50 protein-coding genes (2 of these 50 cut by a window edge) are annotated in these 57,671 nt (G+C 45.2%); 33 read left to right on the plus strand and 17 right to left on the minus strand.

Going from position 1 to position 57,671, the window contains the following annotated elements; genetic code table 11:
• The 3 genes in view from GO495_RS07770 to GO495_RS07780 are tightly spaced (at most 6 nt apart) and all read left to right on the plus strand, a layout consistent with a single transcriptional unit that may run on beyond the window.
• Window positions 1-135 carry the 3' end of a glycoside hydrolase 5 family protein gene (locus tag GO495_RS07770; RefSeq protein WP_157299157.1) on the plus strand. Its footprint begins 912 nt before the window's first position, so the window shows 135 of its 1,047 coding nt (coding positions 913-1,047); the start codon falls outside the window, past its left edge; its stop codon occupies window positions 133-135.
• Window positions 136-141: 6 nt separating this feature from the next.
• Window positions 142-1,323, plus strand: a complete 1,182-nt coding sequence (gene galK / locus GO495_RS07775) for a galactokinase (RefSeq protein ID WP_157299158.1) — start codon at window positions 142-144, stop codon at window positions 1,321-1,323.
• Window position 1,324: 1 nt separating this feature from the next.
• Window positions 1,325-2,392, plus strand: coding sequence for a UDP-glucose--hexose-1-phosphate uridylyltransferase (locus GO495_RS07780; protein ID WP_157299159.1), 1,068 nt, complete (start codon window positions 1,325-1,327; stop codon window positions 2,390-2,392).
• Between the two features lie 82 nt (window positions 2,393-2,474).
• On the opposite strand, the gene GO495_RS07785 is transcribed toward GO495_RS07780, so the two are convergent.
• Window positions 2,475-4,526, minus strand: coding sequence for a TonB-dependent receptor (locus GO495_RS07785; RefSeq protein ID WP_157299160.1), 2,052 nt, complete (start codon window positions 4,524-4,526; stop codon window positions 2,475-2,477).
• A 710-nt stretch (window positions 4,527-5,236) separates the two neighbouring features.
• On the opposite strand from GO495_RS07785, the gene GO495_RS07790 reads away from it, so the two are divergent.
• The 14 genes from GO495_RS07790 (at window position 5,237) to GO495_RS07855 (ending at window position 20,124) form a co-directional block, all read left to right on the plus strand.
• Window positions 5,237-6,088, plus strand: a complete 852-nt coding sequence (locus GO495_RS07790; protein ID WP_157299161.1) for an energy transducer TonB — start codon at window positions 5,237-5,239, stop codon at window positions 6,086-6,088.
• A gap of 196 nt (window positions 6,089-6,284) precedes the next feature.
• Complete coding sequence (locus tag GO495_RS07795; protein WP_157299162.1) at window positions 6,285-8,864, plus strand: phosphoenolpyruvate carboxylase; 2,580 nt, start codon at window positions 6,285-6,287, stop codon at window positions 8,862-8,864.
• A gap of 96 nt (window positions 8,865-8,960) precedes the next feature.
• A complete protein-coding gene (gene ureA / locus GO495_RS07800; RefSeq protein ID WP_089782362.1) occupies window positions 8,961-9,263 on the plus strand; it encodes an urease subunit gamma in 303 nt (100 codons plus the stop codon).
• Window positions 9,264-9,273: 10 nt separating this feature from the next.
• A complete protein-coding gene (locus GO495_RS07805; RefSeq protein ID WP_157299163.1) occupies window positions 9,274-9,639 on the plus strand; it encodes an urease subunit beta in 366 nt (121 codons plus the stop codon).
• Window positions 9,636-11,372 carry an urease subunit alpha gene (gene ureC, locus GO495_RS07810; RefSeq protein ID WP_157299164.1) on the plus strand — a complete coding sequence of 579 codons (1,737 nt, stop codon included), beginning with the start codon at window positions 9,636-9,638 and terminating at the stop codon, window positions 11,370-11,372. Before GO495_RS07805 ends, ureC begins: the two co-directional genes overlap by 4 nt.
• Window positions 11,373-11,375: 3 nt before the next feature.
• The gene (gene ureE, locus GO495_RS07815) at window positions 11,376-11,879 is read left to right on the plus strand and encodes an urease accessory protein UreE (RefSeq protein ID WP_157299165.1); all 504 of its coding nucleotides are present in this window, start codon (window positions 11,376-11,378) and stop codon (window positions 11,877-11,879) included.
• A gap of 5 nt (window positions 11,880-11,884) precedes the next feature.
• Window positions 11,885-12,553 (plus strand): urease accessory protein UreF, encoded by a 669-nt coding sequence (locus tag GO495_RS07820; protein WP_157299166.1) that lies wholly within the window; start codon window positions 11,885-11,887, stop codon window positions 12,551-12,553.
• Window positions 12,554-12,555: 2 nt separating this feature from the next.
• Complete coding sequence (ureG, locus tag GO495_RS07825) at window positions 12,556-13,194, plus strand: urease accessory protein UreG (protein WP_157299167.1); 639 nt, start codon at window positions 12,556-12,558, stop codon at window positions 13,192-13,194.
• A complete protein-coding gene (locus GO495_RS07830; protein WP_157299168.1) occupies window positions 13,191-14,003 on the plus strand; it encodes an urease accessory protein UreD in 813 nt (270 codons plus the stop codon). The genes ureG and GO495_RS07830 overlap by 4 nt, the downstream gene beginning before the upstream one ends.
• A gap of 47 nt (window positions 14,004-14,050) precedes the next feature.
• Window positions 14,051-14,752 carry an urease accessory protein UreH domain-containing protein gene (locus GO495_RS07835; RefSeq protein ID WP_157299169.1) on the plus strand — a complete coding sequence of 234 codons (702 nt, stop codon included), beginning with the start codon at window positions 14,051-14,053 and terminating at the stop codon, window positions 14,750-14,752.
• 90 nt (window positions 14,753-14,842) lie between these two features.
• A complete protein-coding gene (gene gndA, locus GO495_RS07840; RefSeq protein WP_157299170.1) occupies window positions 14,843-16,255 on the plus strand; it encodes an NADP-dependent phosphogluconate dehydrogenase in 1,413 nt (470 codons plus the stop codon).
• Window positions 16,256-16,282: 27 nt separating this feature from the next.
• Window positions 16,283-17,788, plus strand: a complete 1,506-nt coding sequence (zwf, locus tag GO495_RS07845; RefSeq protein WP_157299171.1) for a glucose-6-phosphate dehydrogenase — start codon at window positions 16,283-16,285, stop codon at window positions 17,786-17,788.
• A gap of 3 nt (window positions 17,789-17,791) precedes the next feature.
• Window positions 17,792-18,520 (plus strand): 6-phosphogluconolactonase, encoded by a 729-nt coding sequence (pgl, locus tag GO495_RS07850; RefSeq protein WP_240915189.1) that lies wholly within the window; start codon window positions 17,792-17,794, stop codon window positions 18,518-18,520.
• Between the two features lie 155 nt (window positions 18,521-18,675).
• Complete coding sequence (locus GO495_RS07855; protein ID WP_157299172.1) at window positions 18,676-20,124, plus strand: alpha-L-fucosidase; 1,449 nt, start codon at window positions 18,676-18,678, stop codon at window positions 20,122-20,124.
• A 190-nt stretch (window positions 20,125-20,314) separates the two neighbouring features.
• Here GO495_RS07855 and GO495_RS07860 read toward each other — a convergent pair whose 3' ends face one another.
• On the minus strand, window positions 20,315-21,871 hold the full coding sequence (locus tag GO495_RS07860; RefSeq protein ID WP_157299173.1) for an FMN-binding glutamate synthase family protein: 1,557 nt from the start codon (window positions 21,869-21,871) through the stop codon (window positions 20,315-20,317).
• Window positions 21,872-22,078: 207 nt separating this feature from the next.
• Here GO495_RS07860 and GO495_RS07865 point away from each other — a divergent pair, with 207 nt between their 5' ends.
• The 11 genes from GO495_RS07865 to GO495_RS07915 all read left to right on the plus strand — a co-directional run bounded on the left by GO495_RS07865 (window position 22,079) and on the right by GO495_RS07915 (window position 38,222).
• Window positions 22,079-24,670 (plus strand): family 20 glycosylhydrolase, encoded by a 2,592-nt coding sequence (locus tag GO495_RS07865; RefSeq protein ID WP_157299174.1) that lies wholly within the window; start codon window positions 22,079-22,081, stop codon window positions 24,668-24,670.
• A gap of 769 nt (window positions 24,671-25,439) precedes the next feature.
• Entirely contained in the window at window positions 25,440-25,877 is a 438-nt protein-coding gene (locus tag GO495_RS07870) for a universal stress protein (protein ID WP_157299175.1), read from the plus strand.
• A gap of 109 nt (window positions 25,878-25,986) precedes the next feature.
• A complete protein-coding gene (locus GO495_RS07875) occupies window positions 25,987-28,563 on the plus strand; it encodes a phosphatidylglycerol lysyltransferase domain-containing protein (RefSeq protein WP_240915190.1) in 2,577 nt (858 codons plus the stop codon).
• 4 nt (window positions 28,564-28,567) lie between these two features.
• Window positions 28,568-29,278 carry an AcvB/VirJ family lysyl-phosphatidylglycerol hydrolase gene (locus GO495_RS07880; protein WP_157299177.1) on the plus strand — a complete coding sequence of 237 codons (711 nt, stop codon included), beginning with the start codon at window positions 28,568-28,570 and terminating at the stop codon, window positions 29,276-29,278.
• A 220-nt stretch (window positions 29,279-29,498) separates the two neighbouring features.
• Window positions 29,499-29,819, plus strand: a complete 321-nt coding sequence (locus GO495_RS07885; RefSeq protein ID WP_157299178.1) for a hypothetical protein — start codon at window positions 29,499-29,501, stop codon at window positions 29,817-29,819.
• Between the two features lie 92 nt (window positions 29,820-29,911).
• Window positions 29,912-30,184 carry a hypothetical protein gene (locus GO495_RS07890; protein WP_157299179.1) on the plus strand — a complete coding sequence of 91 codons (273 nt, stop codon included), beginning with the start codon at window positions 29,912-29,914 and terminating at the stop codon, window positions 30,182-30,184.
• Window positions 30,185-30,568: 384 nt separating this feature from the next.
• Window positions 30,569-30,868 carry a LytTR family transcriptional regulator DNA-binding domain-containing protein gene (locus tag GO495_RS07895; RefSeq protein ID WP_157299180.1) on the plus strand — a complete coding sequence of 100 codons (300 nt, stop codon included), beginning with the start codon at window positions 30,569-30,571 and terminating at the stop codon, window positions 30,866-30,868.
• Window positions 30,869-31,493: 625 nt separating this feature from the next.
• Window positions 31,494-32,087, plus strand: a complete 594-nt coding sequence (locus tag GO495_RS07900) for a response regulator transcription factor (RefSeq protein ID WP_157299181.1) — start codon at window positions 31,494-31,496, stop codon at window positions 32,085-32,087.
• A gap of 213 nt (window positions 32,088-32,300) precedes the next feature.
• Window positions 32,301-35,375 carry a SusC/RagA family TonB-linked outer membrane protein gene (locus GO495_RS07905; protein ID WP_157299182.1) on the plus strand — a complete coding sequence of 1,025 codons (3,075 nt, stop codon included), beginning with the start codon at window positions 32,301-32,303 and terminating at the stop codon, window positions 35,373-35,375.
• A 12-nt stretch (window positions 35,376-35,387) separates the two neighbouring features.
• A complete protein-coding gene (locus tag GO495_RS07910; protein WP_157299183.1) occupies window positions 35,388-36,878 on the plus strand; it encodes a RagB/SusD family nutrient uptake outer membrane protein in 1,491 nt (496 codons plus the stop codon).
• A 57-nt stretch (window positions 36,879-36,935) separates the two neighbouring features.
• A complete protein-coding gene (locus tag GO495_RS07915; RefSeq protein WP_157299184.1) occupies window positions 36,936-38,222 on the plus strand; it encodes a glucoamylase family protein in 1,287 nt (428 codons plus the stop codon).
• A gap of 21 nt (window positions 38,223-38,243) precedes the next feature.
• On the opposite strand, the gene GO495_RS07920 is transcribed toward GO495_RS07915, so the two are convergent.
• The 3 genes from GO495_RS07920 to GO495_RS07930 are packed head-to-tail and all read right to left on the minus strand — an operon-like array spanning window position 38,244 to window position 40,082.
• A complete protein-coding gene (locus GO495_RS07920; protein ID WP_157299185.1) occupies window positions 38,244-38,888 on the minus strand; it encodes a siderophore-interacting protein in 645 nt (214 codons plus the stop codon).
• A 2-nt stretch (window positions 38,889-38,890) separates the two neighbouring features.
• Complete coding sequence (locus GO495_RS07925; RefSeq protein ID WP_157299186.1) at window positions 38,891-39,166, minus strand: hypothetical protein; 276 nt, start codon at window positions 39,164-39,166, stop codon at window positions 38,891-38,893.
• Window positions 39,167-39,218: 52 nt separating this feature from the next.
• Window positions 39,219-40,082, minus strand: a complete 864-nt coding sequence (locus GO495_RS07930) for an AraC family transcriptional regulator (RefSeq protein WP_157299187.1) — start codon at window positions 40,080-40,082, stop codon at window positions 39,219-39,221.
• A gap of 213 nt (window positions 40,083-40,295) precedes the next feature.
• Here GO495_RS07930 and GO495_RS07935 point away from each other — a divergent pair, with 213 nt between their 5' ends.
• Window positions 40,296-40,532, plus strand: a complete 237-nt coding sequence (locus tag GO495_RS07935) for a hypothetical protein (RefSeq protein ID WP_157299188.1) — start codon at window positions 40,296-40,298, stop codon at window positions 40,530-40,532.
• On the opposite strand, the gene GO495_RS07940 is transcribed toward GO495_RS07935, so the two are convergent.
• From GO495_RS07940 to GO495_RS07960, 5 genes are all read right to left on the minus strand, one after another.
• Window positions 40,533-41,462 carry a tetratricopeptide repeat protein gene (locus tag GO495_RS07940; protein WP_157299189.1) on the minus strand — a complete coding sequence of 310 codons (930 nt, stop codon included), beginning with the start codon at window positions 41,460-41,462 and terminating at the stop codon, window positions 40,533-40,535. It lies immediately after the preceding gene.
• Window positions 41,463-41,616: 154 nt separating this feature from the next.
• A complete protein-coding gene (locus GO495_RS07945; protein ID WP_157299190.1) occupies window positions 41,617-42,093 on the minus strand; it encodes a MarR family winged helix-turn-helix transcriptional regulator in 477 nt (158 codons plus the stop codon).
• A gap of 85 nt (window positions 42,094-42,178) precedes the next feature.
• Entirely contained in the window at window positions 42,179-43,360 is a 1,182-nt protein-coding gene (gene uxuA, locus GO495_RS07950; protein ID WP_205691227.1) for a mannonate dehydratase, read from the minus strand.
• 41 nt (window positions 43,361-43,401) lie between these two features.
• Window positions 43,402-44,688, minus strand: a complete 1,287-nt coding sequence (locus GO495_RS07955) for a glycerate kinase type-2 family protein (RefSeq protein WP_157299191.1) — start codon at window positions 44,686-44,688, stop codon at window positions 43,402-43,404.
• A 64-nt stretch (window positions 44,689-44,752) separates the two neighbouring features.
• On the minus strand, window positions 44,753-45,175 hold the full coding sequence (locus GO495_RS07960) for a hypothetical protein (RefSeq protein WP_157299192.1): 423 nt from the start codon (window positions 45,173-45,175) through the stop codon (window positions 44,753-44,755).
• 149 nt (window positions 45,176-45,324) lie between these two features.
• Here GO495_RS07960 and GO495_RS07965 point away from each other — a divergent pair, with 149 nt between their 5' ends.
• The 3 genes from GO495_RS07965 (at window position 45,325) to GO495_RS07975 (ending at window position 50,180) form a co-directional block, all read left to right on the plus strand.
• Complete coding sequence (locus tag GO495_RS07965) at window positions 45,325-48,306, plus strand: amidohydrolase family protein (protein ID WP_205691228.1); 2,982 nt, start codon at window positions 45,325-45,327, stop codon at window positions 48,304-48,306.
• 12 nt (window positions 48,307-48,318) lie between these two features.
• Complete coding sequence (locus GO495_RS07970) at window positions 48,319-49,605, plus strand: amidohydrolase family protein (RefSeq protein ID WP_157299193.1); 1,287 nt, start codon at window positions 48,319-48,321, stop codon at window positions 49,603-49,605.
• Between the two features lie 71 nt (window positions 49,606-49,676).
• Window positions 49,677-50,180, plus strand: coding sequence for a pyridoxamine 5'-phosphate oxidase family protein (locus GO495_RS07975; RefSeq protein ID WP_157299194.1), 504 nt, complete (start codon window positions 49,677-49,679; stop codon window positions 50,178-50,180).
• A gap of 42 nt (window positions 50,181-50,222) precedes the next feature.
• Here the strand turns inward: GO495_RS07975 and tyrS are convergent, their stop codons facing one another.
• Window positions 50,223-51,506 carry a tyrosine--tRNA ligase gene (gene tyrS, locus GO495_RS07980; protein WP_157299195.1) on the minus strand — a complete coding sequence of 428 codons (1,284 nt, stop codon included), beginning with the start codon at window positions 51,504-51,506 and terminating at the stop codon, window positions 50,223-50,225.
• A 103-nt stretch (window positions 51,507-51,609) separates the two neighbouring features.
• Between tyrS and GO495_RS07985 the strand changes: the two genes are divergently transcribed.
• Entirely contained in the window at window positions 51,610-52,308 is a 699-nt protein-coding gene (locus GO495_RS07985; RefSeq protein WP_157299196.1) for a TapB family protein, read from the plus strand.
• A gap of 37 nt (window positions 52,309-52,345) precedes the next feature.
• Here GO495_RS07985 and rfbD read toward each other — a convergent pair whose 3' ends face one another.
• The 6 genes from rfbD to GO495_RS08015 all read right to left on the minus strand — a co-directional run.
• A complete protein-coding gene (gene rfbD, locus GO495_RS07990; protein ID WP_157299197.1) occupies window positions 52,346-53,209 on the minus strand; it encodes a dTDP-4-dehydrorhamnose reductase in 864 nt (287 codons plus the stop codon).
• A gap of 4 nt (window positions 53,210-53,213) precedes the next feature.
• Window positions 53,214-53,774, minus strand: a complete 561-nt coding sequence (rfbC, locus tag GO495_RS07995) for a dTDP-4-dehydrorhamnose 3,5-epimerase (RefSeq protein WP_157299198.1) — start codon at window positions 53,772-53,774, stop codon at window positions 53,214-53,216.
• A gap of 8 nt (window positions 53,775-53,782) precedes the next feature.
• Complete coding sequence (gene rfbB / locus GO495_RS08000) at window positions 53,783-54,838, minus strand: dTDP-glucose 4,6-dehydratase (RefSeq protein WP_157299199.1); 1,056 nt, start codon at window positions 54,836-54,838, stop codon at window positions 53,783-53,785.
• 84 nt (window positions 54,839-54,922) lie between these two features.
• Window positions 54,923-55,861 (minus strand): UDP-glucuronic acid decarboxylase family protein, encoded by a 939-nt coding sequence (locus GO495_RS08005; protein ID WP_157299200.1) that lies wholly within the window; start codon window positions 55,859-55,861, stop codon window positions 54,923-54,925.
• A gap of 14 nt (window positions 55,862-55,875) precedes the next feature.
• Window positions 55,876-57,186, minus strand: coding sequence for a UDP-glucose dehydrogenase family protein (locus tag GO495_RS08010; RefSeq protein WP_157299201.1), 1,311 nt, complete (start codon window positions 57,184-57,186; stop codon window positions 55,876-55,878).
• On the minus strand, window positions 57,183-57,671 hold the final stretch of the coding sequence (locus GO495_RS08015) for a DegT/DnrJ/EryC1/StrS family aminotransferase (RefSeq protein WP_157299202.1). The gene runs 651 nt beyond the window's last position; 489 of the gene's 1,140 nt are visible here — the last part of the coding sequence; the start codon falls outside the window, past its right edge — the gene reads right to left on this strand; the stop codon is at window positions 57,183-57,185. Before GO495_RS08015 ends, GO495_RS08010 begins: the two co-directional genes overlap by 4 nt.

Consider the following 57,671-nt stretch of genomic DNA (forward strand, 5'->3'; position numbering starts at 1 on the left):
ATTTATGCCTGGGATAGTCCGATGCCGGATGGTAAAGAGCCCCCGGTATGGTTTCATGACATCTTCCGTGCTGATGGGACACCTTTCAGTGCAGAAGAAATTACACTGATAAAATCACTAACAGGGAAAGAATAATAAATTATGAAACAATTCATAGTGGAGCAAGCAAAATTAAGCGCTTTCAGTCAGCAGCATTTTGATCAGGAGCCTATCATAGTAAGGGCTGCCGGGCGCATTAACCTCATTGGAGAACATACGGATTATAATAACGGCTTTGTGTTGCCTGCCGCTATCGACAAGGCAATTTATCTCGCTATAGTAAAGCGTAACGACCGGCAGATCGTGATGCATGCGCTGGATGTAGATGATCACTACACGGGCAGCCTCGATCTGTTAAAACCTACATCAAAGCAATGGCCTGATTATCTGCTGGGGGTGGTTCAGCAACTCCAGAAACGTGGTCATATCCTTAGTGGATTCGAATGTGCATTCTGCGGTAACATACCCCTGGGCGCCGGCCTTTCATCCTCTGCAGCACTCGAATGTGCCACTGCATATGCTTTGAATGAGTTATTTGGTCTTGACATCAGCCGTATGGATATGGCCCTGTTATCTCAGGCCGCAGAGAATGAGTTTGTAGGTGTTCGTTGTGGGATCATGGACCAGTTTGCAAGTATGTTTGGCAAGAAACAGCAATTGATCAAACTGGATTGTGCTTCTCTTGAATATGAATATATTCCTTTCAACTTTGATGATGTAAGTCTGGTATTATTAGATACACAGGTAAAACATTCCCTGGCTTCTTCTGAATACAATACCCGTCGTGCAGAGTGCGAGCAGGGTGTAGCGCTTATCAGAAAACATCATCCCGAAGTAAAGAGTTTACGGGATGCTTCTATGGGAATGCTGGATGAATATGTGAAGTCTTATAATGCGATAACATATAACCGTTGCCGGTATGTAGTAGAAGAGATCCAGCGTTTGCAGGATGCCTGTGTGGATCTGCAGCATGATGATCTTGTTTCATTCGGTAAAAAGGTATTTGCTACACATGAAGGGCTGGATAAGCTGTATAATGTAAGTTGTCCTGAGCTGAACTGGCTGGCTGAATTTGCAGGTGGTGAAAGCGGTGTGTTGGGAGCCCGTATGATGGGAGGTGGCTTTGGTGGCTGTACTATCAATATTGTAAAGAAGTCTGCTGTACCTGCATTGCTGGAGAAAGCCGCCGCAGGATATGAGCAACAATTTAAAGTACCTCTGAAAGCTTATGTAACGAGCATTGAAGATGGTTGTCGTACTGTGAATGATCTAGTTAATAGTTAATATGTCTGAAAATCCCTTTGACCTGACAGCGCACCCGCATACCCGCCTGAATATTCTTACAGGTGAATGGGTGCTGGTTTCTCCGCATCGCTCCAAACGTCCCTGGCAGGGGAAAGTAGAAGCTCCTGCACTGGCACAGCGACCTTCTTACGTGGATGATTGTTACTTATGTCCGGGTAATACCCGTGCAGACGGAACGAAGAACACTGCTTATGAAGGACCGATCTCTTTTACCAATGATTTCTCTGCTTTGTTATCTGATACGCCCGCTGGTGGGGTAGATGATGATGGCCTTTTTGTGGCACGTTCCCAGAAGGGCATTTGTAAGGTAGTATGTTTCAGCCCGAGACATGATCTTACATTGCCGGAAATGGAAGTGCCTGAGATCCGCAAAGTAGTTGACCTGTGGTGTACTGAGCTGAAAGAACTGGCAGCAGTGCCTTTCATCAAATACATACAGATCTTTGAGAATAAGGGAGAGATCATGGGATGTAGTAATCCTCATCCGCATGGTCAGATATGGGCATCGGAAGATGTGCCGATGGAGATTGAAAAAGAGAGCCGTGAGCAGCTGAAGTATTATCAGCAGCATGGTAAGAGTTTATTATCTGCCTATTTAGAAAAAGAGCTGAAAGCAGAAGAACGTGTGATTGCAGAGAATGATCATTTTGCTGCTGTAGTGCCTTTCTGGGCAGTATGGCCTTATGAGGCGATGATCATCAGCCGCAGGCATGTGCAGAACCTGTTACAGTTTACTGCTGCTGAGAAGGAAGCCCTGGCTGATATCTTAAAGCAACTGACTACACGGTATGATAACCTGTTTGAGACGTCTTTCCCGTATTCTGCGGGTATGCATCAGGCGCCCTTTAACAGTGGTGATCATCCGGAGTGGCACTGGCATATGCACTTTTATCCGCCTTTGCTGCGTTCTGCTACTGTGAAGAAGTTTATGGTAGGATATGAAATGCTGGCGAACCCTCAACGGGATATCACGCCGGAGTATGCAGCAGCGAGACTGCGTGCATTGCCTTTAGTGCATTATAAAGCCGCCGTTAAGCAACTGGTATAATTTTTTTTGATTCCAACAATGTGCAGGGGCGGCCATTTGGCGGCCCCTTTCTACAAACATAGGAGGAGCTTTTCTCATTTATTTATAGCGCGAATCTTACGCCGCCATAATAATTCCTTGTGGGAGAAGGGTTGTAATATCTGTTGCCTACTGCGTTCAGATCATTCCCTAAACTATAGAACTGATTCAGCAGGTTATCTGCTCCTGCATAAACAGCAACACGCCTGCACAATTCCCAGCTGGCTTTACATTGTAACAGGTGATACTGTTTTGCATAAGTAGTGTTGGTATCATCCAGTGGTAATTTATCAGTAAAGGTGTATTGTGTGAATAACGCAACATGTGCCGGGAATTGCAGCAGTAATCCTGCTGTCAGGGTATGTTTGGGAACACCTGTCAGGGCATTGCCTGAATAATCCTTTCCTGCGGCGTTATAATCGCTAAAAAGGAAATGGCTGTAGGTGTAACTACCCTGTAATTGTGTACCTCTTAAAAATCCTGTTTGTGCGGGCGGCTGTATCCATGTCATCCCCTGTACTTCTACGCCCGACTGGCGGGTACCGCCTGCATTGATGTAATACTCATTTCCATCATCATGCAGTTGTCTTACAATAGCATCCTGCAAGTGATAGTAGAATACGGACGCATCTAACTGGTAGCGGTTATGACGGTTATTGAGCCTTAATCCGGCTTCATAGTTCCAGCCTGTTTCTGCCTGCAGGGAAGTATTGATCACATTATCTGTAGGGCGTACTTCAGCAATGGAAGGTGTGGAGTAACCCCGGCTAACCGTTGTGCGTGCAGCAAACTCCGGTGTAATGAGATAGGAGAGGGAGAACCTTGGCATCAGTTGCGGACTGAATTTCTTTTTACCTGTACCACCGGCAGATTCATCATTGAAGCGGTAGTTGAAGTAATTCAGACTGGTAGCAGCTTCGGCCAGCAATTGTTTGCTGAGGTGAAAGGTAAGGCTGGTAAAGTAGAAGTACTGGTGTGCAGTGATGTTACTGGCTGCCTGTACGGTATCCCGTTTACCCGCGCGGTTGCCATAGTTGTTAATATCTGAGCCTGTTTGCTGCCACTCGATACCGGTTGTCCAATCGAGGCGAATATTGGTATTACCGATGGCCTGGTTTTGTAAGGCGATATAAGTACGGGCGCCAAAGGTATTCTCATCACGTGCTTCGAAGTTGGTAATGAACGGGTTTTCGAAGTGTGTATTGCTGCCATATACGGAGATCACATGTTGCCAGTGATCAGAGAGTTGTGATTCGTGCACCAGTCCGCCGAGGGCCGTTTTATTGCGGATCCCTGCATGCTGGGTAACGGCTCCCGGAAGGGTCGCTGTGGCCGGACGGGCCGCTTTGGGATCTGCCGCAGCCTGTGCTGCTGTCAGACCACCCGGAGTGCGGTAGTTGAGGTCACTGTAAAACGCGATCAGTTTAAGACGGTTATGGGCATTGTATTGCCATTGCTGATCAGTTTGTACATAATATCTTTTTAAGGCGCTGTTCACCCGGTATCCATCGGAATGTTGTACTGCCTGGTAGAGGTTCATGCGGTAGTTGCCCCATTGCTGTTGCCAGGCTGCCTGTTCGTGGAACAGGCCATAGCTGCCGCCCTGGATATCGCCCTTTATATGGCTGGTATCAGGCAGGCTGCCCGCAGGGTGGAAGATGAGCACGCCGCCTGAGTTGGCGCCGAACTGGCTGCCATCGGGCCCTTTGAGGACTTCTATACCATCGAAGCTGCCGGCATCGGCCAGATTCAGGTAGGTATTGCCACCGGCATCTGTGAGGGGAATTTCATCCAGATATATTTTCACGTTGCGGATACCGAAGGGAGAACGCAGGAGACTGCCACGCAGAGAGAGGCGGTAGCTGCCGGGAGAACGTTCTTCCATGCGTACACCGGGAATATTATTTAAAGCAGGTAAGAGGGTAGCGCCCTGTTGCAACTGTAATTGCTGAGGGGAGATGACCGCACTGCTGGTAGGGACCTGTAATAAAGAAAAGTGTTTGCCGGGATAGGCCTGGATAATTACTTCCCGCAGGAGATGGGTGGTATCTTTTTGTGCCTTCAGCACAGGAATCAGGAAGCTGGTAAGGCAACAGAAAAGGAGGATCTTTTTCATGATAGTGATAAGTTAACGGGAGGTCCCACAGGCTCTCCTCTCAAATCTAAGAAGATTAAAATTATTTCGCCTTCCAAATGGGATTACCGGTATATAACCAACTATTTACGGGAGGGCTATCAGAAAAAAATAAAAAGTTTCCATCTTGAATTTGGAAATATAAAAGCATAACGTATATTTGTCTACAGAATCAGTAGACTAATGCTGTTCGCCACCCGGAAAGCCGTGCTGAATGCTTTCCCTGTGTAGTGTCTCACCAGCAGTACGCAGTAATCAGCAAAATGAAAAATCTAAAACCGATAACATTATGCAACTGCATAAGCATATTTCTACTAAGGGTGATCTGGTGATCTCTACCTGTTACAATTCCTGTAACGCGGCCTGTTGTTGCTGCTGTTAAAACGTTCAAAGATTTTGTTTGCTTATAGCTGTAAATAAAATGCCCGGTCGGGTTAGCGGGGAGGGTATGTTGCAAATTTATTGGTGGTAAATTATATGTAACATATCTCCCGCGCCTCCAGGCAAAATAAGTCTGAGCAACGACATTATTATATATAAGATAGTGAATACTTCCTTTAGCAAAATAGGTGACCCAAATCCGGATTTCAATCTGGGATGGTTATTATAACTCCTTTTTAAAAGCTGAATATTTTTTTATTGTTCTTTATGGAAAATGTTTTTGTACGCATCTGTATAGAAACGTTTATCCCATGAATGCAACTAACACTTATTCATCAGATTTTTTAGACATTCTCTTTGATGGAAGGAATAAAGATTATGGTGCTTATGACTTGCGGAGAAGCCAGGACAGGCGTGTTCGCAATGCTATCATAGGTACTGCATCCATTGCATTAGTCATCATTGGAGGATATGTATTAAGCAACCGTTTAGTGGCTGCGGACATGCCTACACGAATGGAGGTTATACCTCCTATAAAAATTACGGAGTTACATCTGGTGGTAGATAAACCGCCTGTTGTAACACCACCTCCACCTGCGCGTCCGGCTTCTGCGCCGCCGGCCGTTTCATCCGTTACATATACTCCACCTGTTATCACACGTGAAGAAGTAAGACCTGAAGACGAAGCACCCAAAATAGCAGATATTGGCAACAAGAGTGTCAGTACCACTACAACAACCGGTGATGATATAAATGGTGTGGACGTATCGTTACTTACAGGTGGTACAGGTGTTCCTGGCGGGAATCTTGTGGAAGGGCCTAAAGGAGAGGACCGTTCAACTGTTTTCACTTTTGTAGAGAAGATGCCTTCATTCCCCGGCGGGGAGACTGCTTTATCTAAATTCCTGAGTAAGAATATGCGCTATCCGCGTATGGCTGCAGAAAATGATATTGAAGGTAAAGTGTTTATCCAGTTCATTGTAGATTATGATGGAAATATCACAAGTGTGCAGGCTGTAGGTGCGGCCAAAGGGGGAGGACTGGAAGAAGAAGCTATCAGAGTGGTGAAATTAATGCCTAAATGGAATCCCGGCAAGCAGAACGGACGGGCCGTAAATGTACAGTTCAATTTACCAATAGCATTTCATCTGAATAACGAATAAATAAAACTAATCAGTTTTTATCCATTTAACGTAGTTAATTCTCAACTGTAGATTTCAAAGGGTGGGTTCATACATATGCCACGGCGCTAAGTCGTGGCATCCCTGTTTTAATCCGGTTCAATTCTTGTTTCTAACTATTTTATACTACTTTTATCTCCCGGTTAGCTAAGGGTCATTAAAATTACGAAAATTAGTTATGGAAGCACCGGTTAATAATACCTTACAGCTGTTCAAGAACCTGGTCGGCACCAAGTTTCAGCTTTATAACAGCCTTTTTACTGCACTACCTTTTCATAAGGTAGAGAAGACCGGCGTATTTCTCTCATTATTCCTGATACACTGTGAAGAAGGATATGCAAAGGGGAAAAGTCCGCAGGAAATTCTTAACTCTTTCTTCTCTCAATATACTACTACGGCTAATGAGCCGCAGAAGCTGGATCTGATGTTCCGTTTTGTGCAATATGCAGAACGTCAGGTAGTGTTGTTTGATGCGCTGGAAGATGCCGCGTTCCGCAATATTCATGATATGCAGGGAACCGGTTCCCTCACGCATCTGCAATCGGAAATTGTTGCAGAGCAGGCGGAAGACCTGCTGGCAAAGAAGCTGCAGGACTATTCGGTGAGGCTGGTACTGACAGCTCATCCTACACAGTTCTATCCGGGTGAGGTGTTGGGGATCATCAATGATTTATCGAGGGCATTGATGAATGAGAATACTGCACAGGTAAATACCTATTTGCAACAGTTGGGGAAAACGCCATTCTTCAAGAAAGAAAAGCCAACGCCATATGATGAGGCTATCAGCCTGGTATGGTTCCTTGAAAACACTTTCTATACTGCGGCAGGGAAAATTGTGGCTAAACTGAAAGCCCAGTTCCCTGCATCGATCAATAGTAATAATCCTGTGATCCGGATGGGTTTCTGGCCTGGCGGTGATCGTGATGGTAATCCCTTTGTGAATGCGGAGATTACATTGAAAGTAGCGAATGCATTAAGAGGAGCTATTATCAAGTGTTATTATTTAGACGTGCGTAAACTGAAGCGCCGTCTTACATTCAAGGGTATTGAGCATGAGTTGAACCAGCTGGAACGCCAGTTATTCAATAATCTCTTTATCCCTGGTCATAAAACAAATCTTTGCCGTCAGGACATATTAGATAGTTTATTCCGTGTACGTATTATCCTGATAGAAGAAAATAACGGGTTATTCCTGAACTTACTGGATGACCTGATCAGTCGCGTAGAGTTATTCGGATTGTTCTTTGCAACGCTGGATATCCGTCAGGACAGCTCTGTACATGGGCCGTTGCTGGCAGCTATTGCAGAAACTACAGATATACTGCCATCAAATTATAAGAATCTTTCTGATGAAGAGAAGATCAGTAATCTGTTGAATATTACTGCATGTGAAGATACTTCTGTGCTGAAGACCGATCTGCAGAAAGATACACTTGCCACAATCGCTGCTATAAAAACAATACAGGAAGCGAATGGTGAATTTGGTTGTCACCGTTATATTATCAGTCATACGACAAGTGCGCTGGATGTAATGGAAGTTTTCGGGCTGTTCTTTTTGAGCGGCTGGAAAAAAGAAGACCTGAGTGTTGATATTGTTCCTTTGTTTGAAACGATTGATGACTTGCGCCAGGCAGGAGAGGTAATGCGTTCTTTATATGACAATGAGGCTTATCGTCAGCATCTGAAGCAGCGTGGCAACAAGCAGACTATTATGCTGGGGTTCTCTGATGGTACCAAAGATGGTGGTTATCTGATGGCCAACTGGAGTATCTATAAAGCGAAAGAGGAGCTGACACGCATTTCCCGCGAGTATGATATCAATGTGATATTCTTTGATGGTCGTGGTGGCCCTCCGGCAAGAGGTGGAGGAAAGACACATCAGTTCTATCAGTCAATGGGGCGCAATATTGCCAATAAGGAAATACAGTTAACAATACAGGGGCAAACGATCAGTTCCAATTTTGGAACGGTGGATGCTGCCCAGTATAATATAGAGCAGCTGGTACATGCCGGTATTGCCAATGATATCTTCTCTTCCCGTGAGATTACTTTTACGGCAGAAGAGGAAGGACTGATGCAATCACTGGCAGATGAAGGGTATACTGCTTTCAACAAGTTAAAACATCATCCTGATTTCCTGGATTATCTGGATCATGCCAGTCCGCTGCGTTATTATGCAGAAACGAATATCGGCAGTCGTCCTTCCAAACGTAATTCGGGTGGTAAGCTGAACCTGAATGATCTCCGTGCTGTGCCTTATGTAGGGGCATGGAGCCAGGTCAAACAGAATGTACCGGGTTTCTTTGGCGTAGGTGCTGCATTAGAGGCTGTTGATAAGGCAGGTAAATGGGAGTCGCTGCAGAGGTTGTATAAGAGTTCGCTGTTTTTCCGCACCCTGTTGGATAACTGTCAGATGGCAATGAAGAAATGTTTCTTCCCGCTGACGGCTTCTTATGGTAAGCATCCGAAGTTTGGGGAGGTTTGGAATATGATCTATGATGAATATAACCTGACCACAAAATATATACTGCGGATCATGGGTGAAACGGAGTTAATGGGTAATAGTCCGATAGATCAGTTATCGATCCAGATGCGTGAGCGTATCGTACTGCCATTGGTAACTATACAACAGTATGCGCTGTGTTGTATCCGTGAGTTAGATAAAGACGGGGATGAAAACGGATTAAAGGCTATTTACGAAAAACTGGTCGTACGTTGTTCTTTCGGTATTATCAATGCCGCCAGGAACTCCGCTTAATTAAAATATCATACACTTAGTTTGGACCGGCGGAGTTATTCGCCGGTTTTTTTTGTAATTTAACCTGAGGAAGTACGTTAACCAAAATCTAAACTTATGCATTTAACGGCAAGGGAAACAGAGAAGCTGTTACTCTATCTCGCTGGAGAACTGGCGGAGAAGCGGAGAGCAAGAGGGCTGAAGCTGAATTATCCGGAAGCTATCGCACTTATCAGCAGTCATTTACAGGAAGGCGCCAGGGATGGCAAAACAGTGGCGCAACTGATGCAGTATGGCGCTACTATCCTCACGCGGGAAGATGTGATGCCCGGGGTGCCGGAAATGATTGAAGAAATTCAGATAGAGGCTACTTTCCCTGATGGCTCCAAACTTGTGACCGTACATCATCCTATCAGATAAACCTTATTGTATGATTCCTGGAGAATACTTTATTAAACCTGGTTCTGTTGAGGCCAATGCAGGCCGGAAGACGGCACGGGTGATTGTAGTGAATACAGGCGACCGTCCTGTGCAGATTGGCTCTCATTGCCATTTCTTTGAGGTGAACCGTCAGTTGGCGTTTGACCGTGCTGCTGCTTTTGGGATGCGGCTGAATATCATGGCAGGTACTGCGGTGCGTTTTGAACCGGGAGAGGAGAAACCGGTAGACCTTGTTGTTTTAGGCGGTTTCAGGCGTGCCTTTGGGATGAATAACCTGGTAAATGGAGATACTACTTCTCCTGCTGCGTTGCAGGCAGCTATGCAGAAAATCACCGATCAACGATTTAAACAATGAGCTTACATATAAACAGGAGCCGCTATGCGGCGATGTATGGCCCTACCACAGGAGATAAAGTCCGTTTGGGGGATACTGATCTTATCATCGAAATTGAACATGATCATACCGTGTACGGGGATGAAGCCAAATTTGGCGGAGGGAAGACTATCCGCGACGGTATGGCGCAGTCTTCTACTGCTGTGAGGGACGAAGGGGTACTGGATATGGTGATTACCTCTGTGATGATCATTGACCACTGGGGGATCGTGAAAGGAGACATCGGGATTAAGGATGGGAATATTGTGGGGATTGGAAAGGCGGGGAATCCTGATACGATGGATGGGGTGAACCTTATTATAGGGGCCAGCACAGAAGTGCATGGTGGCGCGGGGTTGATTGCTACTGCCGGTGGCATTGATACACATATACATTTTATTTCTCCCCAGCAGATTACGCATGCTTTGCATAGCGGGATTACTACCATGATAGGAGGGGGTACTGGTCCTGCTGATGGAACGAATGCCACGACAGTGACACCGGGGAAATGGTTTATCCGGAAGATGTTAGAGTCTGCGGAAGCGTTCCCGATGAACCTGGGTTTCCTGGGGAAGGGTAATTGTGCTACAGAGCCACCGTTGTGGGAGCAGATAGAGGCGGGAGCGCTGGGATTGAAGATTCATGAGGACTGGGGTTCTTCTCCTGCGGTGATAGATGCTGCGTTGAAGGCGGCAGATAAGTATGATGTACAGGTAGCTATTCATACGGATACATTGAATGAGTCCGGTTTTTTAGAAGATACGATTAAAGCGATTGATGGACGGGTGATCCATACCTATCATACGGAAGGCGCCGGGGGAGGGCATGCACCGGATATTATCAAAGCTGCGATGTATCCGAATATTCTGCCTTCTTCTACAAACCCTACACGACCTTATACGGTGAATACGATTGATGAGCATCTGGATATGCTGATGGTTTGTCATCATCTGGATAAGAGCGTGCCGGAGGATGTGGCGTTCGCGGATTCCCGTATCAGACCGGAGACGATTGCCGCGGAAGACATTTTGCATGATATGGGCGTGTTTAGTATGATGAGTTCTGATTCACAGGCGATGGGAAGAGTGGGAGAGGTGATCATCAGGACCTGGCAGACGGCGGATAAAATGAAGAAGCAACGGGGTTTGCTGGCGGAAGACGTTAAGCAGGATGTTTTATCTGAAGATGTTGCTGCTGATAATTTCCGGGTGAAAAGATATGTGGCCAAGTATACTATTAACCCTGCTATCACACATGGTATTTCTGAGTATGTAGGTTCTATAGAACCTGGTAAGTTAGCGGACCTTGTATTGTGGAAACCGGCGTTATTCGGGGTGAAGCCGGAGATGATCATTAAAGGCGGAATGATTATCTGTAGCCGTATGGGAGATCCTAATGCATCTATTCCTACACCACAACCCGTGATGTACAGGGAGATGTTTGGCGCCTTTGGTAAAGCATTGCATAATACCTGTGTGACCTTTGTTTCCCAGGCAGCTATTGATAAAGATATTGTGACGGAATATGGGTTGCAGAAGATTGTATTACCAGTGAGGAACTGTCGTAATATCGGGAAGAAAGACCTGATACATAATAACAGCACACCTGATATTACTGTAAATCCTGAGACTTACGAAGTGGCGGTAGACGGGAAAGTGATTACTTGTGAACCTGCGAGTGTATTGCCTTTGGCACAGCGCTACTTTCTGTTTTAACATATGATCGTTGTAGAAGCTATACAGGGAAATATAAATACTGTTTCACTTAATGACCGTAGTACGGATGCATTGCCGCTGGAGTGGTTTGAAACAGGTAAACGTGTGTTACGCCGCTCTACGGCCGGTGGCCGTGAAATAGCTTTACACTTTTTGCGGGAGTCTCCTTTATTACAGGAAGGAGATATTTTATGGATGGATGAGCAGATAGCCATTACCGTTACTATCTTACCTTCTTTGGCAATAGTGATTACTCCCGCTACAATGGCGGATATGGCGGCTATCTGTTATGAGATCGGGAATAAGCATCTTCCTTTATTTTTATCCGGTAACCAGGTATTGATCCCTTTTGAAGAACCATTATTCCGCTGGCTGGAAGCCCGCGGATATGCTCCTGTTCAGGAACAGCGGGTCCTTTCTGATATGTTACGCAGTAACATATTACCACATAATCATAACTCCGGTAGTTCGTTGTTTAGTAAGATCATGCAGTTAACTTCCAAATAACGTGTATGCAAAACTGGTTACCACATCTGCTTCATCTTACTGATCCTACTTTGCCTGTAGGCGCGTACACTCATTCCAATGGGCTGGAAACATATGTGCAGCAGGGACTGGTTACTAACGGGGTACAGGCTGCTGCGTATATCAGGAATATGCTGGAACATAATCTCCCTTATAATGATGCGTTATTTGTAGTGCTGTCTTACAGGGCTGCCGAAGCGAATGATATGGCACAACTGGCATTACTTGATGAGGAATGCACGGCGTTGAAAGCCCCACAGGAGCTGAGGATGGCCAGTCAGAAGCTGGGGGTGCGACTGGTGAAATTACTCACTCCTTTAGTAGATAATAATGATTTTACTGTTGTGATGCGTAAAGGCATACATTACTGTCTGGCATATGGAGTATATGCTTTCCTGTTAGGTATACCTTTAAAGGAAGCATTGACAGCGTATTATTATAATGCTGCTACCGGAATGGTGACTAACTGTGTGAAGCTGGTGCCATTAGGGCAACAGGAAGGGCAGCAGATATTGTTTACTTTATTACCGGGTTTGTCATTATTAGCAGATAAGACATTTACTATACCAAGGCAATTAGCAGGCCGTTGCAGCTTTGCTTTTGATATAAGAAGCATGCAGCATGAACGTTTATATTCAAGATTGTATATGTCATAACTATGGAACAGAGATCATACATAAAAATAGGTGTGGCCGGACCGGTAGGTGCCGGTAAAACAGCATTGATAGAAAGGCTGTCACGGCAAATGAGCGGGCAGTATAGTTTAGGGGTCATCACTAATGATATTTATACCAGAGAAGATGCGGAGTTTTTAGTGAAAAACAGTCTGTTACCAGCAGAAAGGATTATTGGTGTGGAGACGGGTGGTTGCCCGCATACTGCGATAAGAGAAGATGCCAGTATGAACCTGGAAGCAGTGGAGGAAATGGCTACACGTATTCCTGATGTACAGATCATCTTTATAGAAAGTGGGGGAGATAATCTGTCCGCTACATTCAGTCCTGATCTGGCAGATGTGACCATCTTTGTGATTGATGTGGCAGAAGGAGATAAGATCCCCCGTAAGGGCGGGCCGGGGATTACGCGGTCTGATTTGCTGGTGATCAATAAGATTGATCTGGCGCCTTATGTGGGGGCCAGTCTGGAAGTGATGGAACGGGATGCCCGTAAGATGCGGCAGGGAAGACCGTTCGTATTTACCAATATGATGAGTTTAGAAGGTTTGGATGCTGTGATTGGCTGGATTAAGCACGATGCGTTACTGGAAGCGGTGGAAGAACCAGTTTTATTGAAATGATCGGTGAATTACCAATAACAGGGAGGATGATCAGTCAGTTGCAAATAACAGCAGGTGAACGGAAAGGGAGCACTTATCTGCAACATAGTTATTTCACAAGACCTTTTAAGGTGGCAGATATCAGTGGGAAAGGCAACCCTGTATTACATCTTGTAATGATGACTGCTTCTCCGGGGATATTGGACGGAGATCGTTATAAGATTTCCCTGGAGCTGGTCCCTGGCGCGAACGTTCATCTGTATACACAATCTTATCAGCGGATATTTAACATGCAGCAGGGGGCAAAGCAGCAGGTGCTGGTAAAGATGAGTGCCGGCAGCCGTTTATGTTACCTCCCTCATCCTGCTGTACCTCATGAACAATCTGTATTTGAAGGGTATAATAAAATAGAGATAGACAAAGATTGCCAATTGATATGGGGGGAGATTATCACCTGCGGGCGTAAACTGAGTGGAGAAGTTTTTAAGTGCCGTCTTTTTCAAAGTATTACTGAAGTTTACAGAGATGAGAAGTTGTTGTTTAAAGACGTAACCGTGCTCCAGCCCGAACTGATACCCGCTGATGCTATAGGGCAATGGGAAGAATATACTCACCAGGCGGCTTTGCTATGGCATGATGAAACAAGGGATATGATAATAATGTCAGATCTTATTAATGGGATGCTTTCAGCAGAGAAAGGGATCACTGCGGGAGTCTCTCAGACAGCATCAGGTGCTTTACTGGTTAGAATACTTGGACAAGGAGGGGAACAACTCTATTCAATATTTAAAAAGATAGCAGCATTAGCAGGGCATGAAAGAATGCTATAGTCACTATCTAAAAAAATAGCGTGAAGAAATAATTAATACAGGTATCTATGAACACTGAACTGCAAATGTTGTTACTTACAGCTATTACGATCAGTTGTCTGCATACAGTGACAGGGCCGGACCATTATGTCCCGTTCATTGCATTGAGCAGGGCAAGAGACTGGTCTATTGCCAGAACTGTATTATGGACGCTGCTGTGCGGACTAGCCCATGTAGGCAGCTCTGTATTACTGGGGGTACTGGGCATAGCGTTCGGATGGTCTCTGTCCAGGATCACCGGGTTGGAGAATTTAAGAGGAGGAATTGCCGGATGGGCATTACTGACTTTTGGTCTTTTATATATGGTATGGGGCGTGAAGAGAGCCATTCAAAACAAGGCGCACAAGCACTTTGATATATATGACGACGGCAACATTTACGTATATGAGCATAAGCATGGACAAGTCGTTTATCCACAGGAGAGAAGGAAGGTAACTCCCTGGATCATGCTGATTATATTCGGGTTAGGTCCCTGTGAACCATTAATCCCCCTGCTCACTTATCCGGCAGCCCGGCATTCTGTTTATGGCATGATTATGCTGGTGGTTATATTCACTCTTTTTACCCTTCTCACCATGATTTTGATGGTATTATTGGGATATTACGGGTTTTCTTTTTTAAAAACGGGGAGGCTGGAAAAGTATGTTCATGCGCTGGGAGGCTTTACCATCTTTGTTTGCGGGGCAGGTATGGTGTTCCTGGAGTGGTAATGAAACTGTCACGTCTAAAGTAGTATTTCCCATTTTCAACATCCTTCCCTAATTTTACATGTATTCTTAAGGCACTTTACACGATAATTTATGGCACAAAGCGTATTCGATTTTGGCATGATTGGCCTGGGCGTAATGGGACGTAACCTATTGCTCAACATGGCCGACCATGGTTTTTCCGTTATTGGGTTTGATAAAGACAGTACCAAGACCGGCGCCCTCGAATCGGCGGCTACACCGGGCACTACCGTGAAAGGGGTGGCGGAACTAGCAACGATGGTCCAGTTACTGCAAAGTCCGCGAAAGCTGATGATGCTGGTACCGGCGGGGCAGCCTGTAGATGATGTGATAGAATCCCTGATCCCGCTGCTGGAGAAAGGTGATGTAGTGATAGACGGAGGTAATTCCCATTATACAGATACAGTACGCCGGGTGAAATACCTGCGCGAGAAGGGCATCCACTTCATGGGTATGGGTGTTTCCGGTGGTGAAAAAGGCGCCCGTACGGGTCCGAGTATCATGCCGGGTGGAGACAAGGCAGCTTACGAGAAAGTAAGACCTATGCTGGAAGCTATTTCTGCCAAAGTAAACAACACGCCATGTGTCGCTTACCTGGGTACAGAAGGAGCTGGTCACTATGTTAAAATGGTACATAACGGTATTGAATATTCCATCATGCAGCTGATCAGCGAAGCATATGCCTTGCTGCAACATGCAGGTTTGGATAACGACCGTTTGCACCAGGTATTCAAAACATGGAACGAAGGTGCGTTGCAATCTTTCCTGGTAGAGATCACGGCGGATATCTTCCTGCAGAAGGACGACAAAACATCTGCACGACTGGTAGACGTGATTTCTGACAAAGCAGGATCAAAAGGTACCGGTAAATGGACTTCCCAGGATGCGATGGAATTACCGGTAGCGATACCAGTGATTGACACCGCAGTAGCTATGCGTACTATCTCTGCATACAAAGAAGAACGCGTTGAAGCCGCTAAGATCTACAACAAGCCTGTAGCTTCTTTTAACACAGATACAGAGACCTGGATCAAACAGATCCATGATGCTTTGTACTTCGGTGTAATCATCAGTTATGCACAGGGACTGGCAATGCTTCATCAGGCTTCCAAAGAGCTGAAAATGGAGATCCCGTTACCGGAAGTAGTGAAGGTATGGAGAGGAGGATGTATCATCCGTTCTACCCTGCTGGAAGTATACATGAAGGCTTACTCAGCATCACCTGATCTGCCAAACATTTTATTAAACAAGGAAGTAGCAAATTTAATAGAGAATGCGCTCACTAATACCCGTACTGTTGTAGCACAGGCAGCCCAAAGCGGAATTGCTGCTGCAGGTATTATGTCTGCTCTGGGGTATTTCGACGCTTATCGTACAGAACGTATGCCAACCAACCTGGTACAGGCACAACGTGATTACTTTGGCGCACATACTTACCAGCGTACAGATGCTACCGGCAGTTTCCACACAGTATGGGGAGAGTAAGGATAGGATAATGTTAAAAAGATAGTCATGACAAATCACAAACGTCCGCCAGCTTCGGTTCTTTTTATTTTTGGTGGAAGTGGCGACCTGAATTACAGGAAACTCACACCGGCGTTATATAATCTCTTCCTGGATGATTATATGCCGGAAAAATTTGAAATAGCTGGTATAGGTCGTAGTGCCTATACAATTGATGCATATCACGAGCATTTGAAAGACGGGATCACTAAATTTTCCCGTCGTAAAGGAGAGGAGAACGGTCACTGGGATAATTTCAGTAAGAACGTTACTTACCTGCAGATGGACGCGGAAGACCAGACTGCTTACAGCGTTATTACCGACCTGGTAAAGGCGAAAGAAGCAGAATGGGGTGTCCATCCTAATGTGATCTTTTACCTGGCAGTAGCACCGCAACTGGTTCCGGCCATCGCCACAAAACTGGGCAGTCTGAACCTGTGCAGCGATAAAGCCTGCACCCGCATCGTAATAGAAAAACCATTTGGCCACGACCTGCAAAGTGCTCATGACCTTAACACCCTCCTGGGCCGTATGTTCTCTGAAGAACAGATCTATCGTATAGATCATTACCTGGGTAAGGAAACTGTACAGAACATCATTGCGCTGCGTTTTGCAAACGCGCTGTTCGAACCGGTATGGAACCGCAACTTCATTGATCATATACAGATCACTGCCTCAGAAACCGTAGGGCTGGAAGGCCGTGGTGGTTACTACGAGAACTCAGGAGCCCTGAGAGATATGGTGCAGAACCATATCCTGCAGATCCTTTGTATGGTGGCAATGGAAGCTCCCGTATCATTCGACGCAAATGAGATCCGTAATAAGAAAGTAGACGTACTGAATGCGATCCGTCCTTTTGCGAAAGAAAAAGTACACGAGAACGCAGTACGCGGACAATACTCCAAAGGATGGAGAGAAGGTAAGCCGGTACCTGGATACAGGGAAGAAAAGGGTGTGAACCCTGAATCGGCTACTGATACTTATGCTGCCGTTAAGTTCTTTATAGACAACTGGCGCTGGCAGGGTGTTCCCATCTATGTACGTACAGGTAAACACCTGCATCAGAAGGCCACCAACATTACGCTGCAGTTCCGTCCGGCCCCACATTTTGCTTTCCCGGCAGAATCCGGGGAAACCTGGCGTCCGAACCGCCTTACCATCAGCATACAGCCGGAAATGGACATCCGTTTGCGTTTCCAGGCAAAACGTCCTGGCCAGAGCATGATGCTGGAACCTGTGGAAATGGTGTTCAACTTTGATGCGCAGTTTGGTGATCAGCATGCTCCTGAAGCATATGAAACACTGTTGCTGGATGTAATGGAAGGCGATGCTACGCTCTTCATGCGTGCAGACCAGGTAGAAGCTGCCTGGAAAGTAGTGATGCCAATACTGGAAACATGGGAGAACCGTCCTCCGGTAGATTTTCCAAACTATGCTCCGGATTCATGGGGTCCTGAGGAGGCTGATGCGATGATCGCAAGAGATAATCACAGCTGGATAAACCTGCCGAAATAAAGAATGATGGAATTACACATAGCTCAGAATACACAGGAACTCAGCGAAAACCTGGCCGCCTGGATCAGTAATTATATCCAGGAAGTATTACAGGACCAGCCCATTTTTACCCTGGCGCTTTCCGGTGGGAATACACCTAAACAGCTGCATATGCTGCTGGCAAAGGAGCCTTACAAAATCATGATACCCTGGAACAGGATCCATTTCTTCTGGGGAGATGAAAGAGCAGTACCTTTTGAGGACGAGCGTAACAATGCGAAGATGGCATATGATACGCTGCTGAACATTGTAGGCGTACCTGAAGAGAATATTCATGTAATGCGTACGGATATTCCTCCCGAAGAATCAGCGGCAGCATATGAAAAGATGCTGCACACTTACTTTAAAGAAGGCGAAACCACTTTTGACCTTGTACTGTTAGGTATGGGGGATGATGGTCATACCCTGTCCCTGTTCCCCGGCATGCCCGTGGTGCATGAACAGGATGCCTGGGTGAAAGCATTCTTCCTGCCTGCGCAGAATATGTATCGCATTACGCTCACTGCCCCGGTAGTGAATAATGCGGCATGTGTGATATTTATGGCTACCGGTACTGGTAAGTCGCTCACATTAAAGAGTGTTATTGAAGGCACTTTTAATCCGGATAAGTATCCTTCCCAGTTGATAAGGCCGGAGGATGGAGAGCTTCACTGGTTTGTGGACGAAGCTGCTGCCGGCGCACTGGAAATGTAGCAATATTCAGAAAATATACAGAAAGGGTGTATCAGATCATTGATACACCCTTTCTCTTTTTTGTGATGTTTTGTCAAGATACTATTGGTCACCGCACAGATGGTATTTGGAAATTGGGTCTTCGGGTTTTACTTTTAGATAACTTAAATTCCTGTATGAAAAAGAGCTTCCTTTTTATAGCCATGTTATTGGGCTTTTCATCCCTTTTTGCACAAAAATATACGGCCGACTGGGCTTCGCTGAATAAGCGGGGTATTCCGGCATGGTTTAATGAATCCAAGTTCGGGATCTTTATCCACTGGGGGGTATATGCAGTGCCTTCTTATGCCGTGGTAGGCCCGGGAGGGTATTCCGAGTGGTACTGGTGGCAGCTGAACGGAGCTACTGATGGCACACATCAGCAGGTAGCTGCTTTTCATGATAAGAACTATGGCAGGGATTTCCCTTATGAGAAATTTGAGCAGCAGTTCACGGCTTCGTTATTTGATCCCGCCCAATGGGCGGATGTGTTTAAGCGTTCAGGTGCTAAATATGTAGTACTGACTTCCAAACATCATGAAGGGTATTGTTTATGGGACAGCAAACAGGCGAATGAATCCTGGGGGCATCCCTGGAATGCAGTGAGTGGTACGCCTAAACGTGATTTACTGGGAGACCTCACTACGGAAGTGCGGAAGGCCGGTTTAAAGATGGGGTATTATTATTCTCTTTATGAATGGTTTAACCCGGTATGGAAGAAAGATAAGCAACAATACATTAAGGATGTAATGACACCTGAGTTTAAAGACCTGGTAACACGGTATAAGCCTTCCGTGATTTTCTCTGACGGAGAGTGGGACTTATCAGATACCGCCTGGCATAGTACAGAGCTGCTTTCCTGGTTGTATAATGAGTCTCCCGTAAAGGATGAAGTGGTGGTAGATGATCGCTGGGGTAAGGATACACGTGGGAAGAATAACGGCGCTACTTACTTTACTTCCGAATATGGCAGTGGGATGCAACCGGGTGTAGTATGGGAAGAGAATCAGGGTATTGGTAGTTCCTATGGGTATAACCGTATGGAGAACGTGAATGATTACAAAAAGAGTAGTGACCTGGTTTTATTACTGGTGGATATAGTGGCCCGTGGGGGTAACTTATTACTGGATATAGGCCCTACCTCAGATGGGCGTATTCCGGTGATCATGCAGCAGCGCCTGATTGATATCGGGGCCTGGCTGGAGACTAACGGAGAAGCCATTTTTGATACGAAGCCCTGGAAGGAAACGCGTCAGTGGAGTGCCGGGAAACGGCCGGAAGTAAAGGAAGCCAATTTTATGGCGAATTATAATGTCTCTAAGATGGTACTACCTTCCAAGGACTATGCCCATATTGAGATGTTCTTTACGCAGAAACCGGGTGTGCTTTATTGTATTGCGACCGCTTTTCAGCAGCAGCTGAGGATCAAGGATTATACGCCGGCTAAAAAAGCGGTGGTGAGTATCTTAGGTTGTAGTAAAACGATTGGTTATCAGCAACAAGGACGCGATTTGGTGATAAACCTGGCCGGATTAAAGCCGGGGGATATTCCAGGGAATATGTTTGTTGTGAAAATCAAGGAGTAGGCAAAGTGCGCGGTTAATATGGCGGAGAGTAGGAGGAGACATGAAGGAGCCATAGAGCAGCCATGCTTTAGATAGGTTAAGAACAGGAATAAAACAGGATTATCCTACGTTTATCCTACGTCTTTTAACGTAGGATAAACGTAGGGTAATCCTGTTTTGAAGCCGTTTTGTTCCTGTTCAATTCCTTTTATTACCATTTGTCGCTGCTCACCATATCTATCATTTCTCCTTTCAATAGGGAGCCGGTGGGAGTAGCCGGGTATATTTCTTCGAAGCTGCGAACCTGGTTCATAAATACCCTGCGGGAAATATGCCCCCGCGTGATCTCGTGAGGATCTCCCAGTCCGGCAGCAGCAGTTAATTCGATCGCGCTTTCTATGGTATCGCGGTGGTAGTTGGCCACGCGGTGTTTTTTGTCTTCCACTACCAGTCCGGCCATGAGCCATTTATCCTGGGTAGCTACGCCTGTAGGGCAGCGGTTGGTATTACATACCAGTGCCTGTATGCAACCCAGGGCCATCATCATGGCTCTTGCGCTGTTGCAGGTATCTGCACCTAAAGCCATTGCCCTTAAAATATGGTAGCCTGTAAGGACTTTACCGGATGCGATCAGTTTTATTTTGGTACGGATGCTGTATCCTCTGAGGGTATCATGTACAAATGCCAGCGCATCCATGAGGGGCATACCTACAGAATTGGAGAATTCAGGAGGAGCCGCGCCGGTGCCGCCTTCCCCACCGTCCACAGTGATGAAGTCCGGATAACAGCCGGTTTCCAGCATTGCTTTGCAGATAGCGTGGAACTCCTGTTTCTGACCTATACATAACTTAAAGCCTACTGGTTTACCCCCGCTTAACTTCCGCATATGGCTGATGAAGGTGACCATTTCACGGGGAGAACTGAAGGCGGTATGATAAGGAGGTGAAGCAACGGTCGTATTAGGTTTTACGTGCCTTATAGCCGCAATTTCCGGCGTATTTTTAGAAGCAGGTAAGATACCACCATGACCTGGTTTTGCTCCCTGGGAGATCTTTAATTCGATCATTTTTATCTGGGGGATGGCACTTTTCTCTGCGAAGAGTTTTTCATCGAAGTTACCTTCATCATTACGGCAGCCGAAGTAACCGGTACCTATCTGCCATATGATATCTCCTCCCTGGTTCAGGTGATGTTCGCTGATACCCCCTTCTCCTGTATTATGGGCGAAATTACCCAGCTTTGCCCCACCGTTCAGCGCTTCTACCGCGTTGGAACTCAGAGAGCCGTAACTCATGGCAGAGACGTTGAGTATACTGGCAGAGTAAGGTTGGGTGCATTCATCTCCCCCGAAGAGTACCCGGGGATCTTTATTCATTTTGTCGAATGAACGGGGTTGTATGGAATGGGCCATCCATTCGTAACCTTCTGCGTATACATTGAACTGGGTACCAAAGGGCTGGGAGTTGAGTTCTCTTTTTGCCCGCTGGTAAATGGTGGAGCGGTCTACCCGGTTTATAGGGCTGCCGTCGATATCACTTTCAACGAAGTACTGGTAAATTTTAGGGCGGATATCTTCCATGAAATAACGCAAACGGCCCACGATAGGGTAGTTGCGCATGATAGCATGTTTTTTCTGTGTAATGTCTATTAATCCCATGATAATGAGCGGTACTATGAGTGTCAGCAACCACCATGTCCACGGGAAGAAATAACCAAGTGCCGCAATAACTGCCACACTGCCAAGCGAGAAAGCAATAAATCCTTTCATATACTAAGTCCCTTTTATTTAATAAATAAAGATAGGAAAAATCAAAAGGTGAATATTTTATGTTATATCAGTTTCTTCTCTTTTAACACATTGGAGATCTTGTATGTATCATTGTAAAGGGGGCTATGACTGCGGAAAAACTTACCCAATAGCTGTTTGATTTGCAACAGTATAACATTATCTTACGGCAGTTAATATAGTTCACTTATGAATTTTCGCCGTTTAACTCTCGTATGCAGCCTGCTGGTGGTTATTGTTGCCCCAGGCTTTGCACAGGCCACGTTTGATGCTTCCCGTTTGAAGGTATCCTGGGAAGTAGTAGAAAATCATTACAAGGGGAAAGATCAGTTCCTTTCTGTATTTAATATTGTAAATACTGGTCAGACGGCTTTGCCCGCACAGGGCTGGCAGTTGTATTTCAACTTTGTGCGGTTTATTATTCCTGGTGTTACTGCCGGAAATGTGAGTGCATCGCATATAAACGGCGATCTGTATAAGTTGACGCCTACTACAGCCAGTAAAGGTATTGCACCTGGAGATTCTCTTCGTATAGAGCTGGTAGCAGATGCCTGGGCGGTAAATTTTACAGATGCTCCGGATGGATTGTATATTGTATGGGATAATGATCCGGGCAAAGGATATGCACTCAAAAATTACAGTATCCGTCCTTCCACACAGCCTAAGCAGTATCTGCGTTTTCCGGGTGATAAATCACCATTGCTGACTGCTGCTGATATCTACAAACAGAATAAGAACATTCCTGATATAGAAGCGTCTGAATTGCCGTTGGTATTCCCTACTGCGAAGGAAGAAGCAGCGGGCACCGGCGCTTATCTACTGGACATTAATACACATATTAATACAGCTCCTGCTTTTAGCAAAGAAGCCGCTTATCTGTCGTCAGAACTGGGAAATATACTGGGCAGGAAACCTGCTGTTGCAGGAGGGACCGGTATTGATTTACAGCTTGATAGTAGTTTTGCTCCTGAAGCATATAGTCTAGAGGTGACCGCCGGAGGTGTTGTTATTAAAGCTGCGGATGGTGCAGGTATTTTTAACGGTATCCAGTCGCTGAAAATAATAATGCCACCTGCTACCTGGGCTGGTGTACAGAAGTCTGTGACTATTCCTGCTGTGAGGGTGAAAGACGGGCCTCGTTATGGATACCGTGCTTTTATGCTGGATGTAGCGCGTAATTTTCATAGTAAGAACGATATACTGAGATTACTGGAAGTGATGTCATTGTATAAACTGAATGTGCTGCATTTTCACCTGACAGATGATGAAGGCTGGAGGCTGGAAATTCCTTCCCTGCCTGAACTGACAGCTGTAGGCGGGCATCGCGCACATGGCGTGGATGAGAAGTCGGCATTGCAGCCGGCATATGGCTCAGGACCGGATTTAGCGGATAGCGCGGGGAATGGTTTTTACTCCCGCAAAGATTTTATAGAGATATTACAGTATGCAACGGTAAGGCATATACGTGTTATCCCTGAAATTGAAACACCGGGTCATGCACGTGCAGCTATCAAGTCTATGGACGCACGTTATGCAAGGTTGATGAAGGAAGGGAAACGTGAAGAAGCAGAAGCATATCTGTTAACAGACCTGGAAGATAAATCAGCATATCAATCTGTGCAGAACTGGAATGATAACGTGATCAACGTTGCATCGCCTGCAGTGTACCGTTTCCTGGATAAGGTAGTGGAAGAAGTGCAGGCTATGTATAAAGATGCCGGTGCGCCCCTGGAATATGTGCATATGGGAGGAGATGAAGTACCTGCCGGTGTATGGGAGAAATCTCCGGTAGTGAAAGCATTGATGGCAAAAGATAGCAGGATTAAGAGTACCAATGATCTGTGGTATTACTATTACGGAAAGGTGTACTCTTTGCTGAAAGCAAGAGGATTGAAGTTGTATGGCTGGGAAGAGATGGGCATGCGTAAAACAGTACTGGATGGTCAGCCGCATAATATTCCTAATCCTGATTTCAGCAATGGTGGTTTTATGCTGGACGTATGGAATAATACAATGGGCGGTGGCGCAGAAGATCTGGCTTACAGGCTGGCGAATGCTAATTATAAAGTGGTATTCTCTGGTGTGAGCAATCTGTATTTTGATATGGCTTACCAGAAGGTGTTTGATGAACCGGGTTTTTACTGGGGAGGATTTGTGGATATTGATAAACCGTTCTATTTAATTCCTGAAGATTATTATAAGAATTCAAAAGTGGATGCACTGGATAATCCGCTGAGACCAGATCTTTTTGTAGGGAAGGACCGTTTAACTTCTTATGGTGCAGATAATATTATAGGGATACAGGGGCTGTTGTGGAGTGAAACGGTAAAGAATTCAGGAAGAATGGAATACATGCTGTTGCCTAAGTTGCTGGCATTGGCGGAACGTGCGTGGGCTAAGAACCCTGCATGGGCTACTGAAAAGGATAATGCAAAGAGTGAAGAGATGTATGAGAAAGCGTGGGGTACATTTGCCAATGTATTGGGCAAGCGTGAGATGGTAAGACTGGACCATTACAATGGAGGGTATAATTACCGTATCCCTACAGCAGGAGCTGCGATCATAAATGGTGCTGTTGTAGCGAACCTGCAGGTACCTGGTCTGGTGATCCGTTATACTACCAACGGGAAAGAGCCTGATGTTAAAAGCAAGGTGTATACAGGGCCTGTTAAAGAAAAAGGGATTATCACTTTTAAAGTGTTTGATACAAGAGGACGAGGAAGCAGAATAACCACGGTAGTGAATAAATCAGCTGATATGAAGGCTGGCGCTTTACAATAAAAGGGATTCTATAAAAACAGTACGTGTTTGTAGTAATATTTATATCCTCTTAAAACAGGCTGTCAAAAGTAACTAATACATCTTCGATATGTTTGCGGCAAAACACTAAAAAAGGTTCCGTTAGGAGCCTTTTTTAGTGTTTACAAATACTTTTGACAGCTTGTTTTAATATTAGCCATAAAAGGCTACTGAACCTGGCTAAATGCATTGAACTTTTTACTATTACCCGTTATAATAATCTTCTATATATTTTAATGTATTGGTAATCAGTAGTGAAAAAGCATTGAAATGTTAGTGCCTGCTAATAACCTGAGATAATGCCAGGCTTACGGTAGTATAAGCCCCATATAAGCCCACTCATAGTCCCCTCATAGTCCCCTCATAGTCCCCTATAAGCCCACCTTACTTAGGGTGGGCTTATAGGGGACCAGTATAGTAGTTAATTGCCGGTTATAAAGCGTTTACAGGAGGGTTTAGGCTCTTCCTGTGGTAAGACATACTACAATCACGTAGCTTATTGAATGGCAGTATTTACCAATCACTCCTGAAATTCGTGATTGGGGGAACTCCCGAGCCTGTGTTTGTTATTTGTGAGTGTCTGCAAACACGTTGCTTGCGAAGAAACTTTGCAGTCGCGAATAGTTTATCGGGTCCCTTAATATTTTATGTGATAAATACACTTACTTATAGTAAATTTGCTTAATAAATTGGCGTAAGCCTATTCCCGCCTGAACCTACTACATATCCCTGCTCTTAAAAAACGATGTATATGTCAAAGATTATGATAGCTGTAGATTTTAGCAGCTATTCCGCCAGCGTTATAGCTGCCGGTATGGAACTGGCCAGGAGTACAAAATCCTCAGTAGTATTACTTTCTATTCTGGATAAAGCGGCAGAATTGATCCCGTCCGTAGAAGGCGGGGAGTCCTCAGATGAATGGACGAGAAGGGTACAGGACATTGCCACACGTCTGAATGTTTTTGCGGCAGATTATGCTGATGTAGCCGTAAGCGTTAGTGCCATTATTGGAAGTCCGAAAGAGGATATTCTGGAACAGGCCGCAGAACAGGGGATACAAACGCTTGTGCTGGGAACGCACGGACGCACCGGACTGGATCATTTGCTGGTTGGCAGTACTGCGGAATTTGTGATCCGTCATTCTCCGATACCTGTATTGGTAGTGCCATACAAACAGACAAAGCATTAAAATTAAATTAAACTGGAGGTCCTGATCTTTTTCACCACAACTTACTTGTAGATTTGTGTGTTAATGTGATACCCGCTTAAAAGACAAAATCGAACCTGTAATGCCCTTGATGAATAAGTTGAAATTAGGACCATTGTTACGTAAGCTGCATTGGAAAGAGTTGCTGGCTGTGCTGTTCATACTATTAGCCATTTACTTTTTCCGGCAGCAGCGTCATGAACTGTTATCATTGATGCCTGCCATTGAGCGGGCCAACCGTTTTTGGGTGATCACCGGTGTATTATTTACCGGTGGATATATCCTTTTGCAGGCATTGATGTATGCCTGTAGTTTTAAATCGGTAGGTAGTAAACTGGATGTGGAACGGTGCACGGAGTTATTTCTGAAAAGGAACCTGCTCAGTATCTTTCTTCCGGCAGGAGGGGTGAGTTCCCTGGCCTATTTACCTCAGAGTCTTAAACGCAGTTACATCAGTAAACAACAGATTCACCAGGCATCCGGTATTTACGGATTCACTGGTATCTTCTCTGTATTCCTGGTGGGGATACCGGTAGTAGGATTTGCGATACTGCATGATGAATCCATGTTGGATGCTGTAGGCGGACTAACAGGTATCTGCCTGGCACTGGGGCTGACCGTCTGGATTGTAAGGTCTTTCCAGACGAAAGGATATGCTTATCATCTGCTTGAAAAATATTTCCCTAAGGCCATTATGCATGTAGATGAGATCTTTGCATTCAACCTGCATCGTCCTTCCTTTGCAAAAACGGTACTGGTATCTGCCGGTATTGAAATAGTGGGTATTGCGCATCTGTATATCAGTATGCTGGCCACTGGCGCAACGCCTTCGCTTGAAGCCGCCTGTGTGGGATACATTGTAGCCACCATTTTCCTGATCGTGTCTCCTTTCCTCCGGGGATTAGGGGCGATAGAGCTATCACTTGCGTACTTACTGACTAAATACGGATATACTTCTTTGCAGGCGCTGGAGATCACTTTACTCTACCGTCTGTTTGAATTCTGGTTACCCTTGTTGGGAGGTATAATGGCATTTATATTAAAAGGGAGGCACCTGGTATTGAGGTTGTTACCGCCGGTGCTGATCTTTCTGCTGGGGATGGTCAACATATTTTCGGTATTAACGCCACCACTGACCAACCGTATTAAAATGCTGAAGGCTTATATTCCGGGGGAGAGCATCCATGCGTCCAACCTGCTGGTGGTATTCCTGGGCCTGGTATTGCTGGTGACGGCCACTTTCCTGTTCAGGGGCTTACGTAGCGCCTGGATAGTGGCATTGTCGGTGTCTGTTTTATCCGCCTTCGGGCATATCAGTAAGGCATTGGACTATGAAGAAGCCACGCTGGCCTTGCTGACCAGCCTTATTTTGATTATAACTGCGCGTCAGTACCGGGTAAGGAGTAACCGTCAACTGGTGAATATAGGGGTAGTCACGGCAGTCGCCACGTTGCTGGTCGTGCTGATATTCGGGACGATAGGTTTCTATTTCCTGAATGTGCGGCACTTTGGGATGGACTTCACTTTGGTTCGTTCCCTGCGGGCCTCTTTTCATGGGTTCCTGTTACTGGAAGACGATGGGTTGCATCCGGTGACGCGTTTCGGTCGTGAATTTTTAAGTGCGATCCAGGTACTGGGAGTAGGAGCCTGGGCGTTTTTGTTCTATACTATCATCCGGCCTTATCTGCCGGCAGGCAAGCAAACGAATGCAGCCCTTGAAAAAGCGCAATTTTACCTGAGCCAGTATGGAAATTCTGCGATGGATTATTTTAAGATAGGGGATGATAAACTGTTGTTCGTATCTGAGGATAACCAGGGATTCATCGCTTACAGGGTAGCCAGCAGCTTTGCCATAGTACTGGAAGAACCTGTTTGTGCAGAAGAGGCCAAATTGCCCCTTTTGCAGGAGTTTGAGGCACAATGCCGCAAAATGGGGCTTCGTCCCGCTTTTTATCGTGTAGATGAGCAAAGCATGTATTATTTTGAGCATCTGCGGAAAAAGAAATTGCTGATAGGACAGGAGGGGATTATGGACGTAACTACCTTCTCTCTCAGCGGAAAGGATAAGAAGTCTATGCGGAACGGATTGAATAGTCTTGCCGCCAAGGGATACGTCACTACTATGAACCGTGCACCATTGTCATTAGAACTGGTACAGGAATTGAAAGAAATATCTGATGAGTGGCTGGAGCAATACGATGTAAAGGAGCTGACTTTCTCCCAGGGGTTGTTTGATGCGGATGCTATTATGGAACAGGATGTAATTACCGTGATCAATGCGGAAGGGGAGGTGGTCGCTTTCCTGAATATCATTCCGGATTATGCACCCGGGGAATGTACATATGACCTGATACGTAAACGGACAAATGCTCCGGGAGGTTGTATGGACGCGCTGATCATTGCATTGATACAGGATGCGAAAGAGAAAGGCCTGCAATACCTGAATTTAGGATTGGTACCAATGTCTGGTATAGAGCAGCCACAGAATACGGCAGAGCAGGTAGTGAAGTTTGCTTATGAGAAGATCAAGGCTTTCCGTCATTATCAGGGATTGCGTGAATTTAAAGAGAAGTATGCTACTGAGTGGGCGAATAAATACCTTGTATACGAACATGATTTTGATCTTATACAGTTACCGGCAGCGCTTAGTAAGGTGATGAAAACATAATAAAATGGGAATAGGAAAATACGCCCTCCTGATGGGTTGCATGTTATTGGGAATGGGAGCGGTGAATGCGCAGACGGATATCAGTAAGTTACCGGTAACGGTGAAGGTCCCTTCTGTGGTGGTGACTGAGCGTCCGATTGTGCTTTTCATTACAGGAGATGGGGGAATGAAGAAATTCTCTGTAGATATTGTTAATATTTTAGCCGGCAGGGGGTATCCTGTTATCGGGTTAAATACGCTTAAATATTTCTGGAATAAAAAGACACCGCAACAGGCCGCAGCAGATGTAACGGCCTTGTTGCAGTATTATTCTGCCCGGTGGAATAATCATGCGTTTATACTGGTAGGTTATTCTATGGGGGCGGACGTACTGCCTTTTATTTATCAGCATTTACCTGCTGCGTTTCAATCCCAGACGCAGCACCTGGTATTTATATCTCCATCTGCAAGTACAGATATGGTGGTACATATTTCTGATATGCTGGGCAGAACATCTACGCCTGGCAGTATGAGTGTAACGGGCGCGATGAATGGAATTACCGGTAAGCCATTGTTACTGGTATTTGGTCAGGATGAGAAAGATTTTGATGTAAAGGCATTGACTATCCACAATTATCATCAGCTTGTTTTACCAGGAGGGCATCATTATAATGAGGATGCGCCGGGGGTGGTACAACAGATCCTCACACATTTATATGCGATAGCGAACCCATAAGGGTCATTAACATTTTCATTTTAGCTCTTATTGGCTCTCATAGCGGTTTTGCGTGAGGGCATATTTCATTATTTCCTGATATATTTTTTGCCGTTAACAATTTATTAACCAAATTCTGCGCGCTGTAATGTAACATTACAACGTCGTACGGAACCCTTATGCAGGTATCTACCGGGAAGGATTTTTTAATAAGACTTAACATTATAAACATTTAGCTATAATGGATAAAAGAATTATACAGACGATAAATTCATGCAATGGTGATCTGTTTTCAGAAGCCTTTGCTGACAAGACTTTTAATGGTTGGTTTTTGATGAAAACTTCCCAGGTTTCAACCAGGGGAGTTTCTATTTTGTCTAAAACCATGCACCATAAAAAACAGTTTGGCTGCTACAAAGTAGCAGTAGAATTCTTTAGCTTGCAGACTGGCTATCCTGTATGGGGATTTTGCTTCGATCTAAAGCCCTCAAAATATATGTTTATGAAAAATATGCTTATGACCCGTAATGAAAACATTATGCACACAACACTACTTACGTAATTAATCAGAAGAAGGAATTAGCCCATTACAGATCAGGAAAAATTGATTCACTTATTAACACATTCGTACATTGTAAACCCCCGTATGCCAGCATGCCTAAACGTTATTTTGAAAGATTACAGACCATTGATTATCTGATAAGGATCAAAGGCACAGGAAAACCCGCACATCTAGCAAAGAGGCTGAGGATTTCCGAGAGAACACTATTTGAATTTCTAAAGATGATGAAAGAGCTGGGAGCGCCTATTGCTTATGACCGCTATAAGGAAAGTTATTATTATTCGGAGAAGGGTGGTTTTAATATCCGCTTCGTAAAGAACCTGACATTAGTAATCATTGTATCAATGTTATCCATCTGCATATAATAACCCACAACCCTTACTCCCATATTTTAAATTATCTATCCACCTGCCAGCATGCATATAATGCAGGGGATTCCCTCTGCCTTGGCGGAACCTGACTGCGGAGTGTTATGCTCCGCAGTTAACGCCATATTAACTATTGTATTAACCCCTGGTTAACTTCTCCGGAGATTATGCTATTTATCTTGCCTCTCTGTAAATAATTTTTTTTTACAACAAACTCGATCTCCTTTTTGTTAATAATTAAGATGCGAACCTGAATTTTTCAAGGATACTTTTCTCATAAGACGGTTTAGATTTCATAAGCTTCATACGCAGGTTTCTATTCAGTTACCTGCTGTTTTTCCGGTTGAACGAATCTGGTGACCATTTCAAAAACTTGAACATATGCTGAAATTAGCTTCATTCTACACGTCCTGGGAAGGACAGTCAACCAGAATTGCCCTGGAAGAATTAATGTTTGTTGAGATTATGGAAGATTCCTGTGTATTACACCTGGAAGATTCGCGTGTAATGTCTGACAACGGTGCAGAGAAGATAATGTCCTACCTGCCGGAAGACAGTTTCCTGCGGGTACGGCACAAATACATGATCAACCTGAAGTATGTGACGGATATTAATGAGGATTATGTGTATGTGGGAACTATCAGGATAGCGCTCAGGTCGAGAGTGCAGCGAATGAATTAATGACAAAATATTATTATAAACTTAAAGGCCCTTGCCACTTTTGGTGGTAAGGGCCTTATTATTCATATGACAATCATTAACAACTGTTGCAGCATAGTTATTGGAAAAGGATACTACAACGAAAAAAATCTTTTATTAATCAGCTATAATCGCTGAATATTATATCAAAACTAGAGATAATGTTTGGATTTCGTGGTTAACCGATTGTTAAGGTCTTTTCTTTTTTCGTATGCTTAATCTTTAAATAGTGATATTATTTTCTCCCCTCCAGCAACAGATCTTTCTTTCCTTTCAGATTGTTTCCTATTTCGTCAGTTAAAACTTTAATATAAACCCGTAAATTGTACTGTAATTATCATACTTGTTATACCTGTGTCAACCTGAACCTGATCTTAACTATTTTCTTCCTTTTGGGATATTTATAATATTCAACAAATTGTTTATTAGTATTTACTGAAAAACCATATACTTATCCGATTGACTACTGCTTGTATTTGTATCAAATTTGTTTCCGTATGGGAAACCTTATAATCTGATCAGTTTATTGATTATCGCCATACAAAAATCCATCACTGGTAATACAGAAATAAGGTTTCGAAACATATACAAACCCAAAAAAAACGATATGAAAAATGTGCGGCGTAACAGCGCAGGTCAGCCCGGCAGAAATGATGCGGTAGAGGCAGAAGGGGGACAAGGCGATACCCTATCAGTACAGCAGCTGGCAAAAGAGATATGCAACATTGTATTTATGGATATTGATATCCCTGGCCTTGCCCCGGTCGAAGCAGCCAATATTTTAAAAGCAGCTTACCCAGAAGTGAATGTGGTCGTATTTACGTTGAATGGAAATAAAACCTCCACAGAACAGATTACCACTACCCGGATTGAGAGCTCTCCGCCTGTTTCTATTACAGAATTTATTACTTCTGTATATGAGGCTACCCTGCAAACCAATATACAGGCAATACAAAAAGTACTGACGTTCTTTAACCGGAAAGGGAGCGGAATGCCGGACCCTTATGGATTATCTTCCCGCGAATTACAGGTGCTGGATTGCCTTGTAGATGGAGATACCTATAAGAAAATAGCAGAACATTGTCATATCAGTGTTGGTACTGTACGATCCCATATCATGAATATTTACCGCAAACTGGATGTGAACTCCCGTTCCGGGGCTATCGTAAAAGCGATGCAGGAACGATTAATAGGAAGCTGATTCCTCATAACTTTTTATCTCCCTTTTTTTTATATAAAAAGAACTGAGTATTTTGCAACCCGGTCTATTTGTCTGCCAGCTTTAGTAGTGCTGGCTTCCTATGAGTGTTTGTTTATTTGTCTTATTTACTCTAGCCCTTCACGTAGCATTCTTACCAACGCAACCTGTCATTAGTCATTATTGAATTTGATAACTCGAAGAAAACAGTTCGTTATGAAAGTTGTTTGTACAAAAGCATGTAGCATTCTGCTGTTACTGGCATTCTATGCGGCCGTATCAGTGAGGGCACAAACCCTGGTAACACCCAACGCGCAGCAGGCCGGCCCGGTTAAAGGTATTGTAAAGGATAAAAATGGCGCAGCCATTCCCGGAGTGACCATCCGGGTAAAGAATACCAGTAGCGGCACTACTACTGGTCCTTCGGGGGAGTTCTCCCTCAATCTGCCGGAAGGAAGGGATACCCTGATCTTTTCTTACCTGGGATATGTGACCAGGGAAATAAAGGCAGGCACACAATCGTCTCTCAATGTTGTATTAGAATCTTCGGAAAGCCAGTTGGAACAGGTGGTGGTGATCGGGTATGGTACCCAGCGGAAAAGGGACCTCACAGGCGCGATCTCCTCTGTGAAAGGAGAAGACCTGGCCGCACAGCCGGTACAAACACCTACCCAGGCAGCCCAGGGCCGTATTGCGGGCGTGCAGGTGATTGCTTCCGGGCAGCCAAACTCTCAGCCCCAGATCAGGGTACGCGGTACAGGGTCTGTACTGGCAGGCGCTAACCCCTTGTATGTGGTAGATGGTGTGCTAACCGATGATATCCGCAATATCAGTACTGCGGACATCCTCACGATGGATGTTCTGAAAGATGCCTCTGCGGCTATTTATGGGGTACGTGCTGCCAATGGAGTGATCATCATTACTACACGTAAAGGGAAAGCCGGAAAGCCACAGGTGCGGTATGATGCCAATGTAGGTTTTCGCCAGGCATCCAACCTGGTGAAGATGGCTGATCGTAGTCAGTATATTGCATATCTGGCGGATGTTTCTCCCTCCAAAGATCCTGTCAATAATCCTTACGTATACAATGGAACTACCGACTGGTATGATGCTGTTTTACGCGATGCTTTCCAGATGAATCATAATATATCTGTGTCTGGTGGATCTGAGAAAGGGACTTACTATTTAAGCGGGGGGTATATAGCAGAAGATGGGATCATCACTACTAATAATTTTAAACGTTTTACATTCCGGGCCAATAATGATATAAATATTACGGATCAGCTGAAATTCGTTTCGCAGTTATCATTCTCCCGCGCTACTACCCGTGATGTGGAACTGGGGGATACCTATCGCAATTTATACCGGGCGGCGCCTATTGTGAAGGCGGAAGAAGGTGGCCGTTATGGAAATACCTCGGGTTGGGGGAACGTCGGCAATCCTTTACTGGCGTTGAACAAACGTAATGATGGCAGGCAGGAGAACCGTATACAGGGAAATGTGGCGCTGGAGTATAGTCCGGTGTCTTTCCTGAAGTTCCGTTCAGGATTTAATGCGGACCTTAAGTATGGGAATGACAGGATATATAACTACAAATACCTGAATGATGATGTCACCTTCCTGGTAGCGGGAGGTAATCAGCAGAATCCCAACAGTAAACTGGTGCGTGAAGAATACCGTACACAGGGTTGGGTATGGGACAATACCGTCACCTTTGATAAGGCCTTTAATAAACATAGCCTGACGGTACTGGCGGGTTCCGTTACAGAAGGGTTTTATACTACTTCACTGAAAGGTACCCGTATCAATGTACCTGAGAGTCCTGACCTCTGGTACCTGGACCTTGGGAACCCGGATGTACAGTCCACTATCAGCAACACTGGTGATAAGTATGCGCGCCAGTCGTTTGTAGGACGTGTTAATTACGGATATGACAGTCGTTACCTGTTAAGCGCTTCTATCCGTGCAGATGGTAGTTCCAAATTCAGGCAGAAATGGGGGTATTTCCCAACGGTAGGTGCGGGATGGGTTATTTCCAGCGAAGGGTTTATGAAGGAGCAGAAGCTGTTCGACTTCCTGAAACTGAGAGGTAGCTGGGGGATACTGGGGAATGATAATATCCCTACAAATGCATTCAGGGCTATTACCAGCATAGACCTCCCTTATATCTTCAACAATACCATCACGGTAGGAGGGGCTATCAAGGATATTAAAGACCCTGATCTGAAATGGGAGTCTACTACCCAGTATGATGTCGGTTTTGAATTTAATATGCTGAACAGCCGGTTGAGCGGTGAGGTGGATTATTACAACAAGAAAACAAAGGATGCACTGGTGATCGTGAATACCCCGGCCCTGCTGGGTGACCAGGATAACTCTTATATCACCAATGCTGCTTCCTTTAAAAATGAAGGGTATGAAATATCGCTGAACTGGAAGGATAAGATCACTGAAGATCTCAGGTACACAATAGGCGGTAATATCACTTTTAATAAAAATGAACTCACCGGACTGAATGGCGGACAGGCATTGCTGGGAGGAAATGTAGGCCAGCAAAGTTTTGTAACGCGTACGGATAATGGGCATGCTGTGGGTACTTTTTATGTGCGTAATGCACTTGGCGTATTTAAGGACCAGGCAGAGATCGATAATTATAAAGACAAGAACGGGAAAGTGATTCAACCCGGAGCGGCCCCGGGAGATCTGAAATATGAAGATCATAACGGTGACGGTAGTATTGATGATAATGATAAAATTTATGCGGGTTCTTTTCAGCCTAAATGTTTCTTTGGATTTAACCTTGGGCTGAACTACAAAGAGTTTGACCTGGGCGCCAGTTTCTATGGGAATGCCGGGAATAAGATCTATAATGGAAAGAAGGCCTATCGCTTTGATGATGCGGATAATATAGAAGCTTCCTATGCGGGTAAACGCTGGACGGCCAGTAATCCGTCCGGTACAGATCCGAGGATTATCTCTTCCAGCACACCGGCATCAACTTATTTTATTGAATCCGGCACTTATCTGCGTTTGAATAATCTGACCCTGGGGTATACCTTATCTCCCAAAACATTAAAAGCTATTGGTATCAGCAACTTCCGCGTGTATGTTACTTTTCAGAACCTGTTTACGCTGAAGAAATTCAGTGGGTTTAGTCCTGAGTTACCAGGAGGTACTGTTGATGATGCCAACAGCACCAATAACAAGAGCGGTATCCTGGATGCGGGTATTGAGTTGAGTGCTTATCCAACTACACGCACGTTTGCATTGGGCGTTAATGTTTCATTTTAAAAAAGAAGAATCATGAAGAAGACTATAATACTTTGCCTGGTCCTGGGTATGTTCTCCTGTAAGAACTACCTGGAAGTAAAGCCTCAGGGACAGATTGATCAGGAAGCGGCAGCGGGCGATCCTGCTACTACACAGAACCTGGTGACAGGCGTTTATAATTCAATGTGGGAAGGCAGTATGCACGGCTTCTCTTATGTGGGTATGACGAACATTGCCTCTGACGATGCAGATAAAGGGAGTAATGCGGATGATGGTAAAACTACTTATGGTGCGTTTGATAATCTGACGATGGATGGTTCTGTGAATAATCTCAATGAGGTGTGGTCTGGTTTTTACCTGGGTATTTCCCGTGCGAATCAGGCATTGAATGCGGTTGCAGGGAGTTCGTTAGATGAGACGCTGAAGAACCAGTTAATGGGAGAAGTACGTTTTTTACGTGCTTACTTTTATTTTGACCTGGTGCGTTTCTTTGGTGGCGTACCTAAGATCGATAAAGTGCTGACCCCGGGAGAAGCTAACAGCGCTGCGTATCAGACGAAGGCCAGTGCCGATACTATTTACCAGTTCATTATTTCAGATCTTGAATTCGCACTGGCTAATCTGGCTATAAAGGGCGGGGCTAATACTGCTGTGGGCAGGGCTACCAAAGGAGCTGCCGCAGGGTTACTGGCCAAGGTGATGTTATACCGTCAGAATTTTCAGCGGGCGTATAGTTTAACTGATTCGATCATTAAGCAGTCGGTAGGGGCTTATGGCCTGCTTGACAATTATGAGGACATATGGCGGACGACAGGAGCGGATGGGATAGAATCTGTGTTCGAGGTACAAACAGGCGTTAATTCGGCCTGTAATGCCGCTATAGCCAGTTATTCGGAGTGTCAGGGTCCACGTGCCGGTGGTAAATATGGTTGGGCGGACCTGGGCTTTGGATTTGGAGTGCCTTCCCAGAGTTTGCTGGATGAATATGAGGCGAATGATAAACGTGAAGCAGCTACGGTGATCTTTATCTCTTCTACGGGCACTTTTTTATGGGACGGGTTCAGGATTCCCGGTCAGGATAGTGTACAGAACAGCTATTATAACTACAAGGCTTATCATAGCCGGATTAAGGAACCTTTTTGCGGAGACAGGAGCCGTATGCCGAAGAACCTGCGAGTGCTCCGTTATGGGGAGATCCGTCTGATTCATGCAGAGGCAGCGCTGGCGCTTTCTAAAAGCGGAGAAGCGCTGGATGATATTAATGCGTTGCGTCCCAGAGCGGGATTGGCGCCTCTTGGCAGTGTAGACAGGCATGCGATATGGCATGAGAGAAGGGTAGAGCTGGCGATGGAGCATGACCGGTTCTTTGATCTGATCAGAGAGAACGAGTTAGAGCCGGGGCTTGCGGCTGCGGCGTTTGCTGCACATGGGAAGACGTTTGCGGATAAGAATAAAGTGTTCCCTATCCCTAAAAAGCAGATAGATTTGAGTGGAGGGAGTTTGAAGCAAAATACAGGGTATTAAATATATTTCGGGCGCTGCTCCTCTTATGGGAGCAGTGCTATTTAAAATAATGCTGACATGAGATTCATACTGACAGGCTTATTATTTATCATAGGATTTTTTCCGGTACACAGCCAGCAGAAAACTATCAGTGATTCTGCCTTACTAACCCTTGTGGAACAACGGACATTTAATTACTTCTGGAAATTTGCGCATCCTGTTTCCGGACTGGCACCGGAACGTACGCCTACTCCGGAGACCGTAACGACAGGTGGTTCCGGCTTTGGTGTGATGGCGATACTTGTAGGGGTGCAAAGAGGGTTCATTACCCGCGAACAAGGACTGGACAGGTTATTGAAAATTGTGAACTTCCTGTCTAAAGCGGATAGTTATCATGGTATCTGGCCGCATTGGATGAACGGCGCTACCGGTAAAACGATTCCCTTCGGGCGTAAGGACGATGGGGGAGATGTGGTGGAGAGTGCTTTTATGTTCCAGGGATTATTATCTGTAAGACAATATTTCAATCTTGATAAACCTAAAGAAGCAGCTTTACGTAATACGATCAACTACTTATGGAATGAAGCTGAGTGGAACTGGTATACGCAGGGCGGGCAGGAAGTATTGTACTGGCACTGGTCGCCCAATAACGGATGGAGTATGAACCATCAGATCCATGGCTGGAATGAATGCCTGATCGCTTATGTCCTGGCAACGGCATCCCCTACCAATCCTGTTTCTGTCAAAGCTTATCACCAGGGCTGGGCGATGAGTAATTATTTTTATAATGGCAAAGAATATTATGGTATCAAACTACCGTTAGGATTTGATTACGGCGGGCCATTGTTCTTTACGCATTATTCTTTCCTGGGATTAGATCCTCATGGATTAAAAGACAGGTATGCCGATTACTGGGAACAGAACCGTAACCATACATTAATTAACCGGCAGTATTGCATTGAAAACCCTAAGAAATTCAAAGGCTATGGGCCTGATTGCTGGGGCCTTACTGCCAGTGATAACTATGAGTTTTACAATGCTCATTCTCCTACGAATGACCTGGGGGTGATTACGCCTACGGGCGCCTTATCTTCCTTCCCTTATACCCCAGAGTATTCTATGGCGGCGCTGAAGCACTTTTATTATAAAGTGGATAAACGCCTGTGGGGAGAGTATGGTTTTTATGATGCCTTTAGTGAATCGAAGAACTGGTATGATGATCAGTACCTGGCGATTGACCAGGGACCTATTGTTGTGATGATAGAAAACTACCGGAGTGGTTTACTCTGGAAATTATTTATGTCCTGCCCTGAAATACAGGGCGCGTTAAAGAAATTGGAGTTTGATAGTCCATATTTGAGATAAATCTTCCGGATTTTGGAATAATTACTCCCAGAATCCGGCAGATTTGATCTGTTTCCAGCCCAGCTCTTTTATTGTTTTCCTTGTTTTTATGAGGAGAGGGATATGGCCTGCTACATAAAAGGTAGTTTCCTGTAAAGGGAGGTCCTGTATCCAGTTCGTTAATTGTTCTGAAGCGCCGGTATTTATAGGCATATCCAGGATGGTAGCGGGGAGAGGGCCGCCTAATATCATGGTATGAAACTGTTGTTGGGGATGCCTGCGTTTATGGAGTGATACAAAATGCCCGATAGCGCTGGCATCCCCTATGCATACCAGGTCATCTGCTGCGGCAGGCTGATGAAAACCTCCGCCGGGGCCTGCATAAAAGAAAGACTGCTCCGGTTGCAGTTGTTTAGCCCAGTTACTGCCTGCACCTTCATGGGCGGCATGGATTAAAAGCACGGCTGTTCGTGTGGCTTCATCCCAGCTGGCTATGGTATAATCCCGGTAAGTTTGTTTGCCTGTTTCGCATTTAAGGTGCTGGCAGCTGCGCCAGTTGATTGGCTCCGGCAGGTGCAGTGTAATTTGTAATAAGGAGTGTGTAATGGCTGTTGTATTGATGACATAAGCTGTTTTACCTATGCGCGACATGAGGAATGCCGTGGCTTTTTCTTTAAATGTTGACATAACTAACTAATCTTACCTGTGAGGTGAGGATAAATATCTGTGATGAGTGTAATGGCTTTTTCTGAGCGCAGGCGGAAGTGTTTAAAGACGCCCAGTGTTTCCAGTATGGGTGTCAGTTCTATGAGGTCTTTTACTGCGTTTTCATATTCCGGATAACTTACGGGCTGTTCTATGATAGACAGGTTAGCCATGAATGCAGCAACGGAGCCTTTGCGTAATACCTGTCCGTTTATTTCTACGGAGTTGGTATTGTCTGGCAGGATGTCCTGAGGTTTCATGAGTATATTATTTAAAAACAAAACTACTATTGGTGACTTTGGAGGAATTATACTATTCCGGGATAGATAGATACTTTTCCCGTACCGCTTCGCGGAAAGACGCAGGCGTATGACCGGTATGCTGTTTGAAAAACCTGTTGAAATAGGATATTTCATTGAATTGCAGGTGCCAGGCGATTTCCTTCACACTTTCTCTTGCATGTAAGAGCAGACGTTTGGCTTCCAGGATACGACGGTCTGTGATTAACGAGGAGGCTGTTTGTCCGGTATGCTGTTTTACGACTTCATTCAGATGGTCTGCAGATATATGGAGTGCTGCGGCATATTGGGCTGGTTTGGTCCATTCCAGGAAATGGGTAGCCAGTAATTCGCGGTAGCGGAATAATAATGCAGGACCGGGTTTCTCAGCCCGGTCGCAGGTATTGCGTTGCAGCAATGTAAGGAGTACTGACAGATAGTTTTGCAAGATAGAAACGAAGTGAGGACCGCGCTCTGCTTCCTGCTTCTTCATCAGGCCCGCAATGGTTTTAACTTCAGCAAAGTCTGCGTCGGAGAGCTTTACTTTATCCGGGGGGGCAAGAGGAAGATGTACGGGGTGACCTGCCAGGAATTCTGCTGTAAAAGCGATCAGCCAGCCAGTAGCGGTGTAACCGGGCATTGCCTGGTGTACCTGTCCGGGCAGGATCAGTGCCATTTCCTGAGCCTGGAATACGATGCGCTCGAAGTCGAACATGTGACAGCTTTCGCCTGTAGCGCAGATCCCCAGGGCATAATAGCCGTGGCGGTGTGGGTTCGTCCCGGGGTCGTCTATTTCGTTATCTCCTGTCCCTATCTGCTCTATGAAGACAAAAGGGATTCCGGAAGAGGAGATGTCCTCCATTCCGTAGGAAATAATGAATGGTTTTTTAGTAGCCATATAGCTTGTAGACGAATAAAGAAGGCAGAAAATTGTATTGATCTGCAATATAGTATACACTTTAATATATTAGGATAATACTATATTAGATGTAAGGTTGAAATAGCTGAATAAAGCGTTAAAATAACACAGGCGTAACAAAAAAATATTCTCAACCCCTTGTTTATTAATAATATTATAAATATTTTTATATACCTATGAAAACTACCAACTATGAAATGGATTGATGAATTAAATGTTATTTACCAAAAGCTGGGAGCGATTGGTTTCGAAGATGCAAAAAAGGAAATCTTAAGGGCCCAGATGAGTGGCCATGGCGGAGAAACGTACTATCTGGTACTCCAGCAGCTGATCATGATCAAGAAAGATAAGGTGCAGATTTATGAGCTTATTAAAGGAGAAGTGGAGAATATTATCCATTTCAGTAAGCACATGATCCATCTTAACTAATCAGCGGGACAATTCTTCTTTTAACCTGGCTACTTTCCAATATATCGGTGCGTTAGCCGGTATTTTCAGCAGCCATTCCAGGCATTGCTGTTTATCTTTTTCCCGGAGATAACTTAGTGCTATATAGAATGCTGCATCGTATTTGTAAGAGGATGTTCCTCCGTAAACAAAGTTCAGATCTTTACGGGCTGCTTCCTGCCTGCCCTCGTCTATCAGGGCTACTCCCCGGTAATAACGGGTAGCAGGCTGTGTAGAGTCTTTCGCGATCACCTGATCCAACAATTCTACTGCTTTGTCGTAATGTCCTTTGTTAAAGGCAGAAGCTGCCTGATGCAATAGCAGAGAGGTATCTGTTTCGTTGCCGGCCTGGTGATGGTGTATCATTTCTGTTCCGGAGAACTGTCTGTATATGTCCTTATGCCAGGGGCTGACGAATAAAAGGCCGGCCAGTGTTGCCGAAATAATAGCGGTGATCACCGCATAGAGGCCCACTCTTGTATGGGCTGCATGTTCTTTTGAGTGGAACCATTTTTCCCGTTGGTCGGCAATTATTTCTTCCAGTTCGTTACGGGTATTGTCTGTCTCCATGTTGTTGGATTCTACGGACAATGCTTCCTGTATGTATTGTATATGTTTGGAATCCAATCCCGGAGCCGGGGGGGCCGGATGGAACGACTGTGCTTTGTTGGGTGATTTCTCCATCATTTCCTGCTTCCATTTGAGCTGGCAGGCATAGAGGAAGAAGGGTTCGAAATGGTTAGTGAGGGTAAGCTGATGGTGTTGGGCGTAGTGGTAGATGGACAGTAGTACACCTTCGAATACACCGGAAGCATCTTTTATGCTACCTCCCCATCCTGTTACCATATGCTTCACTTTACGGGCAAAACGCTTGTAAATTGCATCAATAATAGCGGGGGAGCTGTCTAGCAAGCCATCTATATATTCGTCGTCATTATTTATAATCCGGCTGGAAACCATAATCTGAATCGTCTGCTACTTAAACTAATAATAATTTTAACACTGGTTAGTGTGCCAGTTAGTTAGAGCAATGCTTATGCCGGAATGCCGGATTGAGCAGATTAAATTAAAAATGTTCCGGTCGCAGGGTCGATACCAGCCTGCCGAGGATCTGTTTCAGAGAGTCTGCATCTTCCTGTCCGATGATATCAGTGTATTCGTCCTGTATTTCGCGGAAGCTTTCGGCCGCAGAGATGAGGAGCCGTTTTCCATTGTCTGTGAGGAAGATAACAGCAGAGCGGTTATCATTTTCATGTTTACGGGTGAGTATATAGCCCCCGGCTTCAAGGTTCTTTACCACTTTGCTCATGGCCTGTTTGGTAATCCGGGCCCTTTTTGCCAGTTCGTTATTGATGATACCTTCGGGCTGAATGTTAACGATCAGCACAAGGTCGCCCAGCTTAAAGTTATTATATCCTTTCTGCTGTAGCTTTTCTGTGATTTTGAAGTCCATGTCCTTTTTCAGCAACCCCAACAACCTGATAAGGCTACGTTGCCGTTGCGCCAGGTATTGTTCGAGTTGCTCATCAAGTGAACCGTTCATATTATACGCTTTTAGGGGTGCTTATTAGTTTGTTCCTTATCCCAACCTTATAGTGTTGCCAGTACACGGCAGCAGGTGTTGACTTTCACCTGTTAAATACAGAACGGGCAATACCGGTTTCCAGTCCGCGGAGTTCTGCCAGTCCGCGCAAACGGCCAATAGCGCTGTAACCGGGATTGGTTTTTTTGTGCAGGTCGTCCAGCATCTGATGACCATGATCGGGACGCATGGGAACAGAGACGTTTCGTTTGTGCATCATGGCAAGGATATTTTTGACCACTGCGTACATATCTACATCTCCTTCCAGGTGGTTTGCCTCGTGGAAGTTACCCAGTGCATCGCGCTGAGTACTGCGCAGGTGAATGAAATGGATATGTTCTCCCAGTCTTTCCACCATACCAGGCAAATCATTATCCGGGCGAACACCATAGGAACCGGTGCAGAAGCAGAGGCCATTCGCCGCATAAGGCGCAGCAGCCAGCAGTTCTCTTGCATCCTGTTCGGTACTCACGATGCGTGGCAGGCCTAATATTGGGAATGGAGGATCGTCCGGATGGATCGCGAGTCTGATGCCTGCTTCTTCAGCCACGGGAGCAATCTGTTGCAGGAAGTAGAAGAGGTGCAGTTTGAGCTGTGTAGCATCAATGCCCTGGTATTTATCGAGTGCTTCCTGGAATTGTTGCAGGGAGAAACTTTCTTCAGACCCGGGTAAACCTGCGATTATATTTCTTTGTAATAAGTTCTTTTCGGCTTCGGTCATGCTGTCGAAATGTTCCTTCGCCATTGATATATCGGCAGGATCATAATCGTTTTCAGCACCGGGCCTTTGCAGCATGAAGAGGTCGAAGGCCATGAATGCCGCCTTCTCAAACCTTAATGCTTTTGATCCATCGGCTACGGTGTAGGCAAGATCAGTGCGGGTCCAGTCAAGTACCGGCATAAAGTTGTAGGTAACGACATAGATACCGCATTCTGCCAGGTTGCGAAGGCTTAACTGGTAGTTGCTGATGTATTCTTTGAAGTTGCCACTCTGGGTTTTAATATCTTCATGTACGGGAACACTTTCCACTACGGACCATGTAAGTCCGGCAGCTTCTATCACAGCTTTCCGCAGCAGTATTTCTTCTACTGTCCAAACCTCTCCGTTCGGAATGTGATGCAATGCTGTTACAATACCGGTGGCTCCGGCTTGTTTAATATCGGTCAGTGTTACAGGATCATTTGGCCCGAACCATCGCCATGTCTGTTCCATTTTTAGCATACGCATATACAGGTTTGAAACCCCAAAAATAGGACTTCCCTCAATAATTAATAATTTATTATTACTACGATTATATCCATCACATTTGTTTGTGTGGCCCCTGTCTTAAATAGTCCGCCTGTCTGCTCAAAAAAATGCCAGGCATCATTTTGTTTGAGATAGTATGCTGCATCCAGTTTTTTCTCAGCAGCAGCGGTTATTACAGCCGTATCGGCAATGGCACCTGCGGCATCTGTAGGACCATCTGTACCATCTGTTCCGGCACTTAATAAAGTAATATTCTGATGACCATTTTGTAATGCAATTAATGCTGCCAGTGCCAGTTGCTGGTTACGTCCTCCCAGGCCATTACCGGTAATAGTAACGGTACTTTCTCCGCCGGCCAACAGGCAGGCTGGCCTTTTCCCCGGCCAGTTAACCGCCTTTTGTATGAGTTGCTGCGCCAGTAATTCCGCTTCTCCTGTAGCCGTTGTAGTGAGTATATGTACTTCATAGCCCAATGCGGCTGCTTTTTCTGCGGCAGCATCCAGTGCGATTTTATTATTGCCTATCAGCAGGTTATGTGCATTTCCTTGTTTAGGTGTATCGGGAATATGGCCCTGCACACCTTCTGACAGATGTTGTAAAACGGGCGCAGGCAATTGTGTGGTAAGATGATATTTTTCGAGGATGGCGTATGCATCCGCAAAAGTAGAAGGATCGGGGACGGTAGGGCCTGAGCCTATTACATGCAGATCATCACCTACTACGTCACTTAGTATTAAGCTATAGAATGCGTTTGTACTGGCAGTCAGTTGTCCACCTTTTACAGCGGATAAATGTTTACGGACGACATTCATTTCATGGATATCCGCACCACTTTTCAGTAATAGTTCAAATACTGTCTGTACCTGTGCAAGAGTGGTCCCTTGCGGATAATCTGCCAGCAGCGCAGAGGCCCCGCCGGACAGGAGAAAGAATACGAGGTCGTTTTCCTGTACCTGTTTAAGCAGGGCAATCATTTGTGCCGTCGCCTGTACGCCATTTTCATCCGGCACAGGATGTGCCGCTTCTGCAAGTGTTATATGTTGTAGTGGAAGTGCGTGGTGATATTTGGTGATCACTAATCCTTTTAACGGAATGCCGGAGAGGATCTCTTCCAGCGCAGCGGTCATTGCCGCCACAGCTTTACCTGCGCCAAAGATCCATACGGGCCTGTTTGCCTGTAGCCGGAAAATGCTGTCTGCTATTTTTATTGTATCCCCTTTCCGCTGTACATTTTTCTTCATCAGTATAGCCGGTTGTACTGCTGCTACTGCATGATTAAATATAGAGATAGCATGTTCCCTACTCATATTTTTTACATTAAAAAAGGATGCAGCAAGGCATCCTTTTCATGAGTGTATTTAGTATGGTTATTTAACCATTACGTTTTTGTTGTTTTTTATCCAGCTTGGCCTCCATCTTTTCTTTCTTCTGCATTTCCCAGTCGTTCCATTTCTTATACTGATCGGGTGTAAGCACGGGTTTGAAGCGTTGACTGCGTTCTTCATTCAATGCTTTTACCTGTTGCATCTTATCTTTCTTTGAAAGACTGGTATTGGTTTTAATCGCTTCCATCCTGCGGGTGATATCCGTATTGATATCGGATATTTTTTTATCCTGATCTTTGGTCAGGTTTAACCGCCGGTCCAGTTTATTCGTCATTTTATCTGCACGTTCTTCGGCGGTGAAATGCACTTTTTTATGGGTGCTGTCCTTAGCCTGTGCTATACTGTTTGATTGGATACCGAACAGCAGGCATAACAACATGCTGGTTACGGCGATCATATATTTTTTCATAAAAAATGGATTGTTCAGCTTTGTTAAATATAGGTAATTACTGCAATATTAATACCAATCCTGTAAAATATGAGAAGCGGGTATAATCATTTACTAATTTTGCCGCATCTATTCGCTCAAACCAAATCTAACCGCTTAAACAGAATCAAATGAATAAAACCCGTATGTCCCTTGCCCGGCTTTGTCTGCTATTGGGAGGGTTGCTGGCTGGTAATTTTGTCCATGCCCAGGAAACCTTTCCTGTCAATGGAATAGCTGACAAAAGAGAAGGCTGTTATGCTTTTGTTAAGGCTACCATCGTCAAAAATGCGACTACTACTTTAAACAATGCGACCCTGGTGATCCGTAACGGGAAAATTGTGAGCGTGGGAACGGGTCCAGTACCGAAAGATGCGGTAGTCATTGATTGCGGAGGTAAATACATCTATCCTTCTTTTGTAGATCCCTACAGCGATTATGGCACCCAGCCCGTGAAAAAGGCTGTCAGCTCAAGGCGTGGAGAGCCGCAGCTCCTTTCTGCCACAAAAGGCGCTTATGGCTGGAACCAGGCCATTAAAAGTGAGGTGAACGCGGCTGCTATTTTCAATACAGATGAAAGCTCCGCAAAAACATTGCGTGAAGCAGGCTTTGGAACCGTTCTTTCTCATCAGCAGGATGGCATTGCCCGTGGGACCGGGGTACTGGTAACCCTGGCTGATGGCAGTGAGAATAAAGCGCTGATCCGTGAAAAGGCCAGCGCTCAGTATTCTTTTGACAAAGGAAGTTCTACACAGGACTATCCAGGTTCACTGATGGGTAGCATTGCGCTGCTGCGCCAGACATACCTGGATGCGCAATGGTATAAAACCCGTCCGGCAAAAGAAGGCACTAACCTCACTTTGCAGGCATGGAATGAGAGCCAGTCGCTTCCTCAGATTTTTGACGTACAGGATAAATGGGACGCTTTACGTGCTGATAAAATAGGAGACGAGTTTGGGGTACAATATATCATCAAGGCATCCGGTAATGAATATCAGCGTATACCGGAAATGGTTGCTACCAAAGCGTCTTTCATTCTCCCGCTTAACTTTCCTCTTCCCATAGATGTGGAAGACCCTAATGATGCGCGTTTTGTAGCGCTCAGTGATATGAAACACTGGGAAATGGCGCCGTCAGAACCGGCCGCTTTTGAAAAAGCGGATATCCCCTTTTCTTTGACGGCTTCCGGCTTAAAAGACGCAAAGCAGTTCCTGACTGCCATACGCAAGGCTATTGAATATGGGCTTAGTGAACAGAAAGCATTGGATGCGGTTACTTTAGCGCCGGCCCGTATGATAAAAGCAGATGACCAGGTAGGTTCGCTGGAACCAGGTAAACTGGCCAATTTTCTGCTGACTTCCGGACCGCTTTTCAATGAAAATACAGTGCTGTATCAGAACTGGGTACAGGGACAGCGATATACTATAAAGGATGAAGATTTCAGGGGGACTTATACCCTCACCGTTCTTCCCGCCAACGCTACTTATACTTTGCTGGTAAAGAATGCCACTTCTTTATCCCTGATACAACAGGATACCCTTGCCGGTAGTATTTCTCTCAGCGGAGAACTCGTTAAGCTGGCATTCCCGGTGAAGAAAGGTGCTGCGCAGTTGAGACTGAGCGGTGTTACAGGTGCAAAGGAATGGAATGGTACCGGTATCGATACCAGTGGCGCGCTTATCAAATGGCGGGCAGTGTTTAATGCGCCATATACTAAAAAGGACAGTACCAAACCTGCCAGTCAGTTGGCAATCGGTAAACTGTATTATCCTTTCAACGGATATGGCTGGGAGACTTTACCTCAGCAACAGGATATCCTGATAAAGAATGCCACTGTATGGACAAATGAAAGTGAAGGGAAACTGGAGAATACAGACGTACTGGTACGTAATGGTAAGATTGCACAGATAGGAAAGAATCTAGCCGCAGGCAGCGCCCGTGTGATAGATGGAACCGGCAAACACCTTACGCCTGGTATTATAGATGAACACTCTCATATTGCTATATCAAAAGGAGTAAATGAAGGGACGCAATCTGTTACATCTGAAGTAAGGATTGCGGATGTGGTGTTTCCTGATGATGTTAATATTTACCGTCAGTTAAGTGGCGGGGTTACATCATCTCATTTACTGCATGGTTCTGCAAATACTATCGGCGGCCAAAGTCAGCTGATAAAACTCCGCTGGGGAGCAGATGCAGAGGAGCTGAAGTTTGCAGGTGCAGATCCCTTTATCAAATTTGCACTGGGAGAGAACGTGAAGCAATCCAACTGGGGAGAGCGTCAGAAAGTACGTTTCCCGCAAACACGTATGGGAGTGGAAGAGGTATTGACAGATGCGTTTACCCGCGCCCGTGAGTATGAAAAGGAAGGCCCTGGTAAACGCCGTGACCTTGAGCTGGATGCACTGGTAGAGATCCTGCACAGTAAAAGATTTGTTACCTGCCATTCTTATGTGCAGAGTGAGATCAATATGCTGATAAAGGTGGCCGATAGTTTCGATTTCCATATCAACACGTTTACGCATATACTGGAAGGATATAAAGTGGCTGATAAGATGAAACAGCATGGCGCCGGAGGTTCTACCTTTGCCGACTGGTGGGCGTACAAAATGGAAGTGCAGGATGCGATCCCTTATAACGCTAATATCATGCAGCGTGTGGGGCTGACTGTAGCTATTAACTCCGACGATGCTGAAATGGCCCGCCGCCTGAACCAGGAAGCAGCCAAGAGCATCAAGTACGGTGATATGGCCGAAGAAGATGCTTTGAAGATGGTCACATTGAATCCGGCTAAACTGCTGCACGTGGCAGAACATACAGGTAGTATCAAAGCTGGTAAGGATGCCGACCTGGTGCTGTGGAGCAATAACCCGATGAGTATCTATGCCAAAGCAGAGAAAACGATGGTAGACGGGATCATTTACTTTGACAGGGACCGTGACCTGGAATTGCGTCAGCGCATCAGTACTGAACGTAACAGGCTGGTGCAGAAAATGCTGGCAGAGAAAAAGAAGGGCACTGCTACACAGAAAGCAGCGCCTACCCAGGAAGAAATTTATCATTGTGAAGATCTGCAGGCCGGACATCAGAAGAGCCTGATCAATGGCAACTAAACACAACCTATCATGAAGTTAGTATCAACATCAATCATATTATTGGCAAGTCTTGCCGCTAATGCACAGGAATTAATATATCCGGCGTCTGCACAGGAAAAGACTATTTATCTGCAGCATGCTACTATTCACGTAGGCAACGGGCAGGTAATCGAAAACGGGTCGCTGGTATTTTCAAATGGTAAGATCACGGCTGTGGGCAGTAATCTGCCTGCTCCGGCAGCAGATGCGAAAGTACTGGACTTACAGGGCAAACATGTATATCCCGGGCTGATCGCACCACTGACTACGCTGGGTCTTACAGAAGTGGAGGCCGTGCGTTCTACGAACGATTTCAGTGAAGTAGGGGAGATCAATCCTTCCGTGCGTTCGCTGGTAGCATATAATACGGATTCCAAGGTGATCAACACCCTGCGTAGCAATGGTATTCTGCTGGCGCAGGTGACACCGGAAGGCGGGATGATTCCCGGATCATCTTCTGTCGTGCAGCTGGATGCCTGGAACTGGGAGGATGCAGCATACCGTACAGATGGCGCTATTCATTTTTATATGCCCAGCCTGTTGCAGCCTGCTAATAATCCTGGTCGCAGTATTCCGGATGATAAGATTAAAGAGTCGATGGACAAGCTTAACCAGGTGCGTACTTTTTTCCGGGAAGCCCAGGCTTATAACCAGGAAGATAAACATGCTGTAATCAACCTGAAATTTCAGGCAGTGCATAAACTCTTTACCCGTGAAGAGAAGCTGTTCATTCACTGCGACCTGGTAAAGGAGATGTTGCTGGCAGTGGACATTGCCAAAGAGTTTGGCTTTGATGTGGTGATTGCCGGTGGAGCAGATGCCTGGATGATTACAGACCTGTTAAAACAGAACAATATAGCGGTGGTGTTGAAGCAAGCGCATAGCCTGCCGGTGATGCAGGATGATGACGTAGACCAGCCCTATAAAACAGCGGCGCAGCTACAAAAAGCCGGTGTCCTGTTTTGTCTGAGCAATGAGGGATTCTGGCAACAGCGGAACCTGCCGTTCGAAGCGGGTACGGCCAGCACTTACGGACTCAGTAAGGAAGAGGCTTTAAGTGCAGTAACGTTGAACACTGCCCGCATACTGGGAATAGATAAAACGACGGGTTCGCTGGAAGCTGGTAAGGATGCTAATATCACTGTCAGTACAGGGGATATTATGGATATGAGATCCAGTATTATCACACAGGCTTTCATCCAGGGGCGGGAAGTTAATCTGGATAATAAACATAAACAGTTGTATGAGCGTTATAAACATAAGTACGGTCTGAAGTAATGGCATGAAATTTTATTGATTTAAGTGGGACCGTAAACAGGATAGGCCGGTTTACATAAATCAAAATTATTATGCAATCAACCATGAAAAGAGAAGACGCAATAAAGAAAGTAACCGAATTAATAAATGAAGTACGAGTATGTATGTTCACCACTATAGATGATCATGGGCAGGTAATATCCCGTCCTATGGCTACTGTAGATGTAGATAAAGATGGTAATGCCTGGTTTTTTACCAATGAGTTTTCAGGAAAAGTGATGCAGATCTCCGAGAATAATGAGGTGAATTTGATCTATGCGAATCCGGGTAATAATACTTACCTGAATATATTCGGTATCGGAACTATTGTCGTCGACAAGGAAAAAATGAAACAATTGTGGACACCTGCGGTAAAAGCGTGGTTCCCGGATGGGATTGATGATCCCCGTTTGTGCCTTTTAAAGGTGGATACAAAGCAGGCATGGTATTGGGATAACTCTTCCAGCAAAATGGTCGTCTTTTTTAATATGCTAACGTCCATTGTTACAGGTAAGAAATACGAAGAAGGAGAATCCGGAGAGTTGGATATAGACTAAAAGAAAAGAGCAATTGCAGACAGCAATTGCTCTTTTTTGTTGTTATCTGGCTATAACCAGGTAGTAATTCCTTTTACCCTTTTGAACAAGGATATACTTATCTCTCAGGAGCAAAGATGTATCTATTGATTTTTCTATTCCTTCCACTTTCAGCTTGTTAATGCTGACTCCTCCTCCCTGCACCATTTTACGGGCTTCAGTTTTACTGGGGAAAATAGCTGTTTCTGCCAGGAAGGTCACTATATCTTTACCCGCCTGCAGATCTGCCAATGACACTTCTACCTGTGGAACGCCATCCATTACGTCCATTAACTGATCTTCGGTCAATGTCTGTAATACATCGGCAGTGTCATTACGAAAAAGCAATTCAGATGCTTTCAATGCAAACTCATAATCTTTTTCGCTATGGATAAAGATTGTCAGTTCTTTTGCCAGTCTTTTCTGCAGTTGTCTTTGTTCCGGAGCATGCTGATGAGCTTCGATCAGGGCATCAATTTCGGCATGTTCCAGAAGGGTAAATATTTTGATATAGTTGGCTGCGTCCACATCGGTTGCATTGAGCCAGAACTGGTAAAACTGGTAAGGGGACGTTAATTTAGGGTCCAGCCATACGTTCCCGTTCTCAGATTTACCGAATTTGGTACCATCTGCCTTTTTCATCAGGGGGCAGGTAAAGGCGAAAGCCTCTCCATCTGCCTTACGACGGACCAGTTCCGTACCGGTTACGATATTTCCCCACTGGTCAGAACCGCCCATTTGCAGTTTACAGTTCTTATGGGTGTATAAATGGTAGAAATCGTAACCCTGGATCAGTTGGTAAGTGAATTCAGTGAAGGACATACCGCTATCCCCTTCAATCCTTCTCCTCACAGAATCCTTGGCCATCATATAGTTAACCGTGATGTGCTTGCCTGTATCACGGATAAAGTCGAGGAAAGTAATGTTCTGGAACCAGTCATAGTTATTGACCATTTCAGCCGCATTGGGTTTGGCAGGGTCGAAATCCAGGAATTTCTCCAGTTGGGCCTTGATACCGGCCTGGTTATGTTTCAATGTATCGAGATCCAGCATTTTGCGCTCTGCAGCTTTAAAGGAAGGGTCGCCTACCATACCGGTAGCGCCACCTACCAGCGCCAGTGGTTTATGACCAGCTCTCTGCAGATGTACCAGCAACAGGATAGGTACGAGGCTGCCTACATGCAGGGAGTCTGCTGTAGGGTCAAATCCCACGTAGGCCGTGGTCATTTCTTTCAGTAACTGTTCCTCTGTGCCAGGCATTATATCCTGTACCATGCCTCTCCAGCGTAATTCTTCTATCAGGTTCATGATTAATTGGGATAATTTTTGCAAACGTAAGAAATATACCGTTGACAAACGGTATCATCAGTAATTTCGTACATTCATCAAATTAAATAATCAGCATATTTGTATGAAGAGATCACTTGTTTTTATTGCAGTTTTAGTGGCGTCAATGAATTCCCTGTTCGCACAGGACTGTAAGACCTATTATTATCTCCGGAATAATTCAGAAGTGGAGATGAGTGTGTATGACAGTAAGGGCGAAGTTGTTGCCAAAAACTTATACAATATACTGTCTGTTAATAAAGAAGGGGTATCCCTGGTGTCTGATTTTACGACTACGGTAAAAGATGCTAAAGGAAAGGAACTTTCTTCCGGTAAGGGAAAAGTGAAGTGTGATGGAGATAACCTGCTGATAGACATGCAGATGAATATGCCTAACATTCCGCAGTTGCAGGCAATGAAAATGGAAACGGGTACTGGTAGTTCTTTCCTGACCTACCCGTCGTCTATGAAAGTAGGGCAAACATTACCGGAAGGTGCTTTTGAAATGAACAGCAATACTAATGGGATGGATGTAACGCTTCAGTACAAAGTATCTGACCGTAAGGTGATTTCCAAAGAGAAGATTACTACAGCGGCAGGTTCCTGGGATTGTTTCAAGGTGACTTTTAATATCAACCTTTCCCTGAAAATGATGGCGATGAGTATGCCTTTTGACCTGATCGGCGCAGAATGGTTTGCGCCGGGTTTTGGGGTAGTGAAAACGGAGTCTTATAAGGATGGGGAGTTAATGGGGAGTATGCGGATAACGGGATTAAAGAAATAAAAAAAGAGGCGGTATCTCGTGAGATACCGCCTCTTTTTTATAGATTCTTCAGGCACACCTGTAAACTGTTTCTCCAGTAAGGGATTTGCAGTCCGAATGTGTCTTTAATCTTTTGTTTATTGAATACGCTGTATGCAGGTCTTTTTGCAGCGGTAGGATATTTATCGGAAGTTACCGGTAATACTGTACAGGCAGCGTTTGTCAGTTCCTTAATGGCTACTGCAAAATCGTACCAGCTGATTACGCCTTCATTGCTGTAATGGTATACACCGCCATAGCTGGCAGGAACATCATATACCTTGCTTAATACCGTCAATATTACCTGGGCCAGATCAACCGCATAAGTAGGGGTACCCACCTGGTCAAATACTACGTTCAGGCTTTCTTTCTCCTGCATCAGTTCGCGCATACGTTTTACGAAGTTCATACCGAATTCGGAGTACAACCAGGATGTACGGATGACGATAGTAGCCGGGTTGGTACCGATAGCTGCCGCTTCTCCGCGCAGTTTGGAACTACCGTAGATGCTGTCCGGGTTGGCTTCATCTTCTTCTGTATAAGGCCGGTTGCTTTTACCGTCAAATACATAGTCTGTAGAGATGTGGATCAGCTGTGCATTGTAGTTTGCGCAGGCATCTGCCAGATTCAGGGCTGCTTCAAAGTTTAGTTTGAAGGCCATTTCCTCGTCAGATTCTGCTTTATCTACAGCGGTATAAGCAGCACAATTGATGCATCCGTGTATTTCCTGTGTGGCAAAAATGGTGTCGATGGCCTCAGTGTCGGTAATATCAAGCTCGGTATAATCTGTATATACAAAGTTGAAGGCCGGGAAACCAGCTGCCACCTTTTTTATTGCTTGTCCCAGCTGGCCATTGGCGCCGGTGATCAGGATGTTCTTCATGTAGTTATTTATTGAAAACGAAATTATGCGTACAGTTTTCCAGCGTAGGTAACACCATGTCTTTTTCAGATACCAGTGCCTCTTCCGGATTAATGCCCCAGTCGATTTTCAGTGCAGGATCATTATAAATGATACCGCCTTCACTTGCTTTATGATAAAAGTTATCGCATTTATACATGACTTCTGCGGTGGGGCTTATTACGGAGTAACCGTGAGCAAAGCCTTTAGGTACCAGCAGTTGCAGTTTATTTTCTGCAGAGAGTTCTATAGCAAATGATTTGCCATAGGTAGGAGAACCTTTACGGATATCTACTACTGCATCTATAATACGGCCTTCGAGTACGCGTATCAGTTTGGTTTGTGCATATGGTTCCAGTTGGTAATGGAGGCCACGTAATACGCCAAAGGTAGAGCGGGCCTGGTTATCCTGTACAAAGGGTAAGTTGAGTCCATACTCTTCAAACGCGCGGGCGCTGTAGCTTTCAAAAAAATATCCCCGGTTATCATTAAACACTTTGGGCTCATACACGAGTAAGCCGGGAATTCCTGTTTCGGTAAATGGCATATCTTAATTTATCTTTTTTGATACTGATCGCTGTAATATTCCTGGTAAGCCCCACTGGTAACGTGGTCCAGCCATTGTTCGTTGCTGAGGTACCATTCTACGGTTTTCTCCAGACCCTCTTCAAATTGAAGGGAAGGGGTCCAGCCGAGTTCCTTATTCAGTTTGGTAGCATCGATAGCGTAACGGAGATCGTGTCCTGCACGGTCTTTTACGAAAGTGATCAGTTGAGCGGAAGTACCGGGAGCGCGTCCCAGTTTCTTATCCATGATGATGCAGAGCAGATTAATGAGGTCGATATTCTTCCATTCGTTGAATCCGCCTATGTTATAGGTTTCACCAACGCGTCCTTTGTGGAAGATGGTATCGATAGCGCGGGCATGGTCATTCACATAGAGCCAGTCGCGGATATTTTCCCCTTTGCCGTATACAGGAACGGGTTTGTTGTTTTTGATGTTATGGATAGCCAGTGGAATCAGCTTCTCGGGGAAGTGATGAGACCCATAGTTATTTGAACAGTTGGAGATGATAGCCGGCAGATGATAGGTATGATAGTAGGCCATCACAAAATGATCTGAGCTGGCTTTGGATGCGGAATACGGAGAGCGTGGATCGTAGCAGGTCTCTTCTGTAAAGAAGCCTTCTTCACCCAGGCTGCCATATACTTCATCGGTAGACACGTGATAGAAAAGTTTCCCTTTCATATCATCTTTCCAGTATTGGCGGGCAGCATTCAGCAGGGTAGCTGTGCCCATTACATTGGTTTTGATGAATGCCAGCGGATCCATGATAGAGCGGTCTACATGGCTTTCTGCAGCGAGGTGTATTACTCCGTCGAATTTATATTTTTCAAACAGCTTGTTGATAAAGGGTTCATCGGTGATGTCTCCTTTTTCAAAGATGTAATTTGGTTTGTCTTGAATGTCTTCCAGATTTTCCAGGTTCCCGGCATAGGTAAGTGCATCCAGGTTAACGATCTGATAGTGCGGATAAGTATTCACAAACAACCTAACTACATGTGATCCTATGAATCCGGCACCACCGGTAATCAATATGGTATGATGCATAATCTGATTTATTACTGGTTACGAATTATGAATAACGAATATAAGTAGGATTTACTCGTCATTCATAATTCGTCCCATGTAATTTTATTTATTTAACGCTTCTTTAAAATAATCGTAGGTGATCTTCAGGCCTTCTGCTCTGTCTATTTTCGGTGACCATCCCAGTAATTCCTGTGCTTTCGTGATATCCGGTTTACGTTGTTTCGGATCATCTTTAGGCAATGGCTGGAAGATAATTTTCTGTTTACTACCGGTCAGTTTAATGATCTCTTCTGCAAACTGGAGCAGGGAAATCTCTACCGGATTGCCGATGTTCACCGGTAAATGGTAATCACTCAGCAGCAGGCGGTAGATGCCATCAACTAAATCGGAAACGTAGCAGAAAGAGCGGGTCTGTGAACCATCGCCGAATACGGTGAGGTCCTGGCCGGTTAATGCCTGGCTCATGAAAGCTGGCAGGGCACGACCGTCATTGAGGCGCATGCGTGGGCCGTAGGTGTTGAATATCCTGATGATACGGGTTTCAACGCCATGGAAATTGTGGTATGCCATGGTGATGGATTCCATGAAGCGTTTCGCTTCATCGTATACACCACGTGGGCCTATCGGATTTACATTACCCCAGTATTCTTCTGTCTGAGGGTGTACAGTAGGATCGCCATATACTTCTGATGTAGAAGCAACGAGGATGCGGGCGCCTTTTTCTTTTGCAAGACCGAGCAGGTTATGTGTACCGAGGGAACCTACTTTTAATGTCTGGATAGGCATTTTCAGGTAATCGATCGGGCTGGCCGGAGATGCAAAATGCAGGATGTAATCCAGTTTGCCGGGAACGTGAACGAATTTACTAACATCATGATGATAGTATTCGAACTGAGGCAAAGGGAACAGGTGTTCTATATTTTTAAGGTTGCCGGTAAGGAGATTATCCATCCCAACAACGCTATAACCTTCTTTTATGAAACGGTCGCACAGGTGCGATCCGAGGAAACCGGCAGCGCCGGCGATGAGTACTCTTTTCATGATAATGTTTTTAATCAGATGGTAGCCGAGCGGCCAACGCTTTCGTAATGGAAACCTAATTCCCGCATGCGAGTTACATCAAACAGGTTCCTGCCGTCGAAGATCAGACTGTTTTTCAGGGTTGTTTTGATCTTATCAAAATCCGGTGTTCTGAAAACACTCCATTCTGTAGCAATGATCAGCGCATCTGCATTGTTCAGGCATTCGTACTGATGAGGAGCGTAAGTCACCTTATTCCCCAGCAGTCTCTCCACATTGGCCATAGCCTCAGGATCAAAAACGGATACTGTAGCACCTGCATCTACCAGGGCATCGATCATATACAAAGCCGGAGCTTCGCGGATATCGTCGGTATTAGGTTTAAATGCTAAACCCCACAGCGCAAAGTGTTTGCCTTTGAGGTCGTTTTTAAACCAGGAATTGATTTTAGGGAGAAGGAACAGCTTTTGCTTTTCGTTCACATCCATTACTGCGTTCAGGATTCTGAACTCGTAATCAGCATCTTCAGATGATTTTACGAGAGCCTGTACATCTTTAGGGAAGCAGCTGCCGCCATAACCGATACCAGGGAAGAGGAAGCGTTTGCCGATACGGTCATCACTACCTACGCCTCTGCGTACCATGTCTACATCTGCACCCAGTTTTTCGCAGAGTACAGCGATTTCATTCATGAAAGAGATTTTGGTAGCCAGAAAGGAGTTAGCAGCGTACTTTGTAAGTTCTGCAGACTTCTCATCCATGAACAGGATGGGGTTACCCTGGCGTACAAATGGAGCGAACAGTTCGCCCATCACTTTACGCGCTCTTTCGGAGCGGGTACCAATTACTACACGGTCTGGTTTCATGAAATCGTCTACCGCTACGCCTTCACGCAGGAATTCGGGGTTAGATACCACATCGAATTCGCTTTTGCAGTTTTTGGCGATCATCGCGTATACTTTTTCTGCGGTTCCTACCGGAACGGTACTCTTGTCTATTATCACTTTATAATCAGTGATAATTTTTCCCAGGTCTTCGGCAACGCGAAGAATATAGGAAAGATCTGCCGATCCATCTTCTCCCGGGGGGGTGGGGAGGGCAAGGAATATTACTTCGGCATCTTTAACGCCTTCAGCCAGATTGGTAGTGAAATGCAGACGATCTTCCTTGAGGTTACGATCGAATAATTTTTCTAATCCTGGTTCGTAAATAGTTATTTGTCCGTTGGATAATTTGTTAACCTTGTTAACGTCTATATCCACGCAGATAACGTTGTTTCCTGTTTCTGCAAAACAGGTGCCTGTAACTAATCCTACATAACCAGTACCTACTACTGTAATCTTCATTTGGAGTATTGATTTAAAAATGAGTGTACTGAATCAATGATGTGCTGTAATTGATCTTGATCCATTTCGGTGTGAATTGGTAATGAAATTACCTTGGTTGTCAGGTCATTTGTAATAGGAAGATTAAAATCATTTCCACCCAGGTGAGCAAACATTTTTTGCTGATGAGCAGCAACAGGATAGTAGATCATGGCTGGAACCTGGCGTTCCTGCAGATATTGCTGCAGGGCGTTACGGTCTATGCCATTTAACTGAAGGGTATACTGATGATATACGTGGAAACTGTTGGCAGCGCGGAAAGGGGTAGTGATCTGCGGGATGCCGGCAAAAGCAGCATCGTAAGCGTCCGCTACAGCCCGTCGGGCCATGATGTATTCGTCGAGGAGGGGTAATTTGATATTGAGTACTACTGCCTGAAGGGTATCCAGGCGGGAGTTTACGCCTACCACATCGTGGTAGTAGCGGGCAGACTGGCCATGGTTCGC

It is taken from the genome of Chitinophaga oryziterrae, from assembly GCF_009758125.1.
GTDB classification, from domain to species: Bacteria; Bacteroidota; Bacteroidia; order Chitinophagales; family Chitinophagaceae; genus Chitinophaga; species Chitinophaga oryziterrae.

Excerpts from the sequence above, each read along its gene's own strand:
- zwf (WP_157299171.1), top strand. The coding sequence starts at position 16,283 with ATGACAAATCACAAACGTCCGCCAGCTTCGGTTCTTTTTATTTTTGGT.
- GO495_RS07795 (WP_157299162.1), top strand. The coding sequence starts at position 6,285 with ATGGAAGCACCGGTTAATAATACCTTACAGCTGTTCAAGAACCTGGTC.
- GO495_RS07835 (WP_157299169.1), top strand. The coding sequence starts at position 14,051 with ATGAACACTGAACTGCAAATGTTGTTACTTACAGCTATTACGATCAGT.
- GO495_RS07875 (WP_240915190.1), top strand. The coding sequence starts at position 25,987 with ATGAATAAGTTGAAATTAGGACCATTGTTACGTAAGCTGCATTGGAAA.
- ureA (WP_089782362.1), top strand. The coding sequence starts at position 8,961 with ATGCATTTAACGGCAAGGGAAACAGAGAAGCTGTTACTCTATCTCGCT.
- rfbC (WP_157299198.1), bottom strand. The coding sequence starts at position 53,774 with ATGCCATTTACCGAAACAGGAATTCCCGGCTTACTCGTGTATGAGCCC.
- GO495_RS07970 (WP_157299193.1), top strand. The coding sequence starts at position 48,319 with ATGAAGTTAGTATCAACATCAATCATATTATTGGCAAGTCTTGCCGCT.
- tyrS (WP_157299195.1), bottom strand. The coding sequence starts at position 51,506 with ATGAACCTGATAGAAGAATTACGCTGGAGAGGCATGGTACAGGATATA.
- GO495_RS07805 (WP_157299163.1), top strand. The coding sequence starts at position 9,274 with ATGATTCCTGGAGAATACTTTATTAAACCTGGTTCTGTTGAGGCCAAT.
- GO495_RS07820 (WP_157299166.1), top strand. The coding sequence starts at position 11,885 with ATGCAAAACTGGTTACCACATCTGCTTCATCTTACTGATCCTACTTTG.
- ureE (WP_157299165.1), top strand. The coding sequence starts at position 11,376 with ATGATCGTTGTAGAAGCTATACAGGGAAATATAAATACTGTTTCACTT.
- GO495_RS07785 (WP_157299160.1), bottom strand. The coding sequence starts at position 4,526 with ATGAAAAAGATCCTCCTTTTCTGTTGCCTTACCAGCTTCCTGATTCCT.
- GO495_RS07870 (WP_157299175.1), top strand. The coding sequence starts at position 25,440 with ATGTCAAAGATTATGATAGCTGTAGATTTTAGCAGCTATTCCGCCAGC.
- GO495_RS07935 (WP_157299188.1), top strand. The coding sequence starts at position 40,296 with ATGAAATGGATTGATGAATTAAATGTTATTTACCAAAAGCTGGGAGCG.
- GO495_RS07830 (WP_157299168.1), top strand. The coding sequence starts at position 13,191 with ATGATCGGTGAATTACCAATAACAGGGAGGATGATCAGTCAGTTGCAA.
- pgl (WP_240915189.1), top strand. The coding sequence starts at position 17,792 with ATGATGGAATTACACATAGCTCAGAATACACAGGAACTCAGCGAAAAC.
- gndA (WP_157299170.1), top strand. The coding sequence starts at position 14,843 with ATGGCACAAAGCGTATTCGATTTTGGCATGATTGGCCTGGGCGTAATG.
- uxuA (WP_205691227.1), bottom strand. The coding sequence starts at position 43,360 with ATGCGTATGCTAAAAATGGAACAGACATGGCGATGGTTCGGGCCAAAT.
- rfbD (WP_157299197.1), bottom strand. The coding sequence starts at position 53,209 with ATGAAGAACATCCTGATCACCGGCGCCAATGGCCAGCTGGGACAAGCA.
- GO495_RS08010 (WP_157299201.1), bottom strand. The coding sequence starts at position 57,186 with ATGAAGATTACAGTAGTAGGTACTGGTTATGTAGGATTAGTTACAGGC.
- galK (WP_157299158.1), top strand. The coding sequence starts at position 142 with ATGAAACAATTCATAGTGGAGCAAGCAAAATTAAGCGCTTTCAGTCAG.
- GO495_RS07790 (WP_157299161.1), top strand. The coding sequence starts at position 5,237 with ATGAATGCAACTAACACTTATTCATCAGATTTTTTAGACATTCTCTTT.
- GO495_RS07855 (WP_157299172.1), top strand. The coding sequence starts at position 18,676 with ATGAAAAAGAGCTTCCTTTTTATAGCCATGTTATTGGGCTTTTCATCC.
- GO495_RS07925 (WP_157299186.1), bottom strand. The coding sequence starts at position 39,166 with ATGAAACCTCAGGACATCCTGCCAGACAATACCAACTCCGTAGAAATA.
- ureG (WP_157299167.1), top strand. The coding sequence starts at position 12,556 with ATGGAACAGAGATCATACATAAAAATAGGTGTGGCCGGACCGGTAGGT.
- GO495_RS07880 (WP_157299177.1), top strand. The coding sequence starts at position 28,568 with ATGGGAATAGGAAAATACGCCCTCCTGATGGGTTGCATGTTATTGGGA.
- GO495_RS07930 (WP_157299187.1), bottom strand. The coding sequence starts at position 40,082 with ATGGCTACTAAAAAACCATTCATTATTTCCTACGGAATGGAGGACATC.
- GO495_RS07865 (WP_157299174.1), top strand. The coding sequence starts at position 22,079 with ATGAATTTTCGCCGTTTAACTCTCGTATGCAGCCTGCTGGTGGTTATT.
- GO495_RS07945 (WP_157299190.1), bottom strand. The coding sequence starts at position 42,093 with ATGAACGGTTCACTTGATGAGCAACTCGAACAATACCTGGCGCAACGG.
- GO495_RS07960 (WP_157299192.1), bottom strand. The coding sequence starts at position 45,175 with ATGAAAAAATATATGATCGCCGTAACCAGCATGTTGTTATGCCTGCTG.
- GO495_RS07915 (WP_157299184.1), top strand. The coding sequence starts at position 36,936 with ATGAGATTCATACTGACAGGCTTATTATTTATCATAGGATTTTTTCCG.
- GO495_RS07780 (WP_157299159.1), top strand. The coding sequence starts at position 1,325 with ATGTCTGAAAATCCCTTTGACCTGACAGCGCACCCGCATACCCGCCTG.
- GO495_RS07900 (WP_157299181.1), top strand. The coding sequence starts at position 31,494 with ATGAAAAATGTGCGGCGTAACAGCGCAGGTCAGCCCGGCAGAAATGAT.
- GO495_RS07920 (WP_157299185.1), bottom strand. The coding sequence starts at position 38,888 with ATGTCAACATTTAAAGAAAAAGCCACGGCATTCCTCATGTCGCGCATA.
- GO495_RS07985 (WP_157299196.1), top strand. The coding sequence starts at position 51,610 with ATGAAGAGATCACTTGTTTTTATTGCAGTTTTAGTGGCGTCAATGAAT.
- GO495_RS07910 (WP_157299183.1), top strand. The coding sequence starts at position 35,388 with ATGAAGAAGACTATAATACTTTGCCTGGTCCTGGGTATGTTCTCCTGT.
- GO495_RS07895 (WP_157299180.1), top strand. The coding sequence starts at position 30,569 with ATGCTGAAATTAGCTTCATTCTACACGTCCTGGGAAGGACAGTCAACC.
- GO495_RS07955 (WP_157299191.1), bottom strand. The coding sequence starts at position 44,688 with ATGAGTAGGGAACATGCTATCTCTATATTTAATCATGCAGTAGCAGCA.
- GO495_RS07860 (WP_157299173.1), bottom strand. The coding sequence starts at position 21,871 with ATGAAAGGATTTATTGCTTTCTCGCTTGGCAGTGTGGCAGTTATTGCG.
- GO495_RS07905 (WP_157299182.1), top strand. The coding sequence starts at position 32,301 with ATGAAAGTTGTTTGTACAAAAGCATGTAGCATTCTGCTGTTACTGGCA.
- ureC (WP_157299164.1), top strand. The coding sequence starts at position 9,636 with ATGAGCTTACATATAAACAGGAGCCGCTATGCGGCGATGTATGGCCCT.
- GO495_RS07885 (WP_157299178.1), top strand. The coding sequence starts at position 29,499 with ATGGATAAAAGAATTATACAGACGATAAATTCATGCAATGGTGATCTG.
- GO495_RS08005 (WP_157299200.1), bottom strand. The coding sequence starts at position 55,861 with ATGAAAAGAGTACTCATCGCCGGCGCTGCCGGTTTCCTCGGATCGCAC.
- GO495_RS07975 (WP_157299194.1), top strand. The coding sequence starts at position 49,677 with ATGCAATCAACCATGAAAAGAGAAGACGCAATAAAGAAAGTAACCGAA.
- rfbB (WP_157299199.1), bottom strand. The coding sequence starts at position 54,838 with ATGCATCATACCATATTGATTACCGGTGGTGCCGGATTCATAGGATCA.
- GO495_RS07890 (WP_157299179.1), top strand. The coding sequence starts at position 29,912 with ATGCCTAAACGTTATTTTGAAAGATTACAGACCATTGATTATCTGATA.
- GO495_RS07965 (WP_205691228.1), top strand. The coding sequence starts at position 45,325 with ATGAATAAAACCCGTATGTCCCTTGCCCGGCTTTGTCTGCTATTGGGA.